A 56,940-nucleotide genomic window follows, 5' to 3' on the forward strand; every position below is an offset into this window, starting at 1 on the left:
AAAAAATCTTATTTTTTAGGATCCTTGCGGCGACAGCCCCGCCCTTCGCTCTGCTTCGGGCGGCCAGTGGAAAAAACTCTTTTCCTTGCTGAAAAAGCCATAACGTAATTTAATAATGAGGTCTGAGCCTAGGCTCCGGCGGCTGCGTGATAACGGCAAAATGCTCGAGAACGGGGGGCGCGATGGATGCGGAGGGGACCCCGGCGGCCCGGCGCCGTCTCTGGCTGCGGCAGCTTCTGGCGCTCATCGTCAAGGAATTTCAGGAGATCGTGCGCGATCCGTCCTCCTATCTGGTGGCGGGCGTCCTGCCGCTGAGCTTCCTCCTGCTTTTCGGCTACGGCATCACGCTTGACGCGGGCATCCTGCGGCTGGCCGTGCTCGATCAGAGCGGCGGCAGCCACGCGCTCTCGCTGGCGGCGGACTTCGCCCATTCCCCCTGGTTCGAGACCGTCCATGTGGGCGACATGGAGGCGGCGGCACGCAAGATGCGCGATTCCGAGGTGCAGGGCGTGCTTGTCATCCGGGAGGATTTCGATCAGGAACTGGCCGCGGGCGGCACGGGTCCTCTCCAGATCCTCGTGGACGGGACAGAACCCAACACCGCGCAATATATCCGCAACTACAGCCAGGGACTCATTGCCGGCTGGCAGGCCGCGGCCGCGCCCGGGGGCCGCGCGCGCAAGGCGCCCGTGGAGCTGCAGCCCCGCTACTGGTACAACCCCACCGCTAAGAGCGAGCGCTTTCTCGTGCCCGGCGCCATCACGGTCATCATGACCCTCATCGGGACGCTGCTCACCTCGCTCGTGTTCGCGCGCGAGTGGGAGCGGGGCACCATGGAGGCCATGATCGCCACCCCCGTGACCCGGATGCAGCTTTTGCTCGGCAAGCTGATCCCCTATTTCTGCATGGGCATGTTCAGCATGGCCCTGTGCGCCCTGGCGGCGGTGACGCTTTTCGAGGTGCCGTTCCGCGGCTCGCTCTGGGTGCTGCTGGTGCTTTCCACGGTCTTCATGCTCAGCGCGCTCGGGCAGGGCCTGCTCATTTCCGTCTGCCTGCGGGGGCAGCTTGTGGCGGCGGAGGCGGGGCTGTTCTCTGGCTTTCTGCCCGCGCTCATGCTTTCCGGCTTCGTGTTCGACATCAACAGCATGCCCGTGGCGCTCCAGGCGCTGACGAGACTTTTGCCGGCAAGCTATTTCAATACCTGTCTGCGTACCATTTTTCTCACCGGCGATGTCTGGAGCATCTTCGGGCCGAGCCTGCTTTTCATGGGCCTGCTGGCCGCCGCGCTGCTCGGCCTGGTGTACAGGAACCTCGCCAAACGCCTGGACACGCGCGCATGAGCGTTCTGCCGCCCCCCCTTGACCTCCGGCGCATGCTCACCATCGTGCGCAAGGAGCTGCTGGTGCTGCTGAGCAACCGCACCTCGCGCTTCCTCATCATCGTGCCGCCGCTGCTCCAGATCGTGGTGTTCGGCTGGGCCGCCACCATGGAAGTACGCAATGTGGACGTGGCCGTGCTTTCCCGCGACAGCGGCCTCTGGAGCCGCGAGATACTGCATCGGCTGGAAGGGGCGCCCACCTTCCGCAGCGTTGTCCACCTGGAAGGGGCCGAGGCGGTCCGGCCCGTGCTGGACGCGCGGAAGGCGCTGTTCGTCCTGGTGTTTGACGAGGAATTTTCCCGCAATGTGGAACGCGCGCAGCCCGCCGAAGTGCAGGTCATCCTGGACGGGCGCCGTTCCAACGCGGCCCAGATCGCGGCCTCCTACCTCAGCCAGATCGTGGAGGATGTGGCCCGGACGACCCCGGCGGGGCTGGCCGCCCGGACAGCCCGCGAGGGCGCCGCGAACGGCGTTTTCCGCCTTGATGTCCGCACACGTTGCTGGTTCAACCCGAACCTGGAGTTCCAGTGGTTCTTTCTGCCCAATCTCATCGGCATGCTGAGCCTCATGCTCGGCCTGGTCGTCACCGGGCTTTCCGTGGCGCGCGAACGGGAAGTGGGCACCTTTGACCAGTTGCTCGTCTCGCCGGCAACGCCCACGGAGATCGCCCTTGCCAAGCTGGTGCCCGGCTGTCTTGTGGGGCTGGCGCACGGCACCATCTTTCTGCTGATTACGGTCTTCGGGTTTGGCGTTCCCTTCAACGGTTCGGTGGCGCTGCTCTATGCGGCCATGCTCGTCTTTTCCCTGGCCGCGGGCGGTGTGGGGCTGATGGTCTCCTCTCTTTCCTCCACCCAGCAGCAGGCCTTTCTGGGGGCCTTCACCGTGGGCGTGCCTTGCATTCTCATTTCCGGCGCGGTCACGCCGGTCATGAACATGCCGGTCTTTCTCCAGCACGCGAGCCAGCTCAATCCCCTGCGCCACTTCACCACCCTCTGCCAGGGGGTTTTCCTCAAGGATATCACCCTGGCCTCGGCCCTGCTCAATCTGGGCAAGATCGGCCTGATCAGCGTGGCCGCCGTAAGCGTGGCCGTGTGGATGTTCCGGCGCAGGACCTGACGGGCCGCTGCGGCCGTCGTCGCGCGCCGCCGGGAGATCCGCTCCCTTCCCTGCCGAAACGCAGGGCGGGCGCGCCCACGCCGCGCCGTGCCGCGAGGTCGCGCAGCGCATCGGCTTCGGGGCGGACGTAGTCGCGCCCTTCGAGGCGATATGCCTTGGCGGCAACCGGTTCGCCATCAAGAAGCACAGCCGTCGCCCCGCGCGGCAGGACAGCGCGCTCCAGCGTCTGGCGGCGCAGGCCAAGCGTATGCGTGTGGCGGAAAACGGCCGTGGCCGCTTCGGCCTCGTCGCTGGTGCGGCAGAGAACGCGCAGCAGGCCGGCGGGCCGGTTCTTTTTGCCGATACCGGGCAGCCAGAGCGCGTCAAGGATGCACGCCATGCCGGAGAGGGCGGTCAGGGCCAGCCCCAGTTCCTCGCCGCTCAGATGGTCAAGATGGGTCTCCAGTTGCACCACCTGCTCGCGTCCGCCGCGCGTTGGGGAGGCCAGCGCCGCCGGCCGGGCAAGGCAGAGGCGCAGGGGGGCCGCGCCATCTTCGCCGCTGCCGCAGCCGTAGGCCGCAAGGATGCCCTCCGGGCCGTTGCTCACGGCATCCGCCAGGATGCGGACAAGGGCCGCGCCCAGGGGCGTTGTGACGGCGCGCGGGGCGTCCTTCGTCGTTTCCGGTCCGGGGCGCACGGCGCAGCCGCGCAACAGCAGGGCCGTCCGCGCGGCCTCGCCAGCGCTGGCTCCGGCGTCATCTCCGGGATGCCAGCAGAGCGGCGACAGGGTGACGCGGCTGATCTTCAGCCGGGCGAGTTCGCGGCAGATGGCGGCAATACAGGCCACAAGGCGCGTGGCCCGTGCCTGTGGGACGCGAAGCTCGCGCCGTTCCCTGCCGGAGCATGCGGACTCGGCCCCGGCAAGGGCGTCCAGAACGGCCGCCCCCTGTTCCTCCCGGCAGCCCGGCGGCATTTCCCCCTCCGCGCAGCGGGAAAGGACGGCCCGCAGGGCGCGGACAAGGCCGGCGGCGGAAAGGGAGGGGCCGCGTTCCGCGCCGGGGCGCAGGCGGAGGGCAAGGCTGCCGCCATCTTCAGCCGGGCGCAGCTCCAGCGCGCAGGGAAGGCCCGCCGCGGCAAGGGCCGCCTCCAGGGAGGAACAGTCGGGGAGGCGGCGGGGACCGGTGCGCAGATGCAGCAGGGCCGCAAGGAGCCTGTCGCCGGAGACGCCGCCGGAGCCGTCGATATGGAGTTCCATTCCGTTTCCTCCTTTCCTGGTGTCTCCCCGCGAGGAACCCGCGCAGACGCACGCAGGGAATTTTTGCGGACGCGTTCGCGCAAAAAACGGTGGCGCAGTGGCGGCGTTTTTCGCGCGCATTTCCTGGAGCGGGAAACGGCTCCGCGTGGACCGTTTCCGTCGCCGGAGCGGCGGGCTTGTGCGCCGGGCGACCCTGGCGTATGCTCTTGCGGAGAAGGCCGGGCCATCGTCCGGCCAAGACCATGGCGCAGGGAGGCCATATGCTGATACGGAACTGGATGACCACCGAGGTGGTCAGCGTGACGCCCGACACCAGCCTGCTCAAGATCGGCAAACTCATGCGGGACAAGGGCGTGCGTCGCCTCCCGGTGCTTGATGAGAACGGCGGGGTGGTCGGCATCGTTTCCGACCGCGACGTGCGCGATGCGTCCCCGTCCAAGGCCACTACCCTGGATATGTACGAAATGCACTATCTCCTGGCCGAAATCAAGGCCAGGGACATCATGACGCCGCGCCCCGTGACCATCAAGCCCACGGACACCGTGGAAAAGGCCGCCATGCTCATGCTGGACAAGAAGTTCGGCGGCCTGCCCGTGGTGGGGGACGACGGCGCGCTTGTGGGCATCATTTCCGACCAGGACGTGTTCAAGGCGCTGGTGAACATCACCGGCGTGCGCGACGGCGGCATCCAGCTCGGCATGGAGATCGCCAATGAGAGCGGGGCCATGCGGCCCATTTTTGACCTGCTCCGCAAGCACGGGGCGCGCATCCTGTCGGTGCTCTCCACCAACAATCAGGAAGGGCGGCGCAATATCTTCCTGCGGCTGCGCGACCTGCCGGACGAGGCCGCCCAGGAGGCGCTGCTCCGGGAAGTGCAGGAGTACGCGCGCCTGCTGTACTGGGCGCGCGAGGAAGTCCACCTGGCGTAACGACGCGTTTTTTTGCGGCATTGAGGGCGCGCGCCGCATTCGGGCGGCGCGCCCCTTTTGGCATGGCGGCGCGGTTTCCCGCTAGCGGGCCTCGCGTCCGCACAGGCCGCGCGTCGAGCGCAGGCGCAGCTCCTCCACGATGGTCCGTTCATATTCGGGCGCAAGGGAAATGGCGGCGCGCATCTCCTTGTTGAGCAGCTGCTCCACCTGTTGCGTTTCTTCCCAGATCTCCAGCAGTTCCTCGTCAGCCAGGCTTTTCACCCGCTGGGAAAACGGCATGTCGTCGGGAAAGGGGGTGGCCTGGGCCATGGTGCCTCCTGAAGTGCCTCGCGTGCGTCCGCGCGTGTCAGCCGTTGCCGGCATCGTTGCCTGACGGCGGGAAAACACGACCGTCCTCAAAGATCTGCCCCGTCTTGCGGAGCCGGAGCCGGGGACGCAGGCGGTCCTCCTCTCCCTTTGGGCAAAGCACGGCGAGCGTGAACAGCAGCGGGGAAAGATAGCCCATATGCCAATCGAGCGTGAATGTCACGCCGCCGCCATGCGGGGCCGCCGCCCACCGCAGGAGCAGCGGCCGCAGGTCCATGGCGCGGGGACCGTTCTTGCCCTCGCGGGTGAAGGGAGCTTCCGCCAGGGCCGCAAAGGCCGCGAAGCGCCGCGCAGGGAGGTCGTCCGCATCGGGTCCTGCCAGATGGCAGGCGAAGGTCTCGGCCACGGCCTGCTCGGTGCGGCGCCCGGGCGGCGTGAATTCCGCCAGACGGAGCCGCATGCCCGGCGGCAGGTGCGGGGCCAGGAGCGTCGCCGCCCCGGCGGGCGGCAGGATGCGCCGCAGGGTGAGGGCGAACCATTCCGCATCGCTCTCCACGCCCACGGGCAGCGCGCGGCCGAAGGAGAGCAGCGGCAGCGGGTGGAAGCCCCGGGAAAAGGCAAGGGGCAGGCCGGCGCGGCGCAGGGCGCGCTCCAGCGTGGCCTGAAGCTCAAGCTGGCTCAGGCAGGCGCTGCCGCCGGTCTTGGTGTGCCAGAAGCGGTACTGCGCCGCCTTGTGGACAAGCTCCGCGGCGATGCGCGGCGGTTCCTGGCGCTGGCTTTTGCAGACGAGGCGGCCTTCGGCGTCGCGCCGGGGCTGGTGGGCCTGCTGGTCGCGCTGCGGAAAAACAAGGCGGTTGCGGCGCGTCGTGGCCGCATCGGCCGTATCGGCTGTGCCGGCAAGGCGTGACGGCCCGGCGGCGGTGTCGCACGCGCCGCAGTGGCGGCAGGCTCCGTAGCGGCAGTCGGGCGTGATCCTGCCCGCCAGGGCGCGCTCGCGCTCCGTGAGCAGAAAGGCTTCGGAAACGCCCGCTTCCAGATGGCCCCAGGGCAGCGGAGCGCCCGGCTCACGGGCGCCGATGCAGGCTTCGGCGCTGATGCCGCATTCTTCCAGCGCCTCCAGCCAGGGGGCGAGGTCAAAGCTCTCCATCCAGCTGTCGAACAGGGCGCCCCTGCGCCATGCCAGTTCCACCACATCGGCCATGCGCCGGTCCGCGCGGGAGAGGATGCCCTCCAGATGGCTCATGGCCGGCTCATGCCAGCGCAGCTTGAGGCATTTCTGGCCCTTGAAGCGCTCGCGCACCAGACGCACGCGGCGGTCGATCTCGTCCTGCCCGATCTGGGCCTCCCACTGGAAGGGGGTGAACGGCTTGGGCACGAAGGGCGAGAGCGAGGCCGTCACCTGAAGGCGCGGGCCGCCCGGCCCGGCCGCGTCGCGCACCGCGCGGCAGAGATCGGCAATGGCCGCCAGGTCTTCGTCCGTCTCGGTGGGGAGGCCGATCATGAAATAGAGCTTGACCTGCCGCCAGCCGTGTTCCAGCAGTTTTTGCGCGTGGAGGAGGATGTCCTCCTCGCTGACGCCCTTGTTGATGACGTCGCGCAGGCGCTGGCTCCCGGCTTCGGGCGCGAGGGTGCAGCCCGTGCGGCGCAGGTCGGCCATCCTGCCCATGATCTCGTCGTCGATGGAGCCAACGCGCAGGGAAGGCAGCGAAAGCGCCACCTGTTCGCGGGCGCAGCGGTCGAGCGTGGCAGCGCACAGGGTCTTGAGCGCGGAATAATCGCCGGTGCTCAGGGAAAGGAAGGAGATCTCCTCAAACCCGGTCTCACGGAGGCAGCCTTCAAGAAGAGCGCTGACGCTTTCGGGCGAACGCTCGCGCACCGGGCGGTAGACCATGCCCGCATGGCAGAAGCGGCAGCCGCGCGTGCAGCCGCGCGCGATCTCCAGCGAGAGGCGGTTGTGGACAGCGCCCACGGGGATGACCTGCCGCGCCGGATAGAGGGCGCGCTCAAGATCGGTCACGATGCGGCGGGCCGGGCGCGCGTGGTCGGCAAAGCGCGGCACGAGGGCGCCATCCGCGCCTTCCGCGAAAAAGGAGGGCACATAGACCCCGGGGATATGCCGCGCCTCGCGCAGCAGGCCGCTTCGCGTCCAGCCTTCCGCGCGGGCCTGCTCAAGCAGACGCAGAAGGTCCGGCAGGGTCTCCTCGCCATCGCCAAGCACCATGAGGTCCATGAACGGCGCCAGAGGTTCGGCGCCCAGCACGGCGCCGCCCCCGGCAATGACCAGCGGGCAGGCGGCGAGGTCTTCGCCGCGCGCGGCGTGGCGCAGGGGAATGCCCGCCAGGTCGAGCATGTAAAGAACGTTGGTGTAGCACAGCTCGTGGGTGATGGAAAAGGCCACGCAGTCCATGCAGCCGAGCGGCGTGTCCGACTCCAGGGTGCAGAGCGGGGCGCCATGCTTGCGCAAAATATCCGCCGCGGCCCTGTCCGGCGCCATGACGCGTTCCGCCCACCATGCATCGTGGGCGTTGACGATGCCGTAGAGGATCTTCTGCCCGAGGTAGGACATGCCCACCTCGTACAGGTCGGGGAAGGCCAGGGCCACACGCAGGCACACCGCATCCGGATCTTTGCGTACGGTCCCGTCCTCGATGCCGGCGTAGCGGCTCGGCCGTGGCAGGAGCGGCAGGAGGTCGCGCATAGGTTTCTTGCCCTTCAACAAGGATCGGGAAAAGGTCTTGTTCTGCGTTTGCGTTGCTGACGCGCCTGTGTTGGGTGAGTACCGCCGGAAGTATCCGTCAAAACAGATATTTCGACGCTGGCTGCGTCAGAGAAAAATTTTCTTGGTCGAGTACCTGAGTACACTCCCCGCGAAAATTTTTCTCTTCCTTGCCAGCCCCGAAGGATCTTATTTTTTAGGATTCTTCCGGCACCAGCATCCGTCTGTCGCTCCGCTCCAGACGGACTTGAGGAATATCTGTCAACTGCATTGCAGAGCATAGCTAAGAAAAAGGCGGCGCGGACGCCGCCTTTGCGTGTCAGGGATGCCGCGCGGGCGCGGCGTCAGGAAATAAGCCCGCTGGAACCCGCGCCGGGCAGCGGCCCGGAACCGAACTGCAACTTGCCGAGGCCGCCGGCCACGGTGAGGTTGGTGCAGGCTTCGATATATTTGTCCTGAAGTTCCTTGGGCGTGTCGCCATAGCGGTAGAGGAAAAACTTGCCCTCGATGGTGCCGCTGAAGTCAGGCTCGAAGGGATAGCCATAGGGCAGCATCATCATCTGGACGCCCTGCTGCGACGGGATGGTCTGGATGGCGGCCGCATCGGTCAGGCAGTCTTTCGCTTCGTCATATTTGCCGATGACCAGTTCGCCGGTCACCAATTTCATCAGGCGGATGTCATAAGCCATGATTTGCTCCTTGAAGAAAGTATGCCTCTGTAGGTAGGCACCGGGGGCTTCCATGTCAAGGGATTTTCGGTTGCCATCCTTCCGGGATGGGCTAGACTGCGCCCATGGACGAAAACAGACAGGCTCGGACGGATGCGGATCAGGACCACGCGGAGCTGGCCCGCAGGCTCGGCCACACGTTCGCGCGGCCGGAACTTCTGGGGCTTGCCCTGACGCACAGCTCATGGGCCAATGAGCGCGGCGCGGGCGACGCGCACAACGAGCGGCTGGAGTTTCTTGGCGACGCGGTGCTGGAGCTGTGCGTTTCCGCGGAACTCTTCCGGCGTTTTCCGGATGTGCGGGAAGGGGACCTGACGCGGTTGCGCTCACGGCTCGTGAGCACGGTAGGGCTGGCCGAACGCGCGCGGGAACTGGGGCTGGACGCGCGCCTTCGCCTGGGCAGGGGCGAGGAGCTGCAAGGCGGCCGCGGCCGGGACGCCATTCTCAGCGATGCGCTGGAGGCGGTGCTTGCCGCTGTCTATGAGGACGGGGGTTTTGCCGCCGCGCAAGGCGCCGTGGCCCGGATCTTTGAGGGGCATTGGCCGCGGACGGCGGGCGCGCCGCAGGCGCGGGACTGCAAGTCGCGCCTCCAGGAGGCGACGCAACACCTGTTCGGCCGCACTCCGCTCTATGCCAGGGAGGCGACCAGCGGACCGGAACATGCGAAATGTTTCCAGGTGCGCCTGACGCTGCCGGACGGGCAGGGATTTTCCGGCCAGGGAACGAGCTGCAAGAAGGCGGAACAGGATGCCGCCGGTCGCGCCCTCGCCGCGCTTGCGGCGCAAAAGCTCTGGCCCCGGGCTTGTTCGTAGGCTCCCCCCTGCGTTGAACATCCCCAGGCTGTGCCGTGGCCGGCGGGCATGCGCCCACGCTGTGCCGTCGCGGGAAGGACCGGGCCGGTGACCCGGCCCGGGGGCACGGCCCCCGGGCCTCCCGTCTTTGGTCTGCCACCACAGCCTATGTCTAGATGACCTAGCCGCCGATGAGCTGCATGGCCATCTGGGGCAGCGAGTTGGCCTGGCCGAGCATGGCCACGGCCGATTGGGTGAGGATCTGATTGCGCACGAACTGTGTCATTTCCGTGGCAACGTCCACATCCGAAATTCGGGATTCGGCCGCCTGGAGGTTCTCCGCCTGAACGTTCAGGTTGGTGATGGTGTTCTCCAGCCGGTTCTGCATGGCGCCGAGGTGGGCGCGGATCTTGTCCTTGGAGACGATGGCCTCGTTGATGCCTTCCAGGGCCTTCTGGGCCGCGGCCTGCGTGGAGACCGTATAGCCGGCCGCCTCGGGGTCGGCGTTGTTGCCCACGCCCAGGGCGGAGGCCGTGCAGTTGCCGATGGTGATGTAGTAGTAGTCTTCCGCCGAGTCGTTGCCCGAGCCGAAGTGGATCTTCATCTTGCCGGTGGCCGTCATGCCGGTGCCGTCATGGGTGTCGGACGAGAGCGTGCCGTCGAGCAGATGGATGCCGTTGAAGTCCGTGGCATTGGCGATTCGGGTGATTTCCGAGGCCATGGCCTGGTATTCGGACTCGATCATCAGACGCTGGGTGGAATCATAGGTGCCGGTGGCGGCCTGTTCCGCCAGTTCCTTGAGGCGGACGAGCTTTTCGTCGATGACGCCCATGGCGCCGTCCGCCGTCTGGATCATGGAGATGGCGTCGTTGGCGTTGCGCGCGCCCTGATGGAGGGCCGCGATGTCCGCGCGCTGAAGCTCGCGGATGGCGAGGCCGGCGGCGTCGTCCGCCGCGCTGTTGACGCGCAGGCCCGTGGAAAGCCGCTGGGTTGAGGTGGCGAGTCTGCCGTAGTGGGCATTCAGGTTTCGGGCCGTGTTGGCGGCCATCATGTTGTTGTTAATGACCAAAGACATTGGGCACCTCCTCGGGTGGTTGAATAAGCTGTGCCCGTCATACTGCAACGCATATGCCAAATGCTGAATAGCGTTGTTTTTTAGCGTATTACATTTTTTCTAGACATGAGGGGCAAAATTTTCCGCCGGGAGCCGCCGCATTTTTGGCGCCGGGGGGTGACAACTTTTCCCAGGGGTTTCGCACCCTTCGGCCCGCAGGCGGGGGGGAATTTGTCCGTGACACGGGCGGAGGCCGGTGGCGCGGAGCGCTCTGAAACATGCGGGAACGCCGGAGGGCGGTGAAGGGGGGGGACGAAGAGGGGGCGCCGCCTGTGGCGGAGGAGTTTGGCCCATATCCACGCTTCAGGGCATGAGCACAATTCAGAAAAAGGAAAGACCAGAACTTTTGCTATGGACAATCAATACCTGTTTACAGGCGCATGGGGGGAGGATGACTCCCCCCTGTCTTTGCTATTCCGTCCACGCCAGAACCGGCTTTCTGCGCTTCGTTGCACAATCAGTCAGGTATGCGTTTATCAGTGTCTGATAAGGCATGCTTACTTCTTCGGACAGACTTTTGAAATATTCCACCGTTGTCTTGTCCAGCCGGATAGTAACGGTTGTCTTTTGCTGCCTGGTGTAAGGGTTCTTGACCCCGGAAGAAAAATCGTATTCGTCTCGCATGGTTATTTTCTCCTCGTGTAATCCGCAGATTCCTTTTTTGACGCCTTTCTGGCTGAGATAATCCTGATTTGTTCGTCATCCTCACGGTAGCAATGGCAGACAACCAGCAGCCGAAGGACAGCGCTCAATCCAAGAAGCAAAAACCTGTCTTCATCTTCCGAATGATCAGGATCAAAAATTCTCAAGGCGTCGCAATCGTCAAACACCGTTTGCGCCTCTTCAAAGGCAACGCCGTGTTTACGCTTGTTGGCAGTGGATTTTTGGGCATCCCAGGTGAATTTCATACGCTTTTCTCGTACATAAAATATATTTACAAAGTAAATTCATGTCAAGAAAATTTTCTTGGCATTCCATTATTGCGGAGGATTGCCGGACCAGGTTTTGAAAACCCCGCAGGTGTCGCTTCAGCAGCATCCATACAACGGCAAAACGCCGCCCCTTTCGGGGCGGCGTTTCGTCTGCGGAGAAAGCCGGAAAACGGCGCTATCCCTTCGCCGCGGCGCGCCCGGGGAACCATTCCCGGGGCGCGCCTGTCCGGAACTATGCCTAACGCTTCATGCCGATGACGGTCTCCAGCATGGTGTCGACCGTGGTGATGCCCTTGGAATTGGCCTGGAAGCCGCGCTGGGTGGTGATCATGTTCACGAATTCGCGGCTCAGGTCCACGTTGGAGCCTTCGATATTGTAGGCCCGGGTCACGCCGAAGCCGTTGTCGCCGGCCACGCCCTGGCGGGCTTCGCCCGATTCCTTGGTCTGGCCGTAGAGGTTGCCGCCCTCGCGCCGCAGGCCCTGCTTGTTGTGGAAGTCATAGAGGGCAATCTGGTAGAGGGGGATGGTCTCGCCGTTGTCGTAGTAGCCGTAGACCACGCCCGCGTTGTCGATATTGGTGCCGGAAAGCACGCCCGAGGGGTAGCCGTTGGCCTGCGCGTCCTGCGTGATATAGCTGGAGGCGCCCGCGGAGCTGGCGTTTTCGGTCTTCATGGGGTCGTCGTACTTGGCTACGTCGTTATTATAGTTGATCTTCCGTTCCTGCACCTGGGTTTCCACAAAGAGCCGGGGCTTGGGGTTGGCGGCTTTGTAGGCGGCATCCGTGATCTGGCCGGTGGTGGCATCATAGGTCAGCGTCTGTTCGGCTCCAGCGGCGTCGGTGTATTTGACCGCCTGGCCCAGGAGGTTGTTGGGCACGAACTTGTCCGTGCCCTGGGCAAAGAAAGGCCCCGTATACGCCGTGCCGGTGCTGTCCTTGAGGATATTGCCCAGACTGTCGGTACCCTTGATGTAGCTGCCGCGTTTGTTGGGGTCCTCGATATAGAGCGGGAAGGCCGGCGTGGCCGGGTCGCCTGCGGCATCCTGCCAGCCGCCTGCGCCGTCCGGCTGATATTCGGTTTCATAGACCGGCTTGGTCACGGGCGAAACAGTCACCTGCACGGTCTTGGCCGGCTCCAGCGTGCCCTGAAGGTCAAGCAGGGTGCCGCTGCTCGTCCAGTTGCCGAGGCAGCGCAGGCCAAGATCCAGCTCGATGATGTAATCCTGCGCCTGGGATTGGGTATCCGAAAGTTTTTCGCTCACGCTGTTTGCCAGCGGCTGGCCCGTGAAGTTGGCGCAGAAGGTGGGCAGGCCGTTGCTGGAGAACTTGGTGGACTGCCAGCTTGAGAGTTCCTCCGGCGGCAGATTGCACTGGTTCAGGGCCGTGGGGTCGTCGTTGGCGCCGTAGCTGTAGGCCGTCTGGTTGACCAGGTTGCCCGCGGCGTCGAAGATCAGGTGGCCGGTCATGAGCAGGCCCGCGTTCTTGTTGGTGCCCTTTTCGGGATCGTTGTAGAACTGGGTGGGCTTCTTGCCCCAGGTGTTGGAGACCGGGTCGTACCCTTCGCCGCCGTAGCTGCGCATGTCCTCTTCCGGCGGAATGGTCACGCAGTATTCATAGACCGTGTAGCCCGCGGGCAGGCCCTCGATCTCATAGATGGTGTTGCCGTTGGCGTCCACCTGCTTGGCCGCCACCTGGTCGTAATAGACCGTGAGGGTGTGGGCGTTGCCGCCCTCGTCGTAGACCTTGATGGGCGAGGACGTGGCGTAGGACGTGTCGGCCATGGGCGGGTTCTTGGTGGCGTCCCACTGGTCGAAGAGGGCGGTCATGGGGGAGGTGTCGCTGGTGGAGCGGTCGCCGTTGCCGTCGCTGGTCAGGCCCATGGTGAAGGTGACGTTGGTGGTGCGCTGCGGCTCCAGATACCAGGAATCCAGCACGATGTCCTGCGGCGTGCCCGTGCCCACAAAGGCGGACTCGTTGGTCTTGTCCTTGCCCAGGTTGATGGACTCGCTCTTGAAGGTCAGGCGCGTGGAGTTTTCCACCTTCCAGCCCTGGAGGCGGTAGCCTTCGGGGTTCTGGAGCTGGCGGTCGGCGTTGAAGTAGAAGTCGCCCGCGCGGGTGTAGTACATCTGGTCCGTATTGGGCTTACGCACCTTGAAAAAGCCTTCGCCGTCGATAGCCACGTCGGTGACGGAGTTGGTGGATTCCAGCGCGCCCTGCGAAAAGTCGCCCAGCACCGCGTAGGTAGCCACGCCCGCGCCGATCTGCACCGGGCCGCTGGTGGAGCCGCCGTTGATGTACAGATAGTCGTTGAAGTCCATGCGCTGGCTCTTGAAGCCGATGGTGCTGACGTTGGCGATATTGTTGCCCACAACGTTCATCTTGTTGCCGTGAGCGAGCAGGCCCGAAACGCTGGTCCACATGCTGGCTGAAAGACCCATGACTTCCTCCGTTTGAACTGTGTGCGCCGTTGGGATAGTAGCGCGGGTTGTTTATCTTGTGGCGGCGAACCGCCGGGATAGCTGTCGTTTACGCGGCCTTGGCCTGATCCGTCTCGCCGTTGCCGGGCGTTTCGTCGGAGCCGCTGCCGGAGCCTTCGCCCGAACCGGAACCTTCGTCCTTGTTTTCCTCGTCCTTGTTGCCTTCGTCGCCGTCGCCCGTGGTGTCGTCGGTCGTTTCCTTGACCTTGGGCGTGGTGACCTGGCGCACATTGGCGAGGGCGAGCAGCTGGCCGCCGTCCATGCCGAGGTAGACCGTGCCTTCGTTGTTGACCACGCCCGTCACCGTGGCGTCCACCACCTGATCGGAAAGCACGGCCTCGCCCTTGGCGTTGAAGGCGGCGAGCGACACGGTGTACACGCCGTCCGGGGCGTCCAGGAGGTTGCCCATCTTGCCGTTCCAGTTGAACTCGAAGGTGGTGCCCGCCTGCTTGCCGGCAAGATCTTCCGTATAGACGGTGTTGCCGTTGGCGTCCTTCACGCTCAGGGTGCCCTTGACCACATTGTCGCCAAAGGCATAGCGGAAGGTGCTGATGGTGGTTTCCTTCTTGCCCTCGGCATTGGTGGTCGTGGCCTTGCCGATGGTGTTGCCGGAAACGCTCACGAGCTTGCCGATGTAGGACGTGGCGTTGATCATCTGCTGGTTGTTGGTGGCGGTGGTCAGGCCTTCCATGCTCGTGTTCAGGTTCATGAGCTGCTCGAGGCTGGAGAACTGCGCCATCTGGGCGATGAATTCCTTGTCTTCCATCGGGTTCAGCGGGTCCTGATACTTGAACTGGGTGACCAGGAGCAGCATGAACGAGTCCTTGTCCAGATTGCTGCCCTTCTGCTTGGACAGGGCGGCATTGAACTCGTTGTTGGTCTGGTTCAGGGCTTGCGTGATGCTCGACATGGTCTTCTCCGTTCCGGGAGGCTCATGCCACTATGTGCATGGCCTGCCCTGCATATCTTGCCGTTTGACCCGGAATATGCACAGGCTGTTCCAAAACGGAGCCTTCAGAATTTCTGCCGTTGTTCCGAATAGTTGCGAGATTACGGAAGCGGGCAAGCTCTTCCCGGCGGGCATCTTCTTCCTGCCGGGCGTTGTGCTGCCCGAGGTCCTGCCAGAGGTCGGAACCGCCCTGGTCGGCAGGGTTTTCCAGCTGGACCTCGATCTTGTCCACCTTGATGCCCTGCTGCTCCAGATTGATGCGGATGGCGTCCAGCTGGCGGCTCACCATCTCGGCGGTCTCGCTCTTTTCGGAGCGGATCTGGGCGCTCACCTCGCCGTTGCGCGCCACCAGGGTGATGGTGAGCGCGCCCAGCTCCTGCGGATGGAGCTGGAGGTCAAGGCGCGTGCCGCCGTCGCGCAGGGCCTGGAGCATGCCCTGTTCCACCTGCTGCGCCACCTGGCGGGAGATCTGGGGCATCTGGCCCATGTCCTGCGCGGGAACGGCATCGGGAATATTTTGCCCGGTCTGGAGCATGGAAGAGAGAAAGGAACCGTTGGCCGCCGTGGTTGTCTGCGGCGCGGCCGGGGTGGCGCGCGCCTCCACCTTGCCGAGCAGTTCGTTCCATTCCTGATTTTTGCCGTCCCTGTTCTCGCGGGCCGGGGCGTCTTCCGCGCCGTTGTTCCGCGCGCCGTCGCGCGCGCCCGTCATGGTGAAGCCATTGGGGGCCGCTTCGGCATTGGCTGCGGCCGCGCGGTCGGCGTTTTCCGTGGCGCCGCCCGCTTCGCGCCGCGGGGCAAAAGCCGCTTCCGCGCGTTCGGCCGTTCCTGTGTGGCGCGCGTCGGCTGCTTCCCGGGATGCCGCCGTCCGGTCGTCGGCATTGCGGCGCGCGCTCTTGTCGTCCCTGCCGGCCTTGCCCGCCATGGCGCTCTGGCTGCCGTCGCGCTTATGGCTCACCATGGCGCTTTCCCGGGCCGCGTCCGTGGCGCGCGCCTGGGTTCCGGCGCCGGAATCCAGCGTGCTGTCGATGATGTCCCGGCCGCGCTCCTGCACGGTGCGGTCGATGAGGATGCGGCTCTGCTCCACGCGGCGGCTTTGCCGTTCGCCGGCGGCCTTTTCCTTTTCCATGCGGTCGCGGGCCTTGCTGATGACGGGCTTGAGCGTCTTTTCCAGGGCCGCGTCGAGCTTTTCGCGGCTGGCCTTGTCCTGCATGAACTTGTTGGTGGCCGGGGCCATGAGATTGCCGAACTGTTCGGCGGTCACGCGCAGGGCCGCGAAACCGCCGAAATTGGCGCCCAGCCCCATGAGGCTGCCGTTGTCCAGCCCGAGGCCGCGCCCCAGGGCCAGAGCTTCGTCGACGCTGATCTCGATGGTGGCGCCGGGGTCGAGCCTGGCGAAGCCCTGACTGATGAGTTCCAGGGCCGCCTCGCCGTTGCCCTCGCGCATCCTGGCAAGCACGTCCTGGGCGAGGTCGCCCGTGGGGTCGATCTTGCCGAGCAGGGCGATGATGGCATGCTCGTCGTCTTCGGAGAGGGACGGGGCGGAGGCGGCGCCGGTCAGGCTCGCCAGTACCTGGGCAAGGGTGGCGCCGTCGGGCTGGTCGGTGAGGATGTCGAACTGGCGCAGGCTTTCCTCCGGCGCGCCCTCCCTGAGCAGCTGGGCGCGCAGTTCCGCCAGTTCCTGCTTGGTGAAGCAGACTTCGCTGAGCGTGTAGGTCACGCCGTCGGTGGTGCTGCGCGTATAGGGGCTTTCCACCCTCGGGCGGCCCGCCTCGGCGTCGGCCGCGAGGGCCGCGTCCACGGAGACTTCGCTGCCCTCGCGCACGGCGTCCATGGCGTTCTGCATGGTCTGCAGGAAGTCGCTGTTGCCGCTGTCGGCGGATGCGCCCGTATTTCCGAAAAAGCCCAGTGTGGAATCAGTAGGCAGAATTTGCATGGTCCACTCCTTGCGCCCCGGAAATATTCAAGGAGTGTTCCAGATGCGGAGATCATGGATAACCTTTTGGAAGAAAAGACTGTTTTTTGAGAGGGCGTGCCGGGGAGGGAGGCCTTTGCCGGCAACACCTGCCGCATGCCGCCACGGTTGACAGGGCGCGGCTTTTTCAGGAACGTGGAAAGGCGCGCTGCCGTCCGGGACGCGGCATTCCGCCGTCATCGCGGCGGCGCGCACAGCCAAAGGAGTGGACCGTGAAGGTGCTTGTGACGCCGCGTTCGTTCGGCAAGGCCAATCCGGAACTTTTCGACCGCCTCGGGGACGCCGGGCTTGAGGTCGTCCGCAACGAAACGGGCGGCATCCTCGACAAGGCGGCCATGAAGACGCTGCTGGCGCCGTGCGAGGGCGTCATCCTCGGCGTCGATCCCATGGATGCGGAGGTCCTCGCCGCCGCGCCGAAGCTGAGGGCCATCGCCAAGTACGGCGTGGGACTCGACAATATCGACCTTGCCGCCTGCGAGACGCGGGGCATCCGGGTCTCGCGCACGCTCGGGGCCAACAGCGACGCCGTGGCCGATTACGCCTTTGCCCTCATGCTCGCCGTGGCGCGCCGCGTGGCGCATATCGACCGCCGCTGCCGCGAACGCGACTGGAGCAAGATCACCTCCATCGACGTGCACGGCAAGACGCTCGGCATCATCGGCCTGGGGTCCATCGGGCGGCGCGTGGCGCGCCGGGCCAGGGGCTTCGACATGCGCGTGCTCGCCAGCGACAGCGTGTGGGATGAGGATTTTGCCGTGGCCGAAGGGATCGAGCGCGCGGATGCCGACCGCATCTGCCGCGAGTGCGACTTCATCACCCTGCATTGCCTGCTCAACGACGAGACGCGCAATATCATTGATGCGCGGCGCCTGGCCGCCATGAAAAAGACCGCCATTCTCGTCAATACCGCGCGCGGCGGCCTGGTGGACGAAGCCGCCCTGCTGACGGCCCTGCGCGAGGGGCGCATCTACGGCGCCGGGCTGGATGTGTTCGCGCAGGAGCCGCCCGCCGATGCGGCCTGGTACACGCTGGACAATGTGGTCATGGGTTCGCACTGCTCGTCGTCCACTGCCGGGGCCGTGGCCCTCATGGGCACCATGGCCGTGGACAATCTGCTGCGCGATCTGGGCCTGCCCGCCTGACGCGCCGCCGCGTTCCGGCCGTTCATTGACAGGCGCGGCGCGGGCGCATACAGTGCCGCAGGTTACGGCAGCCGCGCCGCCCGGAGAGGGCTGTGGGCGCGGCTCCAGGGGGCCAGGCGCCCCCGAAGAGGGAATCCCGTGCAATGCGGGAGCGGACCCGCCGCCGTGAGATCCGTCAACCATGCTCCATTTCGCGCCACTGGCAACGGGAAGGCCGGAGCACGGGGATCGAGCCGGAAGACCTGCCGTGCCCGCAGCCGCAAACGCCGGGTCCTGACCCCGGGGCGCGGCTGCGCCAGATGCCGCGGCGGAATGCTCCGCGGGGCGGCGTGCGTCCGGCAACGGGTTTTTGCCGGATCGGCGGAGGAAATACGGGCCTCTTCCCGCCGCGCCACAGGGTGCGGATGCGGAAGGGGCCTTTTTTTCCGGGGTCGCGGCGTCCGGCGCCGCTGGCCCGCATCTTCCGGCTGGTGTGCATGGATCCCTCTCTCCTTCCACGTTCCCGTTCCGGCATGGCCGGGCGCGCGCGTCTGGTTCTTGTGGCGCTGGCGCTGGTCTGGTGCTGTTCCCTGCCGCTTGCCTGTCTGCCCGGGCCGTATCCGCTGGAACCGGCCGAGGTCATGGGCGCGCTCCGCGCATTTTTCAGCGGGGAAGGGGCGGGGGATGTCCCCGTGCTGGTGGTGGGCGGCATCCGGCTGGCGCGGGTCTGCCTCGCCCTGCTCTGCGGCGGCGCGCTGGGGGTTGCCGGCGTGGCCCTGCAGGGGGTCCTGCGTAATCCGCTGGCGGACCCCTTCACCCTGGGCATTTCCGCCGGAGCTGCCTGCGGCGCCAGCCTTGCCATCGCCCTGGGGGGCGCCCTCGCCGTGGCGCTTGGCCTTTCACATACCGCCCTTGTGGCCGGCTCTGCCATGGCGGGTGCGCTCCTTGCCCTGGCGCTGGCGCTCTGGCTCGGACGCGGCCGGGGCGCCTTCAGCCGGGAGACCGTCATCCTCGCGGGCATCGCCGTGGCGGCGTTTCTGGGCGCCCTGGTGGCGCTCGTCAAGGCGCTCAACGAAGAATCCGTCACCAGCATCGTTTTCTGGATACTTGGCTCGTTCCAGGGCCGGGGCTGGGAGAGCCTGCCGCTTCTGCTGGCCGCCCTGGCGCCGGGGCTTGTCTGCGTGGGCCTGGGCTGGCGGCGGCTGGATGTGCTGGCCCTGGGTGGGGAGGAAGCCGCCCACCTCGGCCTTGCCGTGGGGCGGGCGCGCTTCTGGCTGCTGGCCGGGTCCAGCTGCATGACGGCCGGCTGCGTGGCCGTGGCCGGAGTCATTGGTTTTGTGGGCCTGGTGGTGCCGCATATCCTGCGGCTCTCCATGGGCGCGGCGCACGGGCCGTTGCTGGCGGGCGCGTTTCTGGGCGGCGGCACGCTCCTGCTCTGGGCCGATGTGGCGGCGCGCTGCGTCCTTGACGGCGGCAGGGAGCTGCCGGTGGGCGTGGTCACCGCGCTTCTGGGCGGCCCGTTTTTCGCCCTTCTGGTGCGGCGGCGTTGATGAGCGTGACCTCCCCGGCTTTTCCGCCGCTGGTCCTGGACGGCGTGGACGCGGCCTATGGCGGCGCGGCGGCGCTTCGGAGGGTGAGCCTCGCGGTGGCGCCGGGCGAGAACGTCATCCTGCTCGGTCCCAACGGCAGCGGCAAGACGACGCTCCTGTGCTGCGCGGCCGGGACGCGGGCGCCTGTCGCCGGGCGCGTGCTCCTGGGGGGCGTCCTCGCGGCGCGCCTTTCCGCGCGGGAGCGCGCGCGGCGGCGGGCCGTCCTGCCGCAGCAGCCGGAACGGCCGCACGGCCTTTCCGCGCGGCAACTGGTCCTACTGGGGCGTTTCCCCTGGCTCCCGTGGCTGGGCTTCTACCGCCGTCAGGATCATGCGGCGGCGGCGCGCGCCCTTGCCGCCGTGGATGCGGAGAGTCTTGCCGACCGCCGGGTGGAGACGCTCTCCGGCGGGGAATGGCAGCGGGTGCTCCTGGCACGGGCGCTTGCCCAGATGGATGGCGCGGCGGCGCCGCTCTTCCTTCTGGACGAGCTGGCCGCCAGTCTTGACCCGGCACGGGCCGAGGAACTGTTTGCCCTGCTGGAGCGGCGCAGGCGCGCGGGCGCCGCACTGCTTCAGGCCGCGCATGACTGCAATCTGGCCGCGCGGCACGCCACGCGTCTGGTGGGGGTCAGGGCCGGGCGTATCCTGTTCGACGGACCGGTACGGGCCGTCTTTACCGAGGAGAATCTCAGTGCGCTTTACGATCTGCCCCTTCGCGTGTTCCGTCACCCGGACGGCGACATTCCCCAGGCGCTCCCGGCTCTGGTCCAGGGAGCGGCGCCTCCGCTGGCTGGCGGCCGTCCTGCTTCTCCTGTTCCCGGGCCTTGCCCTGCAGGCGGAGGAGACGCGGGCGGCGCCTGTCGAAGTCACGGATGACACGGGGCATACCCTGCGCCTGGAACGGCCCGCGCGGCGCATCATCCCGCTGTACGGGGCGTTTGGCGAAATGCTGCTTGCCCTTGGCTGCGGGGACAGGATCGTCGCCCGCACCGATGCCGATGCCCAGATCCCGCAACTGGCGCCGCTGCCGGCCGTGGGCACGCACATGCGGCCCAATGCCGAGCTGGTGGCCGCCCGGCGGCCGGACCTTGTTCTCCAGATGAGCGGACGCGGGGAAGCCGTGCTGCAAACGGAGGCGCTGCGCCGTCTGGGCGTGCCGGTGCTGTGTTTTGAGGTCACTTCCTTCGCGCAGCTCTTTGGGGTGATGGAGCGGCTGGGGCGGCTCTGCGGCCGGGAGACGCAGGCCGGCGCCCTTGTGGCGGACTGGCGCGGGCGCCTTGACGCCCTGCGCGCCGCCAGCGCGGGAACGCGCCCGTGGCGCATCTTTTACGAAGCGCGCTATCCCAACCTGCTGGCGGCCGGGCGCGGCGGTATCGTGGCGGACATCATGACCGCGGCCGGCGGCGAGAATGTGGTCCGCGAAGGGCGCAGGCTTGCGCGCATCAATGAGGAAGCCCTCATCCTGGCGGACCCGGATGTCTATCTCGTCCAGCGCGGACCCATGAATCCGGCGCCGCAGCCCCTGGCGGAGCGGCCGCACTACCGGGGCTTGCGCGCCGTGCGCGAGGGCCGGACACTGGTGGTGGACGAGGCGCTGTTCGCGCGGCCGGGTCCGCGCTCCATCGAGGCGGCGGAGCTGCTCGCGGCATGGCTGAAGGGATTGCCGCGGCCGGCGAGCGGCGGCAAGGGGGAAGGAAAATGAACGGCACGCTCTATGCCGTGGGCGTGGGACCCGGCGCCCCGGATCTGCTCACCCTGCGGGCGGCCCGCGTCCTCGGCGGCGTGGACGTCATCCTTGCGGCGGCCTCGCCGCGCAACGACTATTCGGCGGCGCTGGAGACGGCGCGCCCCCACCTGCGGGCGGACGCGCGCATCCTGCGGCTGGAATTTCCCATGACGCGGGAGGAGGCGCCCCTGCGCGCGGCCTGGCGCGCCGCGGCCGAGTCCACCCTGGAAGTGCTGGGCGCCGGGGAGGATGCGGCCTTTCTCACCATCGGCGACCCGCTCGTGTACAGCACCTTCGGCTATCTGCTCCGCACCGTGCGGGCCATGGCCCCGGACGCGCGCGTGGAGGTCGTTCCCGGCATCACGTCCTTTCAGGCGGCGGCCGCCGCCACGCAGACCATCCTCTGCGAAGGGGAGGAAAGCCTGCACATCCTGCCGGGCATCAGGAGCGGCGAAAACCTGGCCGCGGAGCTTGCCCGGGCGGACACGGCGGTCATCCTCAAGGCGTACCGCAATTTTCCGGCCATTGCCCGCGCGCTCGAAGCGCAGGGCCGCGCGGCGGACGCCCTGCTGGCGAGCCATGTGGAACGCCCAAATGCGCAACTGCGCCGGGGCGTGAGGGAAGGCGATGCCCGGCCGCCCTATATGTCGCTCGTCCTGAGCCGCCGCGTCCGGCGCGTGTCGTAAGCGGGTCCGGGCTTCGCCGTTTCAGCAGATGCGCGGCAGTTGCGCGCCCTCCAGCATGGAGAGCAGGCGCTTGCCGCCGATGCGGGTCCGCAGGGCCACCTGCCCGGCGGGACCGTCCGTGACGGTGCCGATGCGCGCGGCCTCGCGTCCGAACGGCGAGGCGCGCATGGCCGCCAGTGCCGCTTCGGCCCGCGCTTCGGGCAGGATGCAGATGCATTTGCCCTCATTGGCGAGATAGAGGGGGTCCAGCCCCAGAAAGGAGCAGCCGCCGCGCACCGATTCGTGGACGGGAAGGCTTGCCTCGTCGATCTCGATGCCCACGCCGGACTGTTCCGCAATCTCGTTGAGCGTGGTGGCGAGGCCGCCGCGCGTGGGGTCGCGGAAGGTGTGCACCTCGCCGCAGGCGCTGATGACCGCCGCCACCATGTCGGCCAGAGGGGCGGAATCCGAGCGCACATCCGTGAGGAAGGAAAGCTCCTCGCGGCTCGCCATGATGGTGAGGCCGTGGTCCCCCAGGCTGCCGCTCACCAGCACCGCGTCGCCGGGGCGCGCCGCATGCCCGGAAGGCGCGGGATCGGCATAGATCTCGCCCACGCCGGAGGTATTGACGAAGATCTTGTCGCAGGCGCCGCGCGGCACCACCTTGGTGTCGCCCGTGACGATGGCGACGCCGGCGGCGCGGGCCGCCTCGCCCATGTCCCGGGCCACACGCTCAAGGGTCTCCAGGGGCAGTCCTTCCTCCAGGATGAACGCGCAGGAGAGCCAGTGCGGCCGCGCGCCGAGCATTGCCACATCGTTGACCGTGCCGTGGACGGCCAGGGTGCCGATGCTGCCGCCCGGAAAAAAGAGCGGAGAAACGGTATAGGAATCCGTGCTCATGGCAAGCGGAGCCGCCGCCGGGCGCAGCTCGGCGGCATCGTCCAGCCGTTCCAGGAGCGGATTGGCGAAATGGCGCAGAAAGCACTGGCTCACAAGGCGTTGCGAAGCGCGCCCACCGCTGCCCGCATCCAGAAGGAGACATTCGTCCATGGGGAGTCCTTGTTTTTACAGAAGCGGCAGGGGACGCCGCGCCCTCACGAGGCCGCGTACCTGAAATAGGCCGCGCAGCTGCCCTCGGTGGAGACCATGCACGGACCCACGGGCGTGGCGGGGGTGCAGGCCTTGCCGAAGAGCGGGCACTGCGGCGGCGTGATGCGCCCCCGGAGCACGGCGCCGCAACGGCAGCCGGGCAGGGGCGGGGTTTCGGCGAGTTCGATGCCGAAGCGCGCCATGGCGTCAAATTCCGCAAATGCCGGCCGCAGGGCGAGGCCGCTCTGCGGGATGCGGCCCAGGCCGCGCCAGAGCGCGTCGCCGGGCGCGAAGACTTCGTCCATGAGGGCGCGGGCGCGGGCATTGCCCGCATCATCCACGGCGCGGGGATAGGCGTTGACCACATCGGGGCTGGCGTTGCGGCGCATCTCCGCCATGCGGCAGAGCGCCAGCAGGATGTCCGCCGGGGCGAAACCGCCCACGGCGGCGGGAAGCCCGTGCTCCGCGGCGAGAAAGCGAAAGGGCGCCAGCCCGAGCACTGTGGCGACATGGCCGGGCAGGAGAAAGGCTTCCACCTTGCAGTGCGGGTCGTCCGCAAGGGCGCGGAGCGCCGGGGGAACGAGCTTGTGCAGGGACAGGACACAGAAGTTTCGCAGGCCCTGCGCCCGCGCGGCCAGAACGGAGGCCGCCACCGTGGGGGCCGTCGTTTCAAAGCCCACGCCGGCAAAGGCCACTGTGGCGTCAGGATGCCGGGCCGCGAGCCGCACCGCGTCCAGCGGGGAATAGACGATCTCCACGCGCGCCCCGGCCGCCTGCGCGTGCTTGAGCGATCTGCCGCCCGGGCCGGGCACGCGCAAAAGGTCCCCGAAGGTGGCGAAAATGACGTCGTCGCGTCCGGCAAGGTCGAGCATGGCCGCCACTTCCGCGTCGTGCGTCACGCAGACCGGACACCCCGGCCCGGAAAGATGGGTGACGACCGACGGCAACAGCGAGCGCAGGCCGCTCTGGAAGATGGACACGGTATGCGTGCCGCAGACTTCCATGAAGCGCAGGCCCTGTCCGGCAAGCGCGGCTTCGAGACGGCGCAGGAGTCCGGCGCAGAGTTCCGGGTCCTGTACCGCGGCCTCCAGCCGCCCCCCTGCATCCGCGCGCGTCCCGTCCATGGCTACGCGAGGGGGGCCAGGCGTTCCATGCCCGTGTCCACGGGCAGGCCGCACATGAGGTTGGCATTGGCAAGCGCCTGGCCGGCGGCGCCCCGGCACAGATTGTCGATGGCGGAGAGAATGACGAGGCGTCCCGTCCGCGTGTCCACCACCAGCCCCATATCGCAGAACATGCTGCCGCGCACGAAGCGCGTTTCCGGAACCGCGCCCGCCGGAAGCACGCGGACCCAGGGGCTGCGTTCCCACGTCCGGCAAAAGGCGTCGCGCGCCTCTTCAAGGGTGAGCTGGGGATTTTTCAGGGTCGTGTAGATGGTGGAAAGGATGCCCCGGTTCATGGGCACCAGATGCGGCGTGAACTGGAGGCGCACGTCCCCGTCGGCCACAAGGGAAAGCTCCTGCTCCATCTCCGGCGTATGTCGGTGGCGCGGCAGGCCATAGGCGCGGAAATTGTCCGCCACCTCGCAGAAGAGCGTGGGCACGGCGGCCTTGCGCCCTGCGCCGCTGGCGCCGGATTTGGCGTCCACGATGATGCCGCTGTTTTCCACAAGGCCGTTTTTGAGCGCGGCATAGAGGCCGAGGATGACCGACGTGGGGTAGCAGCCGGGGTTTGCCACCAGTTGCGCGCGGGCGATGTCCGCCGCGTACAGCTCCGGCAGGCCGTAAACGGCGCGGGGCAGCACCTGGCGGCAGGCGTGGGGCGCGCCGTACCATTCTTCGTAGACCTGGGCGTCGCGCAGGCGGAAATCGGCGGAAAAATCCACCACCTTGACGCCGGACTCCAGCAGGGGCGGCGTCAGCCGCATGGCCGTGCCCGCCGGAACCGCCAGAAAGACAAGATCGCAGGCGGCCGCGGCCTCTTTGGCGTCAAAAACGCTGATGACCACATCCGCCCCGGGCAGGTGGCGCAGGAAGGGATAGAAGTCGCCCAGGCGCTTTCCGGCTTCGGCGCGGGAGCAGGCAAGGACAAGGCGCATGGCGGGGTGCGCGCTCAAAAGGCGCGCCAGTTCCATGCCCGCATAGCCGCTGATGCCCACAAGCCCGACATTGATGGTTTTCATGGCAGTATCCCGTTGATGAGATGGCGCGGCGGCCGCGTCAGCAGGTCGCGGCTGCGGCGTTTGCGGCGCCGGCCGCGTCGCAGTGGATGACATACTTGAGGCGCAGCTCGCAGAGGATGTTCTCCAGCAGGCCGCGCTCCTGCCCGTCAAGACCGCCTTCGGTCTTCTGGCGCAGCATTTCCAGCACGTCGATGTTGTGCCGCGCGAGCAGCAGATCGCGCGACACCCGGCCCGTCGCCGGGTCGGGCACTTCGCCGAGTCCGACCAGGGCGGAAGAGGCCAGGGAAATGATGAAGGTGGAAAACGTCACCTCGGGCAGGGGCGCTCCGGTGGCGCCGGCGGCATTCCGGGAAGCGTTGTGATCGGTCATGAAAACCTCGCAGGCCGACAGTTCTCCGCTGTCGCGGTTTCCGCGCGCGGCTCCCCATACATAAGGCCTCTGCGCCGCGAGGCAAGGGGGTGCCCCGACGGGAAGGACGCAATGCCGTCCTCAGCTGCGGATCTCCGCCCTGGGCGGCACGATGCCGGGGCCTGTCTCAAGCGCGGCCCGGTAGGCGGCCATGGCCGTTTCCAGATAATCCCGCGCGGCGGAATAGCCGCCCGTGGTCATGAGGCCCCGGTCAAGCGCGTACAGGCCCGCCAGCGCGTCGGCCCAGTCCACCCAGCCCATGTGCCCGATGCGGACGATGCGCCCCTTGAGCTGATCCTGGCCCCCGGCCATGCACACCCCGTATTCCTTCTGGGCCACGCGCAGCACGTCGCCGCCCTTCACCCCCTCGGGCAGGCGCACGCTGGTGAGTCCCCAGGCGAAATGCTCCCTGGCGAAGAGTTCAAGCCCCATGGCCCGGGCGCCCGCGCGCACGAGCATGGTCAGTGCCCATTGCTTGGCATAGACCGCTTCCAGGCCGTTTTCGAGCAGCATGTCCAGGCTTGCGTCCAGGCCGACGATGAGATTGACCGGCGTTGTGAACAGCGTCTGCCCCTTGAGCACGTTGTCGCGCTCCCCGGGCAGGTCGAAATAGAAGCAGCCGGGCCGCGTGGCCCCGGCCCGTTCCCAGGCGCGGGGCGAAAGCGCCAGCAGGGCGAGGCCCGGCGGCAGCATGAGTCCTTTTTGCGAACCCGTGAGCAGGCAGTCGATGTTCCATGCATCCATGGGGCAGGGGGAGATGCCCACCGCCGAAATGCCGTCGGCCACCAGCAGGGTTTCGCGGCCGGCCATGCGTTCCGCCACCTCCCGCACGGGGTGCCGCACACCCGTGGAGGTCTCGCACACCTGGAGGAGCACGCCGCGGATGGCCGGGTCCGCCTCCAGGGCGGCGGCCACGTCTTCCGGGCGCACCGCCTCGCCCCACGGCACCTGAAGGCTCGTCACCAAAAGCCCGCGCGAAGCGGCGATGGCGCGCCAGCGCTCGCCGAACTTGCCGCCTTCGACCACGAGGACCCTGTCGCCGGGGCTGAAGAGCGAATACACGGCGGCGGTCATGGCGCCGGTGCCGGAGCAGGAAAGCGGCAGCACCGGGCCTTCGGTGCCGAAAAGGCGGCGCAGTTTTTCCTGCACCCGGTCCATGATGGCGGTGAACTCTCCCTTGCGGTGATGGATCATGTCCCTGGCAAGCGCGAGGCGCACGCGTTCGGGCAGCGGGGTGGGACCGGGAGTGAGCAGGCGGGTCTTGTTGAACATGCGGGATCTCCGGGAACTGGCCGCGCCGGTTTTCAGTCGAACCGGGCGATGCGGCATTTGAGGTAGGCCGTTTCGGGCATGGCGGCATGGACGGGATGATCCGGCCCCTGTCCGCCCGCATGCAGTATCCGCGCCGGGCGGCCGAGCCGGGCGGCGGCGCGGGCGATGCAGCGGCCGAGTTCGTCCGCCTCGAGATGATGCGAACAGGACGAGGTGGCGAGGATGCCGCCGGGCGCGAGCAGGCTGGCGGCCAGAAGGTTGATCTTGCGGTAGGCGGCGAGGCCCTGGGCCGCGTCTTTCCTGCGCTTGATGAAGGCCGGGGGATCAAGGCTGACGAGGGAGAAACGCCTGCCGGAGGCGGCCAGTTCGCTAAGGCGCTGGAAGGCGTCGCCCTGGATGGCCGTCATGGCGCCGGAAAGGCCCGGGGCATTGGCTTCCAGATTGCGGCGGCAGAGGTCGAGCGCCGGCTCCGAGGCGTCGAGAAAGGTCACGGAGGCGGCGCCGTGCGCCGCGGCGGTGACGCCGAAGCCGCCGGCATAGGAAAAAATGTCGAGCACATCCGCGCCCGCGGCGTAGCGGGCGAACTCGCGCCGGTTGGCGCGCTGGTCATAGAACCAGCCCGTCTTTTGTCCGCGCGCGGCGGGCACCGTGAACCGGCAGCCGTTTTCCGGCACTTCCAGAAATTCCGGCACAGGTCCCAGGGTCTCGTCTTCCCGCCCCAGCCCCTCCAGCCCCCGGGCCGGGATATCGTTGTCGAACCGGAGGGAGACGGGCCGGAGCAGTTCCTCAAGGCAGCGGACAAGGAGCGGCTTGCGGGCTTCCATGGCCGCCGTGCCGATCTGGAGCGTGAGGTGGTCGCCGTAGCGGTCGATGATCAGGCCGGGGAGAAGATCGCCCTCGCCATGGCAGAGCCGGTACCACGGCCCGGAAAAGCGGCGCTGGCGCATGTCCAGGGCCTGGGCCAGGCGTTCGCGGAGCAGGGCTTCGTCCAGCGGCGTCCCGGGGGTGCGGCTGTGCAGGCGGCCGCAGATAAGCGAGCCGGGATTGACGCAGAGGCTGCCCAGCGGCTTGCCGCGCGCGTCCAGCAGAGTGGCCTCCTCGCCGGGGGCAAAGTCCGCGAGCGGGCTTTTGCGCGTGTCCACCTCATTGGAAAAGACCCAGAGGTGGCCCGCGCGGATGCGCCGGTCTTCATCCTTTTTCAGGACGAGCGTACGCATGGGTCAGCGTTCTCCCCGCCGGGAGGCGCCCAGTGCCTGGATGTGGCGGATGCTTTCCTCAAGCGTGCGCCGGCCCGGTTCGGCCGTGGCGCTGAAGAGTGCGCCGGCATCGCCGTCGCCCGCCTTCAGGAGCGCCTCCAGCAGGGTGAAGGGGGCGCGGCCCCGGAGGACGAGGGTGCCCGGGCGTTCGACAAAGGTCTCCAGGGCGGCGCGCAGGGTCGCGTTTTCCGGAGTGTCGGCCGAGCAAAAGCGCGCAAGCCCCACCTTGATGACCATCATGGCCGCGTCGGCCGACGGCATGAACCCGTTGGCAAGGTAGGCGAACAGCCCCGCGTCGGTGTAGCGGAGCGAGAGGTCGCTGTAGGTGCCGCGCAGGATGTCTTCAGGCGAAGCGTGGCCGCCTGACGCGAGCGTGACGCCATAGTCCAGCGTGCCGAGTCCGCGGAGCGTGAGGCTCCCCGTGTGCTGTTCCGGTGGCGGCGCGGTGGCGTTGCGGGGACCGGTGCCGCGCACGGCCGCCGTGGCGTCGAGCACAAGGAGGGACAGGCCGGGGAAGCGAAGCCCGGTGGCGTCCTCCAGCGGAAACACGGGCATGGAGAGGCCTTCGATGACGAGCGTCTGATCGAGCGGGGCGTTGGAACGCCAGACGCTGCTGCACCGCTTCAGGCGGAGGGCGTGCCGTTCCTCAAGGGAACCGGCCTGGTCCACGGAGAGGGCCAGATCCGTGACGACAAGCTCGCCCACCAGCGGTTCTGGCCCGGAAACGAGCGCCTCCAGCGCCGTCCGGAGCCGCCCCGCTGACGGCGACGCGACGCCAGGCTCCCGAAGGAAGGCGCGCAAGCGCTCCTTTTCCGGCAGGACAACGGCGAGGTATTCCAGCGAAGCCAGGGCGAATCTCTGCCCGTCGGGAAGCGTGGCGCGGATATCCCTGAAGCGTTCTTCCGCCACGCGGCGCCCTTCCTTGCCCAGCAGGCAGGACTCCGCGCAGGAGGCGGAAAGCCGCGTTTTCCCGTCGGCCATCTTCATGTCCATGGTCATGTCGCCAAGGCGCAGGCGCTCCACGGCGATGCCATAGATGACGTCAAGGGCGTCGGGAGCCTTGCCGGAGGCGTCGGGCGCGCCGGCCGCGCCGGCCGCAAGGGCGCGGAGCAGGCTCGTGTCCGCGCGCAGGCCCTCTGCCTCGCCCGCGCGGAGCGTGCCTGTCAGAACGAGGTCGGGCGTGGTCACGGTTTCGGTCAGGTCGCGGATGCGGGCGCTGTCGGCCACAGGCAGAAGGGTCGGCTCCGCATCGGCGCCCGGCAGCAGGAAGCGGCCCAGAGGGGTGGTCAGGAGCACGGCGCGAAGGGTGAGCCTGAGCGAAAGCTCTTCAGTCCGGGTGAAGAAGGTGACGGACGGCGGGGAGGAGGGCGCCGCCGATGCCGTATCGCGCACTTCCCCGCGGCATTCGATGCCGCCCAGAACGAGCGTGCGGGAGAGCGGTGAAAACCGCACTTCCCGTACGCGTGGCGGCGCGACCGTCACGCCCGGCTCGTGCGGCAGGACGGCGGGAAGCTCCGCGATCTGCCGGCGCACCGCGTCCTCCACAAGGGAGGGCACGACGGCGCACACAAGGGCCGCGCAGGCCGCCAGGAGCAGGAGCGCGGCAACGGCGGCGCGGCGATATGCTGTTTTCATGTCGTTCCTTTTTTGTTGCCGGCGGTCTTGCCATCGCACCGGGGGTGCCCCGCATGGGGGGCGGCGCCGGGGCTTGTCCCGTACCGGGGGGCATGCTATAGCCATCAATTGCCGCCATGGTGGCGGTGGGGACGGACTTCATGCTCCGGTCGCATCCGCAGGCACCGGGTCTTCATAAAATGCCCCGCCCCGTGCGTCAAGAACGCCGCCGGCCGGTAAAGGAGCCGAAATGACCGATTCTGGCGCCGAGAGGCATGGCGTCCTGCCGGACGCTCCGAAGGCTCCGGGCGCGGAGGGGGCTTCCGGCGCCGCCGCTGCGCCGGGTGGCGCCGTGCCCCGGGAAAACGGCGAACGGGCCGAACCCCACGGACTCAGCCTGCCCGAAGTCTGCCGGGAGGCCGGGGAAGAGGCGGAATTCATCCACCCCGCCGACCTTGCCGACCATCTGGAAAATCTCAGCCTGGAAAAACGGGTCTGCGCGCTCAGGCACATGCCCAAGGAGGACGCCGCCGAGGCCCTTGCCGAGCTGGAAGGCAACGTGGCCGTGGATGTCCTCGAGAACCTCGATGCGGACGTGGCGGCCCAGATCATCGCGGAAATGGCGCCGGACGACGCGGCCGACGTGCTGGACGAACTGGACGAGGGGCACCGCGACGTCCTGCTCGAAAAGCTCGCCAGGGAAGATTCCGAAGAACTCCGCAACCTGCTGAATTTTGACCCGGACTCCGCCGCCGGCGTCATGAACACGGAGCTTATCCTGCTGGAGCAGGACCTGACCGTGGACGAGGCCATCGCCCATATCCGGCGTGAGATGGCGGACAAGGAAAGCCCCTATTACGGCTATGTGGTGGACGGCCGCGATGTGCTGGTGGGCGTCCTTTCCCTGCGCGACCTCATGCTCGCCCGGCCGGGAACCATAGTGGGGGATGCCGTGGCCGGGCAGAACGTGGTCAGCGTCACCTACGACACGGACAAGGGCGAGGTCGCCAACCTGCTTTCGCACTACAACTATCTTGCCATGCCCGTGGTGGACTACGAGGGGCACATCATGGGCGTGGTCACCTACGACGACATCATGGACATCATCCATGACGAGGCGAGCGCGGACATGCTCGGCATGGTCGGCGCGGACCCGGAGGAAAGCGTGGACACCCCCTGGCTGGAGAGCGTTCGCAAGCGCCTGCCCTGGCTGGTGGTCAACATGCTCAATTCCGCCTTTTCGGCCTCGGTGGTCTATATGTTCGAGGGCACCATCGCCCAGATGGCCGTGCTCGCCGTGCTCATGCCCATGGTCGCCAACCAGGCGGGCAATACGGGCCAGCAGGCCCTGGCTGTCATGATCCGCCAGCTCGCCACGGACAGGTTCGATCATCGCAAGGCATGGAAGGCCGTCCTGCGCGAAGGCAAGATCGGCCTCGCCACCGGCCTGTTCATGGCCGGGTCCTCCTTTCTCGGGGCATGGTGGTTCACGGGGAACCGCCTGGTGGGGTGCGTCATGGGCGGCGCCATCCTCTGCGACATGATCCTCGGGGCCGTGGCGGGCGGGTCCATCCCCCTGATTTTCCGCGCCCTGGGGCGCGATCCGGCCCAGGCGTCGAGCATTTTCCTCACCACGCTCACCGACGGCGCGGGCTTTTTCATCTTTCTCGGCCTCGCCTCGCTGTTCCTGTTCTGAACGACGCCGCTCTGGACGCCGGCGACGGCCGGGGCTATCGTGGAAAGGCGGCGCGCGCACACAGAGACGCGCTTAGCAAGGCAAAAGTAGGACAAAGCCAAGGATATGCCTATGGCGCTTTCCCGCATGGCAAGGGGGCTTCTTCTCGGCGCCCTTGCGCTCGCCTGTCTGGGCGGCGGCCTGTGGGGCTGGAAGCTCTATGAGGGCCGCCACGGCAAGGGCCTGACCCTGTACGGCAATGTGGATATCCGGCAGGTGGATCTCGGTTTCCGCGTGGGCGGGCGCATCGCCGCCGTGCTTGTGGACGAGGGCGATGCCGTGACCGAGGGCCAGCCCCTGGCCCGTCTGGATGCCGATCTGCTGCTCCAGCAGCGCGATCAGGCGGCGGCCGGGCTTGCCGGGCAAAAGGCTGATCTGGCGCGCCTTGAACGCGGCTACCGCACGGAAGAGGTCGCCCAGGCCCGGGCGCAGGTGGCGGCGGCGCGGGCCGTGGCGGAAAATGCGGCCATCAATCTTCATCGCGTCTCCACCATGCGCGCCAGCAACGCCATCTCGCAGAAGGAACTGGACAATGCCCGCGCTTCCGACCGCGAGGCCACGGCGCGTCTGCGTTCCGCCCAGGACCAGCTCGACATGCTCCTGTCCGGCTACCGCGAAGAGGACGTCCTTGCCCAGCGCGCGGCCGTGGCCGCCGCCGAGGCCGAACTGCGCCATGCCGAGATCCAGCTGGCGGACGGCGTTCTCCATGCGCCGCAAAAGGGCATCGTCCTCACGCGGGCGCGCGAGGCCGGGTCCATCGTCCAGCCGGGGCAGACCGTCTATACCCTCACGCTCACCCATCCGGTGTGGCTGCGCGCCTATGTGGACGAGCCGAACCTCGGCCGGATCAGGCCGGGCATGCCCGTGCGCGTGGCCGTGGACGCCGCGCCGGGCAGGACCTTTCCCGGCACGGTGGGCTTCATCTCGCCCACGGCAGAGTTTACGCCCAAGACCGTCGAGACGCGCGAGGTGCGTACCGCTCTGGTCTATCGCCTGCGTATCCGGGCTGAAGACCCGGAAAACGTCATGCGCCAGGGCATGCCCGTGACCATTTTCGCGGAACCCGCCGCGCCATGAGTTCCGCGCCCGTGGCGGCGTCCGTCCGGAGCGGTTCCGCCGACTCCCCGGCGTCCGGCGTCGCGGACGTCCCGGCCGTTGTCCTTGACGGCGTGCGTATGGCCTTCGGTTCGGGCAGGAGGCGGACGGAGGCGCTCCGGGGGGTCACGGCGCGCATCCCCGCCGGGCGCATCACCGGACTTGTGGGACCCGACGCCTCGGGCAAGACCACGCTCATGCGTCTTTTGGCCGGTCTCATGACGCCCGCGGGCGGCACGCTCCGCATCTTCGGCCTCTCCCCTGAAGAGCTTTTGCGGCGCGAACCCAACAGCATCGGTTACATGCCGCAGCGCTTCGGCCTGTACGAGGACCTCAGCGTCATGGCGAACCTGCGGCTCTACGCCAGCCTGCGCGGCGTGGGGGAGGAGGCGCGCGAGGCGCTTTTCCGCAGGCTGCTCGCCTTTACCTCGCTCGGGCCGTTCACGGAGCGCCTTGCCGGGCGGCTCTCCGGCGGCATGAAGCAGAAGCTGGGCATCGCCTGCGCGCTTCTGGGCGCGCCGCGTCTGCTCTTGCTCGACGAGCCGGGGGTGGGCGTCGATCCGCAGTCGCGCCGGGAATTGTGGCGCATGGTGCAGGAACTCAGCACGGGCGGCATGACCGTACTCTGGTCGACATCCTATCTGGACGAGGCCGAACGCTGCCCCGGCGTCATCATGCTTGACGCCGGAAGGACGCTGTTTGCCGGGGCGCCGGGCGAACTCACCCGCCGCGCGGAAGGCCGCGTCTTCCTCCTTCGTGACCCGGCGGACGCCGGGAACGGCGGCAACGCGCACAGGGAGGCGCTGGCGTACTGGAGCATGCGACCGGGCGTGAGCGATGCCCTCATCCAGGGCAGCTCCCTGCGGGTGGTGCTGGCGGCGGACGCGCCGGACACGCTGCGCAAGGAGGTCCTGGCGCGGGGGGGCAGGCCCGTGCCGCCGCGCCTGGAGGACGCCTATCTCGGCGAGGTGGGGGGCATCGACAAGCGGCCTTCGCCCTACGGGCGCCTGCCCGTGGCGGGAAGCGCCGGGGCATCCGTCGCGTCCGGCGCGGGCGCGCGCATCGTCGCCAACAGGCTGACCAAGAAGTTCGGCGATTTTGTGGCCGCCCGCGACATCAGCTTCGAGGTGCGCGCCGGGGAGATTTTCGGCCTGCTGGGTCCCAACGGCGCGGGCAAGTCCACCACCTTTCGCATGCTCTGCGGCCTGTCGCGGCCCAGCTCGGGGGACTGCGCCGTGGACGGGGTGGACCTGCTCCGTTCCGGCAGCGCCGCGCGCAAGCGTCTGGGCTACATGGCGCAGAAGTTTTCCCTCTATCCCGACATCACCGTCTGGCAGAATATCACCATAGTTGCGGACCTGTACGGCCTGGACGCCGGAAGGCGCGACGCGCTTTTGCCCGTGCTGGCCGATGCCCTTGAGCTTACAGGCTGGCTCAGGGCGCGCACGGCCACGCTGCCCCTGGGACTCAAGCAGCGCCTGGCCCTGCTCTGCGCCACGCTCCACGAGCCGCCCGCGCTTTTTCTGGATGAACCCACCTCCGGCGTGGATGTGCGTACCCGGCGCGATTTCTGGAAGCATATCTCGGCGCTCACGGCGGCGGGCGCGGCGGTGCTCGTGACCACGCACTTCATGGAGGAGGCGGAGTACTGCGACCGCATCGCCCTTATCTACCGGGGGGCCATGATCAGCGTGGGCACGCCGGACGAACTCAAGGCCTCGGTCACGGATATGCCCGATCCCACGCTGGAGGACGCGTTCATCGCCCATATTGAGCGCTATGACCGGGAGCATCCGCTCTGATCCCGCCGGCCGGCTCGCCCGCGCGGGCAGGGTTTCGCTCGACTTCCGGCGTCGTGTCCGGTATGCTGCGCCCGTTGTCGCCGCCTGCCCCGCGCGCCCGGCGGTGCGGGGGCTGCCGGATCACCTCCAGAGGACCAGAGACATCGTCATGTTTTCGCTGTTCACCTATATGGCGCTCATCGTGGGCGTCAACTGGGTCTTTGCCGTTACGCCGATGCTGGAACTGCCCAATGGCGAGTTCTGGTCCCCGGCATCGCTCATCGTGGGCTTCGTCTTTGTGGTGCGGGATTTTGCCCAGCGCCGCGTGGGGCACCACATCCTCTGGGCCATGCTCGTGGGCTGCGCCGTGAGCTGGTGGATGGCCTCGCCCCAGCTGGCCGTGGCGAGCGCCGCGGCCTTTGCCGTGGGCGAACTGGGCGACTGGGCGCTCTTCACCTTCACCCGCAAGCCGTTCTCGCAGCGCATTCTCATCTCCAGCCTGCTGGGCGCGCCGCTGGACAGCCTGGTGTTCCTGCTCATCATCGGCATTGCCTCGTCCGAGGGCATCGTGGTCATGAGCCTCTCCAAGCTGGCGGGCGCCTTTGTGGTCTTTTTTCTGGTGCGCCGCCGCGAGCGCCGCGATGCGCTCCCGGCCGGCGCCTCTGTCTGAGCCGGCGTCAGAATCCTTCCAGACCCGCCTGCGCCGCCTCGTCGGGGTAGAGGGCGGCGATGCGGGCGGCATAGGCCGCGAAGCGGTTTTCCAGAATGGCCTCGCGCGCGCCGCGCGCCAGACGCAGGAAATACGTCAGGTTGTGCAGGGAATTGAGCCGGAAGGAGAGCAGTTCCCTGCTCACGAAGAGGTGCCGCAGATAGGCGCGCGAGAAGGTGCGGCAGGCATAGCAGTCGCAGGCCGGATCGAGCGGGCCGTCATCCTCGGCGTATTCCCGGCGCTTGATGTTGATTTTGCCCAGCGACGTATAGAGCGTGCCGTTGCGCGCGTTGCGCGTGGGCAACACGCAATCGAACATGTCCACCCCGGCCAGGATGCCGAGCACGATATCCAGCGGTGTGCCCACGCCCATGAGGTAGCGCGCCTTGCCTTCCGGCAGGAGCGGCGCCGTGAGGCGCAGCAGGTCGTGCAGCTGGGCCTTGCTTTCCCCCACTGACAGGCCGCCGATGGCATAGCCGTCAAAGTCCAGCGCGCGGAGTTCCTCCGCCGAACGACGGCGCAGGTCCTCGAAAAATCCGCCCTGAACGATGCCGAAGAGCAGGTTCGGCCCGGCGCCTGCCGGCCACGCGGCGCGCGCCCTGGCCGCCCAGCGCGTGGTCAGGCCGACGGAGCGTTCCGTATAGGCGTAATCCGCGCCGTAGGGTACGCATTCGTCCAGCACCATCATGATGTCGGAGTGGAGATTGCGCTGGACGCGCACCACGGATTCCGGCGTGAACATATGCCGCGAGCCGTCGATGTGCGAGCGGAACTCCACGCCCTCCTCGCGGATCTTGCGCAGACTGCTCAGGCTGAAGACCTGGAAGCCGCCGCTGTCCGTCAGGATGGCGCCCGGCCAGGAGGCGAAGCGGTGCAGGCCGCCGCGCCGGGCCACAAGCTCGTCGCCGGGCCGCAGGTAGAGGTGGTAGGTATTGCCGAGGATGATGGGCGCGCCGATGGCCGCGAGGTCATCGGGCGCCACGGCCTTGACCGAGCCGACCGTGCCCACGGGCATGAAGATGGGCGTGGGGATGACGCCGTGCGCCGTGCGGAGAAGCCCCGCGCGCGCGGCGCCGTCCGTATGCTCCAGAGTAAAGACGGATGCGGACATGGGCGCAGCCTAGCCGCAAGTGCGTCCGGGCGCAAGCGCGGGCCTGCGCGAAGCGTCGTTCGCCCGACGACGGGGATGGCCGCTGGCTTGCGTTCGGGATTAAACGGGAAACGGGAGCATCCTGACTGAAAGGACGCTCCCGTATTTTTGGCGTGGCCCCGGCAGCGGGCGGGACGCGGCGGCGTCAGTAGGCGCCGTCGGGGTAAATGGCGGGATTGCCGGTGGTGGTCTCGATCAGGGCGTTCCCCAGCCCCTCGAGCCATTTTTCCACGGTTTTTTCCGCGCCGCCCGCGCTCGTGCCGCGCACGGCCAGCCCCTTGAGCACGCGGGCATGCGGCAGGAGTTTTTTGAGGTCGCTCTCGCTGTGCCCCATGCCTCCGCCCCCGTGCGTGCAGAAGGGCGCGATGGTCTTTCCGTCAAGGCCGTTCTGCTCCACAAAGGTCCAGACCGGCATGGGCATGCTGCTCCACCAGTTGGGATAGCCGAGGAAGATGACGCTGTACTGTCCGGGGTCGGCGATCTTTGTGTTCACCGCCGGGCGCGCGTTGTCCGCCTGTTCCCGCTTGGCCTGATCCACGGTGGCCTGATAGTCGGCGGGGTAGGGCGTGACGGGCGTGATCTCGAGGATGTCGCCGCCCACGCGCTTGTGGATCAGCTCGGCGAGCCTGCGCGTGTTGCCGGAGCGGGAAAAATAGACCACCAGCGGCTTGCCGCCGGGGGCGGCGCCCGTGGCGCCGGGGGCCGCCGGAGTTTTTGCCGCCGCTCCCCAGGCGGGCGCGCAGCCCATGAGCGGGAAAAGGCCGAGCGCAAGGGCGCCGGTGGTGGCCTGTTTCAGAAAAAAGCGCCGGGTCGGGCGAAAGGTGCTCTTCATGATGGGACGCTCCCTTGCGCGGCCCTGCCGCGCGGGCTTGCGGTTGCGTTTTCGCCGGGGAAGGGGCGACAAAAACGCGGGAGCGCGCGTGGCTTTCCGCGCTCCGTACCTGTGAGGATAGCCCGGGTCGCGCGGTGCCGTCCAGTGACGGACGTGCAATTTCTTGCCTGAAACTCGCGCCTGACGGAAAGCGCGTCCGGCGGCGCAGGCCTTGCCCGGCCGACGCTGGCCTGGAGCATATTGCGATTGAAAATATCCATTTTCAATCGCGGCGTCGCCTGCCATTTCGCGTCCAGAACGCGGTCTGGACGCTCATTCGGCGCGGGCGTCTGCTCCCGCAGCCGCCAGAGCGTTACGCAATTTCATTGCGAAAACGCTCGAACGCCGTCAGCGGCGCTTCAGGAGCGGCGGCAGCCGCCCGGCGAGATAGTCGCCCAGGCGGCGCACCAGGCGGCTCTCCGCGCCCACGAGCACATTGTAGTCGCTGCCCTGGACCATCTCCTCGGCGGAGAAGATGCCGTTGGCGAGCGGCGCGTCATCCCTGTCCAGCAGGGTCCAGCGGCTTTCCAGCACGGCCTTTTCGTTGAAATTGCCGTCAAGGCGCTGCACATCGAGCGCCAGCACATAGTCGCCGCCGCTGGTGGCGCCGGGGGGCAGCACGGTCACGCCCTGTTCGAGCAGGGGAGCGGTGAGCGTCTCTTCCACCACGCGGCGCACGCCGTTGCTCACCGGCTCGGCCCAGAGGTGGAACTCGGCGAGGATGAGCCTGGTCTCGCCCTGGACGCGGCTGACGATATTGTTGCGGTTGAGATAGTTGGGCACCTCCACCATAGCCACCCGAAGGCTCGTGGGCGGCAGGGCGTCGGCCTGGACGGGCGCCGCGCCGCTTTCCAGCAGATAATAGCTGGTGGGCGTGCTGCGGCCGCAGCCGGCAACCATGACCAGAAAGAGGCCGAGAACGGCGACAGGGCAGAGTTTGCGGGGCATCAGCGTTTTCCTTGCCTGCCCTTGAGCAGGGCTTCGGGGTTGCGTTCGAGCATGTCCGCCAGGTTCCGCAGGGCGCGGACGGCGGCGATGGATTCCTTGAGCAGGCGGCGCACGTCGTTCATGGTCGGGGAATCCCGCCCCAGTGTGCCCTCGGCGGAATCGGCCACGCGGCGCAGGCGTTCGGAAGCCTGGGACATGTTGTCCATGGCCGTGTGAAAGGCCGCCAGCGCGCCGGGGAGTTCCTTCTGCATGGCGCGGCTCGCGCCGTCCACCTGTTGCAGGGTGTTTTCCAGCGCGTGCCGCAGGGGGCTGTCGGAGAGGATGCGCTGCGTTTCCGTGAAGGTGGCGGCAAATGCCTCGACGCCGGCCTTGAGCTTGCCGTTGTCCACGGCGGCGGAGACGTTTTCGAGGATGCTGGCGAGCGAAGCCGTCAGCTGTTCGATGGGCAGCCGCGCCAGGGTGCGCTGGAGCGTGTCGATGGGCGACGGCACGGTGGGGATTTCCAGATCCGGGGTGGACGAGCGGAAGTTCATGGGCGTGTCGGGAAAGAAGTCAAGCTCCACGCGGTACTGGCCGGTGATGAGGCTCTGGAGCTGGAGGCGCGCGCGCAGGCCGCGCTCCACCATCCTGCGGATGATCTCCTGCTGGGCGGATTCGGAAAGGACGCGGCCGCTGCTGCGGATGAAGCTGCGTTCGTCGATGCGGATGGTGACCGGAATGGTCACATTGGAGTCGCGGGCGTTGGCTACGAGGCTGATCTGGGTGACGCTGCCCATGGGCACGCCCCGGAACACCACGGGCGCGCCCATGGAAAGGCCGCTCACGGAGCCGTCAAAATAAAGCACATATTCCACATCGTTGCTGAAGAGGCGGCCGCCGCCAAGCAGGATGATGCCCAGGGTGAAGAGGACGATGCCCCCCACCACAAAGGCGCCCACTGTGGTTTTGTACAGTTGCGGAGTCATGCGTTTTTGTCCTTGGCCCGTGTTTCGGCGGTTTCCGGGGGGGATGCGTCCGCCCGGGCGTCCGGCGGAGTGGCCGGGGAAGCGGCCCCGGGAACACCTGGGGAAGCGGTGGGGGGGACGGCCTGGCAGGCCGCTGGCCGGAGCGGGTTCTTGCCGCCGCGCGTGAGGAAGAGCAGGGCGTCTTCCTGGGTGTGCGGGTCTTGCGCGAGGGCGCGCGGGTCGCCCCTGGCCGTGACCGTGCGCGTCTTGACGTCAAGGAAGATGCCGTTGGTGGCGATGCTGAAGATGCTCGCCAGCTCGTGCGAAACGATGACGAAGGTGGCGCCCAGGCTGTCGCGCAGTTGCTGGATAAGCTCATCCAGAAGGTTGGAGCTTACCGGGTCAAGACCGGCGGAAGGCTCGTCGAGAAACAGGATCTGCGGGTCCAGCGCCAGCGCCCGGGCGAGGCCCGCGCGCTTGTTCATGCCGCCGCTGATCTCCGAAGGGTAATACTCCTCAAAGCCCGCCAGACCCACCAGCGCCAGCTTGAGCGAGGCCAGTTCGCGGATCTCGTCGTCGTCAAGATCCGTGTACTGCTGGAGGGGCAGGCCCACGTTTTCCGCCAGCGTCATGGAACTCCAGAGCGCCCCGCTCTGGAAAAGCACGCCCGCGTGCCGCATGGCATTGCGGCGCACGGACTCCGTGCCGCCCCAGAAATCCACGTCGCCGAAGAACACGCTCCCGGCCTGCGGCGGCTTGAGTCCCATGAGCACATGGAGCAGGGTGCTCTTGCCGCAGCCCGAGCCGCCCATGATGAAGAAAATATCGCCCCTGCGTACATCAAAGCTCACCTGGCGCATGAGCACATAGGAGCCATAGCCCACCTGGAGGTCGCGTATCCTGAGGGCCGCGCCGGCGTCGTCCGTGGCGGCGGAGCCAGGGGCGGGGATGGCGGAAAGGGGAGCTGTCATGTCTTTGCCTCAGACGCCGAGCACGTTGCAGATGACCGTGATGATGGCCGTCATGACGATGATGCCCACAATGGAGGAAACCACGGCGCGGGTGGTGGTCTGCCCCACGGCCATGGCGCTCCTGCCGCAGCGCATGCCCTGGTAGCAGCCCGCGATGGCGATGACCACGCCGAACAGCGTGCCATAGACAAGCCCGATGAGGATCTGGCGGAAGGGCACCATCTGCACCGTGGCATGGAGATATTCCAGCGGATTGAGATCGAGCATGAGCGTGCCCACGAGATAGCCGCCGATGATGCCCATGAGGTCGGCATAGATGGTGAGCAGCGGCACCATGAGCGTCAGGGCGAGCACGCGCGGCAGGACGAGGAAATCCACCGGGGAGATGCCCAGGGTCTCCAGGGCGTCCACCTCCTCGTTGACCTGCATGGTGCCGATGAGCGCCGCGTACGCCGCGCCGATGCGGCCGGACATGACCACCCCCACCATGACCGCGCCCATGACCCGGAGCATGCCGATGCCCACCAGCCCCGCGACATAGATTTGCGCGCCGAACTGGGTGAGCTGGACAGCGCCCACAAAGGCGAGGATGAGTCCGAAGAGCATGCTGGTGAGGGAAATGATGGGCAGAGACTGCACGCCGCATTCATGCATGGCCGCAATGAAATCCCCGGAGCGCATGCGCGAGCGGCCGATGATGAGGTTCCAGACGGCAAGGGCCACATCGCCCAGAAAAGAGAGGAAATCCGCAATGCGCGGGGGAAGGGCGAGGGCGGCCGCGCCAAGGCGCTCAAGGGCGTCGCCGCGCGTGGCCGTGCGCGAGGCGCCTGCGCGCGCGGGCACGGCAAAGGCCATATCCACCAGATGTTTCAGCCCCCCGGGCAGGGCAAGCTCCACCGGGAGTTCGCGCGAGCGCGCCCGCCTGACGAGCTGGACAAGGAAGACAAGCAGGCTGCTGTCCCAGGAATCAAGGCCGGCAGCCTCCAGGTGCAGGCCGCGCAGGCTCCGGTCGGCAAGCCCGGCGAGCGCCGCATCCGCCGTTTCCGGCCAGGGAAGCTCCAGATTCCAGCAGCCGCCCACGCTGACGCGCCAGACGCCGCCGACGGCGGCTGCCGTCACTTGCGGGCACGATTCCATGCCGTTATCATAACCCACGCGGACCGGAGAACGCAAGCGGGCCGCGTGTGGACCCGTTTCCCCCGCCGCGCCTGTGCGCGGGCCGGAGGGCACGGCGCAACGTCCGGAAGTGCAGTCATGTCGCTCACGCAACGTCTCGGCCTCGACGCGGAACCCGTTTTTCTCATGGACGGGACGGCCTTCATCTACAGGGGTTTTTTCGCCAACCGGCACATGCAGCGTTCCGACGGTTTTCCCACCAACGCTCTGGTGGTGGTCACGCGCGTGCTGCTCCGCATCCTGCGGGAGGAACGGCCGAAGCATTTCCTGTTTCTCAAGGACGGCAGGGGCAAAAACTTCCGCCACGAGATCTATGCCGACTACAAGGCCAACCGCGAGGCCATGCCCGAGGAGCTTGCTCGCCAGATTCCGCCCATCGAGCGCATGGTGCGGGCCTTGGGGCTTCCCTTCGAGGAGTCCGAGGGTTGCGAGGCGGACGACTGCATCGCCGCGCTGGCCGCGCGCTTTTCGTCCGGACATCCCGTGGTCATCATCAGCGGCGACAAGGATCTCAAGCAGTGCCTCGGTCCCAACGTCTTCATGTGGGACCCCGGCTCGCGCGAGGAACGCCTTGTCACCATGGCGGATTTTGAGGCCGAAAGCGGCGTCGCCCCGGCGCAGTGGCCCGACGTGCAGGCCCTGGTGGGCGACGCCAGCGACAACATCCCCGGCGTTCCCGGCATCGGACCCAAGACCGCGCGGCAGATCTTCGCCATCTGTCCCACGCTGGAGGACATCCGCGACCATTTTGCCCTGTTGCCCCCAAAGCTTCAGGACAAGCTGCGCCCACATCTCACGGATATGTTCACCTGGCGCGAACTCACCAGGCTCTCCCTCGCCGTCTGCGCCCATCTCGACCTTGCGGCGCTGCGTGTGGGACCGATAGATATCGCGGAATGCCGTTCTCTGGCTCAGGAATACGAACTCTTCGCGCTCCGGCGCGAGATCGCGGCCCTGGTGCAGGCCGGGGCGCCCCATGTGGACGGCGCGGCCGCCCCGGAGGACCCGCCTCTGCCGCCCGAAACGCCGGCGGGCGCTCCCGAAGCGCCGGGCGCCCCTGCAGAGGGCCGGAAACCCGCGCCGTGCGACCTGCTCGCGACCGCGCCCCCCGCCGCGGAGGTGGACTCGGTGGCGCTGCTTCCCGGGTGCCGCGGGCGGACGGTGGCGCTCGTCTGGCCGGAAGGGCCGGCCCTTCCGCCGCGCGTGGCCGTGGCTGAGGCGGGCGATGCCGCCCGGGAACCCGCCGCCGCGCTGGAGCATGTGGCGGAATATGTCTGGACGGGCGACATGAAGGCTCTCTGCGCCTGGCTTGGAGACGCGGGAGAAGTGGCCGTGGCCGACCTCAAGAGCCTGTTGCTGGCGGCGCCGTTCTGGAAGGCGCTCTCTGACGGCGGGGCGCGCCTTCTGGATCTTGGCCTCGCCGCCTACCTGCTCGGTCCCGAAGCCGGGGACTACGGCTGGACCAGGCTCTCCGCCCGCTGGAGCGACGCCCTCGGCCTGGAAGGCAAAGGGCCGGCCGTCGTGGCGCTCGGCATGGCGCGGACGCTCGCGGCGCAACTGGCGGCCAATGGTCTCGCCGACCTTTACGCCAACATGGAATTGCCGCTGGTGCCCGTGCTCGCCGCCATGGAGGAACGCGGCATCGCCATCGACCCGGGGGCATTCCGGAGTTTTCTGGACGATGTCCAGCGCGAGCTGGACGAGCTTACCCGGCAGGTGTACGCGGAAGCGGGCGAGACCTTCAATATCCGTTCGGCGCAACAGCTGGGCGAGATCCTCTACGGGCGGCTCAAGCTCGCCGCGCCCAGAAAGACCCGTGGCGGCCAGCCCTCCACGAGCCAGGAGACGCTGGAACGGCTGGCGCCCGGCGCTCCCGTGGTGCAGAGCATCCTTCAGTTCCGCAAGCTGGAGAAGATGCGCTCCACCTATCTCGATCCCCTGCCGCGCCTCATGGACGCGCATGACCGCATCCACACCACCTTCAATCAGGAAGCCACGGCCACGGGCAGGCTCTCGTCCAGCAATCCCAATCTCCAGAACATCCCCGTGCGCGGGCCGCTCGGCAAGCGCATGCGCGCCTGTTTTGTGGCCGGCCCGGGCAATGTCCTGGTCTCGGCGGATTATTCGCAGATCGAGCTGCGTATCCTCGCCCACATGTCTCAGGACCCGACCCTGCTCGATGCCTTCCGCAAGGGGGAGGACATCCACGCGCGCACGGCATCGCTCATTTTCGACATGCCGCAGGACAGGGTGCTCCCCGACCAGCGGCGCATGGCAAAAACCATCAATTTCGGACTCATTTACGGCATGGGCGCCACCAAGCTGGCGCAGGAACTCAAAATCCCGACCACCGAGGCCAGGGAGTTCATCGACAGGTATTTCGGCCGCCTTTCCGGTCTCAAGGCCTTTTATGCGCGTGTCATCGACAGCGCGCGGGAACAGGGCTATGTGGTCACGCTGGCCGGGCGCCGCCGCTGGCTGCCCGACATCCTCTCGGCCAACGGGCAGATGGCGGCCCAGGCCCGGCGCCAGGCCGTGAATACGGTCATCCAGGGTTCCGCGGCGGACGTCATCAAGCTTGCCATGCTCGCCGTGGCCGGGGATGCGGCCCTGCGCCGGCTGGAGGCCCGGCTCGTCCTCCAGGTCCATGACGAGCTTTTGCTGGAACTGCCGGAAGGCGGCGCCCGCGAGGCCGGTTCCAGGGCCGCGGCCCTCATGGAGGGCGTGCGGCCCGGCGGTGTGGAGCTTTCCGTGCCGCTGCTGGTGGAGTGGGGTTCCGGCCGCGACTGGGGCAGCGCGCATTAGGGTCTGGACCTATTAATGTGACTGCTGGCTTGGGATGTGGCAGCTTATGCAATGCCACAATCATCCGTCAAAAACAGCCTTTTTTGCGCTGGCCTGACGCGTTGCGGACGATGCCCGTACCTCGCTTCGCTCGAACGGGCACGGCGCTTCGCGCCGCCTTCGGTCGCGTCACTGGACGATTTTTGTCGGTCATGTACCTGAGTACACTCCCTCCAAAAATCGCCCACTTCCTTGCCAGCGCAAAAAAATCTTATTTTTTAGGATTCTTGCGGCGACAGCCCCGCCCTTCGCTCTGCTTCGGGCGGCCAGTGGAAAAAACTCTTTTCCTTGCTGAAAAAAACCATAACGTAATTTAATGAGGTTTGAGCCTAGATGTACGGTGTCAACACGTTGCGGGGCGCTGCCGGCAGGAACCCCTGACAGGCGCGATGGAGGATCCCCGACCATGCCGGGGGACCCTGTTTCCCCTGCCGCCATTGACGGCTGTCCGCCCGCAACGGTATGGTAGGGACGCATGGTGACGAGGGAGGCACAGCCATGCGAAGGAGCGGCCCATGCGACACATGGCCGGAAATTCGACGGGGCAGCACATGCAGGGGAAACGCCGTGTGACGGCTTTTCTTGCGGTGGTGGCCCTTTTTTGTTGTTTTGGTGCGGAACAGCTCCGGGTGCCTCCGGCCCTGGCCGCGCCGAACCTTGACCTTCAGGGCGGCAATACACGCATCACTTCCGATGCGGACTACAATACCATCAGCGGCGTTGGAGAGCTGACGATTCGGGGTGCCTCCGTCCACGCCAACGAGATCAAGGGTTCCATCCAGTTCTTTGGTTCTGGCGCCGTTCTTTCCCCGCGACCAAGATCAACATCGGTTCCTTTTACATCGAAAACAGCACTCTTCATGCCAACGGCATTTTCCAGTCCACGTCAACTGGCGACATGGTCATGACCAACAGCCATATCGTCGCCGAACTCGTGTCGCTGGGGCATGACTACATCACTACACAACAGCCTCCCAAGGAGTTTCATGAGGACTCCCCCCAAGACGACCTGCCTTCCAGCCAGCACAGCGACAGCACCATCACCGCGCGTAGCGACGTTATTTTTTACAGGGGTCTCTCCGCGCTGAGCGGCGAAAGCGTCATCACGAGCCTTGAAGGCAGCATCATGGCTAATCGCGATCCCGGGCTTTCGGCCAGCGACGGCGCGGTGCTTTCTCTCTATGCGCCCAACGGCAAGATTTCCGCGCCCACCGTCACGGCCACCAATGTGGTGGCAAAGAACATTTTCGCCAACAATGTGACAGTCAAAAACGGCAGTTTCCTGCTTTCGGGGACCACTGCGGGAGGGCGCGACAATGTCATCAACGAGACTTTGACGCTCATCAATGCCGCAGCCGGTATCGCAGCGCTCAACGTCGTGGGAAAGACGACCATTTCCGGCGGCAGCCTGCGCGCGGGCGCACTGGACCTTTCGGGCGGCGTCACCGTGAACGGCGGCGCCCGTGCGGGCATCGACAGCCTGAAGCTGGACACTGCAACGCTGCTGGCGGTCAACAGCCGCGTGGCGGTGGCGAACTTCAGGGATTCCACTGACGGCAGCGCGGTCGTGGGCGCCAACGCGGCCCTGGGGCTGGGAACCTCCGACCCGGACTGGATACTGCGCCAGTTCGACGCTGCGGACGGCAGCACTCTCGGCCCTGTCACCGCCGCCCTTGCCGTGGCGACCCCGCAGTCGCTGGACGATCTCCCGGGCATGGTGGTGGACGGTTCGCTTTCGGCGCCGCCCCCCGCCGTGGCCACGAAAACTGTCGTTTTCGCGCCTGGCTCGCTGCTGGTGGTCAGCGCGAAGGCGGCGGACGAAAATGGCGACGGCGCGCTTTCGGGCGGAACTTTCGATGTCCAATCAGGTGCCAAGCTGTATATTCCCGATGCCGTCAACGGGGGCACCTACAAGGTGCTTGCCGGCGCCGGCGACTATCCTGACGACACGGCCTGGAACGGCGCCAACCTTGCTTCCGGAACGCCCATGCTCGACCTGGTGCGGCTGGAAGAATTCGGCATGATCGGCACGCGCATGATCTCGGCCGAGTCTGTTTTTACCAAGCTGCATCCGCTGCTGGTGGACATGCTGGACAAGACCTATGCGGATGGCGTCATCGGGCCGCCGCATGTGGATTCGGCGGTTCCCGGCATCCGCTTCCTCTCGCGGGCCATCAGCCGCGAATATATCGCCAATAACGGCAGGCTCGCGGCCGTCACCATCGAGAGCGCCGCGCGCATGGCGGTGCTCGGGGCCGTGCCGCAGATGACCATGGCCGCCAATCAGGCCGGGAGCAACGCCATGGGCCGGCGTTCCGGCGCCGAGCCGGGTGGCGGCGTCTCTGCCGTGGGCGGGGACGGCGCGCCCGTGGAGGAGGCGCTCCACCGCCATGGCTGGGCGCTGTGGATCACGCCCATCTTCCAGAGCGCCAACGGCTTCGGCATGACGGCGGGCAACTGGGACATGGATTTCAGCGGCAACCTGGGCGGCATCGCCCTGGGCTGCGACTACACCTTCGCAAGCGCGTTGCGGCTGGGCGTGAGCCTCAATCTGGGCGGCGGCTATGCGCGCGGCTCCGGCGAGCTGGCGGGCACGACCAACAGCATGGGCTTCTGGGGCCTCGGGGCGTATGCCGGCTGGCAGGCGGGCAATCTGGGCCTTTCGGCGGATGTGGCCTACACCTCGGCATACAACAGCCTCAAGCAGGGCCTGCCCGAGGGCATGGAAATGCGGCCGCTCAAGAGCGACGTGACCTCCCGGGCGCTGAGCGCCGGCCTGCGCGCCGAATACCGCATCCCCACGCCCTGGCTGGAGGTGGCGCCGCACGCGGGCGTGCGCTACCTCTATCTGCATACCGACGGCTATGATGTGAAAAGCGGCGGCACAGTGCTGGAGGGCGACCCCATGCGCCAGAATATCTGGACGTTCCCGGTGGGCGTTTCCCTCTCGCGCGACGTTGAACTGTCCGGGGGCTGGCGTTGCCGCCCGGTGCTGGATCTTTCCGTCATCCCCGCCGCCGGCGACATGGACGCCAAGGGCGACGTGCGGTTTACCGGCACGGGCATTGATTCGGATCTGGAGACGCAGATCATGGATCATGTCACCTGGCGCGGCGCGCTTGGTGTGGAGTTTAGCGGCGGCGACCTCGCCCTTGGGCTGAACTACAGCTTCCAGAGCGGCATGAAGACCACGGCCCACGGGGTGACGGCAAGCTTCAGCTACCAGTTCTAGAGCATTTTGCTGAGGAAAATATCTGTAAGACAGATATTTTCCTCAGGTTTCGCTGCCTCCATTCCGGAGGAAAAGCGTGGTTTTCCGCCTTAGTACGGCGCGGGCGTCTGCTCCCGCAGCCGCCAGAGCGTTTACGCAATTTCATTGCGAAAACGCTTTAAATGCCGGGCCGCGCAGGCGGCGTTCCGAAAGGGAGCGCCCCGTGGTGCCACGGGGCGCTCCAGCCGTTTCAGGCGGCGGCGATGCCGCCATTTTCCACCAGGAAGAGGGACGCGTCGGGCGCGGCCGCGCGCAGCATGTCCACCATGTGGGGCTGGCAGGTGAAATAGAGGATCTGGTGCCCAGGCCCGTCATGCCCGGCGGCCAGGTCCGCAAAGGCGCGGGCCGTGCGTTCCGCGCGTTCGGGGTCGAAGTTGACGAGCACTTCGTCCATGATGACCGGCAGCGGCGCGGCATGCGCCGCGTGGCTCTTGATATAGGCAAGGCGCAGGGCGAGATATGCCTGTTCCTGCGCGCCCCGGCTCAGCGATTCCGGTCCCACCGGTTCCCCGGAGGGGGGCAGGATATGCAGGCTCGCGTCCTCCAGCGACGCGCTGATGCCGCGCCAGCGGCCATTGGTGATCCGGGAGAAGATGGCCGATGCCTCGCGGATGACCTCGGGCTGGCGTTCCTTCTCAAAGCTGAGCTTTGCCTGGCGGAGCAGGGCCGCCGCAAGCGCCCGCCGGCTCCAGGAGAGGGCCATGCGTTCCATGCGCTCCACGAGGGTCGCCTCTTCCTGACGCATGCGGGCCAGTTCTTCGTCGCGCGAGAGCGCGGCCACGCGCGCGTGCAGTTCCGCCACGCGGGCGGCCAGTTCCTGTTCGCCGTCGCCCATGGCGGCCAGTTCCGCCTGGATGGCCGCCAGGCGCCGTTCCTGACTCTCCTGATCGCCTTCCTTGAAGGAGGCGAGGAATTCCTCCAGGGGGCGGGAGTCCGCGGCAAGGTTCAGGGCGTCCTCGAGATCCTGGCGGCGACGGGTGAGGTCGCGGTATTCCATCAGGAGCGCGGCAAGGCGCAGGAAATCTTCCGCATCGCCTGCTCCGGCCCGGGCAAGGAGGTTCCGCTCCCGTTCGCGCGCCATATCGAGTGCCGCCGTCTCCGCGCGGCGTTCATCCTCTTCTTCCGTGAGGAGGCTGGCGAGGCGCCGGCGCTCGGCCTCGGCCTGGGCCGCGGTTTCCGCATCGGCGAGCAGGGCGTCAAGGGTGGCGAGCCAGTCCGGCGCGGCGTCGGCATCGCGTTCGGGCGCGCGGTCCAGGCTGTCCGCGAGGGCGCCCAGAGGTCCCTCAAGGGCCGCCAGTTCGGCGCGCCCCTGGGCCAGTTCGTCCTGTGCCCGTTCCAGCTGCGCCTCCGCCGCAAGGCAGCTTTCCATGCATTTGAAGGCCTCGCGCACGGTTTCCGGGTCCAGGTCCTGCTCAAGCCCAAGCCCGAGGAGGCAGGTCCCCCAGGCGGCGCGAGCCTCTTGCAGGCGCTCCTCATCGGCGCGCAGCCGGGCGGAGGCTTCGCGCTGACGCGCCTGGGCGCGCTCCAGTTCGCTTTCATGGTTCTGCAGGGCCGAGGCGGCGCGGATGCGCTGCTCGCGCGCGGCATCGGCTTCGCGGCAGGCATCCATGACCTGACGCACGGCTTCCTCCAGCGGCATGTCGGCGCGGGCCATGCGCCCGGCCACAGCGGGCACGCCGGCCGCCCGCGCTTCAAGCGCGCGCATGTCGTCCAGCAGGGCATCCAGGTCCGCCTGGGCGGCGGCCACAGCTCCGAAGGCAAGGCGCGCGGACTCGGCGCGGGCAAAGAACGTGGAAGCGCTCTCCGGGGACGGCACATTGGCGACATGCAGCGACTGCATGAGACCATGCCATTGACGCCGCGCCTGTTGCACCTCGCCCTGCTTTTCATGGGCGCGGCTCTCGAGCGCGGCGGCCTGTGCGCGGGCCTGCGCGTATTCGCGCCTGAGCGCTTCCATGTCCCGGCGGGAACGCTCTTCATGGAAGCACTGTTCGCGTTCGCGCTCCAGCAGCATTTCCGTGGCTTCGAGCGTGACCAGATCCATGCTCTCCACGCCCGCGGCCGCGCAGAGCTGACGCGCCTGTTCGCCCAGCTCCGCCACATGGAGCGCGCAGGTTTCGCGCCGGCTCTGGAGTTGCGCCATCTCGCGCTGGAAACGCCGCGCCTCGGGACCGCTGCGGGGCAGCCCCCCCGCGAGGAAGCCCACGCCGCTCGCCAGGACGAGATAGCCTGACCAGAGGCTGACGGGCAGGCTGAGTTCCGGGGTGAGCGCATATTCCGTCATGCCGAGGAGCCAGTGGGCAAGAAGGATGCCGCCGCCGCCCAGGATGAGCAGCGCGCCCACGACGATGAGCGGCACGCTCATGACGGGCGCGGGGGCCTGCTCCGACGAGATCCTGTTGTCCAGCTCCTGGAGGCGTTCGCGCTCTGTGGTCGTGGTCGCCGAAAGGGCGCGCAGGGCGCGCAGCGCGGTGGCCCGCGCGTCCAGCGCCTCGCGGCTCTGGCCGCCGGCGTTGCGCTGCGCCTCGCGCAGGTCGTCCATGCGTTTTTTGACGGATTCGGCCTGTTCTTCGGCCTGTCGGACGGCCTGGCCTATTTCCGTGGCTTCCTGAAGGCGTGCCTGCATGGCGCGGGCGACGCCGAGGGCGTCTTCCTGACGCGCCAGCAGATCGTCCAGCAGGGCGCAGGCGTCCGCGTGGGCAAGGGCGGCGGTTTCGCCGGCGGTGGCCGGAGCGGCGGCGCCTGCCTGCATGCCGTTCAGCCGCAGCTGGTCGACGGCCCGGCCAAAGGCCGTGCGGGCCTGGGCGAGGGCGCGTTCGCGCCCCGGAGCCAGACGGCGATTTTCTTCCAGGCGGGCCATGGTCTGGCGCAGTTCGTCGCGGGCATCGTCCGGCAGTTCGGCCACAGGGGCGGGCAGCACCTCCAGCGCGTCCCGCGCGGCGCCCACGGCGCGTTCGGCGGCCTCCACATCGCGGTTGGCGCGGGTGAGGCCGTCAATGGCGGCCTGATGCGCCGTGACGGCGGCGGTCATTTCCCGGGCCTGTTTTTCAAGGTCCTCACGGGCGAAAAGCGAGCGGTCGGTCTCGCGGATGCGCTGGCAGCTCCAGCCCGGACCCAGCTGGGTGAGTCCATGGGCAAGGGCTGATTCGGCACGGCGGCAGTTTTCCTCCTGCCCGCGGATCTGCCCGAGCGCCTGGCGATAGCCGCTCTTTCGTTCGGAAAGTCTTCGCAGTTCCGGCAGGGCCTCCAGCAGGGGGCGCGCCACGGCGATTGCCTCCTGACGGGCGCGCAGGCGCGCGAGCTTTTCATCGCGGGCGGCCACCTGGCGCTCGCAGGCTTCCCGCGCTTCCTGGAGGCGCGCGAGCCGCGCGGCGCCGTCCTCGGGAAAGTCCTCGCGCACGGGCGGGAGCCGCTCAAGGCGCACGCCGGTCATGCGCCATTCGTCCCACTGCCGCCAGACACCCAAACGGCGTTCCAGATGGCGGCGCTCATCTTCCAGTTCCGCCCTGCGGCGGCGCAGGTCGGAAAGCTCCGCCTTTTTGCGGGCGAACTCTTCGGCCAGAGCGTCGAAGCCCGCGCATTCGGCGGTGACGTCCTCAATGCGGGCGCGCAACGCTTCCAGCTGGCCCAGGGCCGCGTTGAGGGCGGGTTTGCTTCCGCCGCGCTTGAAGATCTCCTCTTCCTGGCGTTCCAGCAGCTTCAGCGCCTCGCCGGGGGCGCGCAGGCCAGGCCCGAAGCTTGCCCCGTAGAGCGCGTTACGCACGCCCTCGGCGCCAAGGCTTTCAAAATTTTCCAGTTCGCCAAGGCTGAAGCCGAAGACCGCCCGATAGACGTCGCGGCTCACGCCGAACAGCAGCTGCCGCAGCAGGTCGGGCGAAAGCGGCGTGCCGTCCGGCCGGTTCAGGGTCAGGACGCCCCCTGACGGGCCGGGCCTGCGGGTCAGGTGGAGCGCATCTTCGCCATTGTCGGAAGCCGCGTGGCGCAGAACGAGGCTGCCGCCCGCCGTGCCGCCGGACACCGGCGCGAAGCTCCGCCGCGCCTCGGCGGCGCGGGGATTGGGATAGCCCGTGAGCATGGTGCGGAGAAATTCCAGACAGGTGGACTTGCCGGCCTCGTTGCGCCCGAGAAAGATGCTCAGACCCGGCGGCAGCGCGTCCACCTCCACGCCGGACAGGACGCCGAAGCCATCTATATGAAAGGATTCGATATACATCAGCGTTCCTCCAGCAGGTCCAGGCACAGGCGTTCGGCCTCGTCAAGAAGCGTGCGGAGCTGCTCCTCGTCCGGCGGCGTGAGCGCCTTCCGCAGGCGGCTGTGCTCGAAAAGCGCTCCCAGGGCGGGGTCCGCCACCTGGTGGAGGGCCTGGCGGCTTTCGCGCATGGCGGCGGCAAGACGGGCCGTTTCACCCAGCAGGTCCTCCCGGCGCAGCAGTTCTTCGCGTTCCGCAAGCGAGCGTGTTTCCACGCGCAGGTCCTTGAGCCAGATGCCGGGAGTATCCCCGGAAAGATACTGGAGGCGTTCCGCCAGGTCCTCCATGGTGGCGGCCTTGCGTAGCATTCCGTCAAGCGGTGTCCTGCCCTCCAGGGCCACGCGGGCCATGACGGCCTCGCACGAGGGGGGCGCCGCTTCGCCCAGCGTCGTCAGGGCGTGGCACAGACGCCGCTCCACTTCGTCAAGGTGGTCCACATCGTCAAGGGCAAGCGCCAGTTTTTCCCACTGGACGGGACCAAGAGCGCGAAATTCCGCTTCGCAGCGCCAGCCCCCGGCGTGGGGCGCGGCCGTGACGAGCAGGCAGCCGCGCGGGCCGGTCTCGTTGATATGCAGGCCCTGGGCATTGCCGGGATAGGCGATGAACGGCTGTTCCGAAAGGATGCGCCGCTCATGCACATGGCCGAGCGCCCAGGCGTCGAGTCCTGTGGCGGTGAGGTCTTCGAGTCCGCAGGGGGCATAGCGGTCGGTGGCGCCTTCGCCCTGGACGGCGCAGTGCAGGACGCCGAGCTGGAAACAGTCCCCGCTGCCGTCGCGCCGGAACAGGCGCGCCAGGTTGCGGCTTTCCCTGGCGCGGGCATGGCTGATGCCGTGGATGAGCGCCAGCGGTCCGCCGCCGCGCTCGATCGGATGGACCTCCGGCTCGGCGCCGAAAATGACGACATTGTCGGGCCATTCCACCGATGTGAGGCGGGAGGAGAGCGGGTCGTGATTGCCGTGGGCGATGAAGACCGGAATGCCCAGACGTTCCAGACGCGCGCAGCCGTCGCGCAGGGCCAGTTGCGCTTTTACGCTGTGCTCTTCCTGATTGTAGATATCGCCGGCCAGGACGAGAAAATCCGGTTTTTCCCGCTCGCAGCAACTGATGAGGCGCTCAAGCGCGATGAAGGTGGCGTCGTGGAGAAGGCGGGCGAGACGGCCGCCCTGGCCCGTTTCCTGGGCAAGCCCCCGGAAGGGGGTATCCAGATGCAGATCTGCCGCGTGGATGTAGCGGATTTTGTCCATGCTGCGCCTCGTTGCGCGAAAAAAGAGACAGAAGCACTATTTCTAGACTTTTTCTAGGGCGGTGGCAAGGCGCGGGCTTAAGCACCCGAAGGTGGAATATATTAATATATTATTTTTTAATATACTGGGAAATCCCCCGGCTATGCCGGGGGACTAGTAGAGTTTGACTTATGCGGAAGTAGGGACAAGCCTCCTCATTGTGAGCTGCTCAGTGCGAGCAAGAGGAGGCTTGTCCGTGACGAAAAATTCAAGCTTAATCCATACGGTATGGGACTGCAAGTATCATGTGGTCTGGATTCCCAAATACCGTCGCAAGGTTTTGTATGGAAAATTACGGCATTACTTGGGAGATGTGCTTCATGAATTGGCGCGGCAATGCGAAAGCCGGATAATCGAAGGACATCTTTGTATCGACCACATACATATGTGTATTGCGATTCCGCCCAAACATTCTGTAAGCGAGGTGGTTGGTTTTATCAAAGGGAAGAGTGCCATAGCGATAGCCAGGGATGTAGGTGGAAAGGCGAGAAATTTTGTTGGACAAAGCTTTTGGGCGCGTGGCTACTATGTATCCATAGTGGGTCGTGATGAGGATATGATTCGCGAGTATATCCGCAATCAGGAAGCTGAAGAGAGGCGTCTGGAACAAATAAGTCTGTTGAAATAGCCGCCTTTAGGCGGCTCAAATATTCAGCCGCTTTGAGCGGCTCACAGCACAAGCCCCCGGCTTTGCCGGGGGTGCATGACTGCTTCCATTCACGCCATATAATTTCCTGATGGTCGCTTGATGCCTGTAAACAGTTGTGCATTGAATGGATAACATGCGGGCAATCTCTTTTGGGACATCCGTAGCATATGAGTTCTCCTTGCGGGCGCTGAGGCGCTCCACTTGCTGTTGAGAAGAATGTGTGTTATACAAAAATATAACTTTTGGAGGTGCATCATGTACACGAGCAACTTGAGAAAAGTCGGAGGGTCAGTGATGCTGGCCGTGCCCCCCGCCATTCTGGAAATGCTGCAAATGGAATCGGGTTCGGCGGTAAGCATGGCCGTGGAATCCGGGCGTCTGGTCATTGAGCCGGGCGTCAGGAAAAAGTACAGCCTGCAAGAATTGTTGGCCCAATGCGACGCTTCCGCTCCTCTTTCTGGAGAAGACGCCGCGTGGACGGCATCACCGGCCAGGGGCGGGGAGTTGATCTGATGCGGCGCGGCGACATTTATCTGGTGAGTCTTGATCCGACCGCAGGACATGAACAGCAGGGGACACGTCCGGTGCTGGTCGTATCTCCTGATGCGTTCAACAAGGTAACGCGAGTGCCTGTGGTCTTGCCCATCACCAGCGGCGGCAACTTTGCCCGCACAGCGGGTTTTGCCGTGTCCTTGAGCGGATGCGGCACACGCACCACCGGGGTGGTGCGTTGCGATCAACCGCGCGCTCTGGACTTGCAGGCGCGTTCCGGCAGATGCCTTGAACAGGTTCCGGCTACAGTGATGGAGGAAGTTCTCGCCAAGCTGGCGACCATTATCAGTTAGCTTTTTCATTGCTACGCCGCCTGTGCCAGTTGCAGCAACTGCGGCACTCTCAGTTGCGCCTTTTTGAGTGAGGGATTGGCGTAGAACATATCGCCCCGGACGATCTGGCCGGAAAAGACAAAGTGGGCTTCGCCCTCTATCTGTTCCTGCAAATCGCGCAGAACAACGCGGTCTTCCTGTTCCACCGTGGTGGAATTGGCGTCGCGGTAGTCGGAGCTGACCTGCTCATTGACGTTGAATCCTGTCGTTCTGAGGACAGTGCTTTGCCCAGCCTGCCCGCGTATCAGTTCCCATGTCTTCTCCGCATCCTGCATCTTCATGAAAATTTTGATAGATGTGTTTGCCACCATCTGTTGTGCGCCTTTCTGGTCAGCTTCCAGAATACCGGCATAGTCCTGAGAGGCCACAATGGCGGCAATGCCGAGGCCGCGTCCCTGTGTCAGCACGACTTCAAAGCCGGGCGTGACAATGGCTGCATATTCATCAACAATGCAGAGATAGGGGCCAATGCCAATGGCATCTGTTGGTAAAGCCTCCAGAACGTCCTCCGCATCGCCTTCGATTCTCGCGCCAAGGCCAACGGCACAGGCATTGCGGATTGCCGCAAGACTGATTTTGCCGAGGCTGGCAAGTTCCGGAGGGGCTTTTTCCAGCGAAGGCAGCAGAACGACCAGAATACGGCGTTGCAGGATGCAGTCGGCAAAATCCACTTCTCCATCCACAATGCCGTAGATGTGGCTGTAGGTATCCGTCAGGCTGGAAAGCGCCTTGCCGAAGTAGGGTTGCGCGTAGCCAAACTGCTCCGCAAAGGATTCCGGCTGGTCTTTCATCTCCCGCCCGGCAATCCAGCCGACTGTGGCAAGGGCGGCGTGAATGGAAGCGCGGGATTCATCTTCCAGATCGGGACGCATAGCCAGCTTGACGCATGGTTCAAGCGCCAGGGAATCGCGGATGATCGCGGTTGAGAGCTTGATGATGCCCTTGTCCCGCAGGTCAACCAGAGCGTACATGACGCCGGAGAGCAGAGCTTGTGCCTTGTCGGCAAAAATCTGGTTGCCGCCGTCGCTTGAGGGCATGAGAGAAACAAGAATCTGTGTCAGGGATTCGGCGGAACCAACGGTAAACGGATTGTTGGTGTTGGAGAATCTGTACGGACTTTTCCCCTTGCTTTTCCCGGAGGTGCCGTAGTTCAGCGTGCGGAAGTCATCATCCCTGCCGAGGAACCTCGCCATTTGCCATATCTGGATCGGGAGTTTCGGGCTGGATTTGGGGTCGATATAGAAAAGCCCGGATGCCGTTGCCAGGGCATTGTAGGAAAGGGAAACGAGCGTTTCTGTTTTGCCGGAACCAGTTGTGCCGAAAAGCAGGCAATGGGTGAGAATATCCTTGGCCTTCAGCCAGAGTTCCTTTCCGTCCTGAAGCCGATTGCCGAGGAAAAAGATGCCTTCCGGTCTGGCAAAACCACGTCTGCCCGGGAGCGGGTCTCCCTTGTCCGTGCCGTACAATCCCATCGGCATCCGAAACGGCAGGCGTTCGCTGTTCACACAGGCGCAACGAGCGAGAAAGAGCGCCAGTCCGAGACAGAACAGCGGTGTGGCGCATATGGGAAACCGCCGCGCTCACGGCGTTGACCTTGCCCCGGCACAGAGCGTCGCCCTCGTCCACACAGGAAACCGTGATGCTTCCCGCGTTGCCGTTGAAAATGAACCTGTACTCGCCGCCGGAGCGGAACCAGTTGCCGCTGTATGTCCATTCCCCACCCGGCGTGATGTTCAGGCCGCGTCGTTCGTTCAGGTAGTATTGCAGCGTCAGCGATTCCAGAGCGCCGTTGCTGATGGCCGCGTAGTGGGTGACGTTCTGATCTGGAGCCTGTACAGTGAGCTGGCCGCCATGCTCCACAAAGTAGTCTGTACCCAGCTCCCAGACGTAGTTGCCGAGATTGATGCTGAAACCGATACAGGCCAGAATCGCCACCTGGAAGAAGGACAAGCCCTTGAAAATGGGAGCTAGAGCGCCCATCGCGCCCACAAAACGCAGCGGCATCCACAGGGAACTGTAGCGTTTGCCGAAAGGCGTTCCCTCATGGGCGGTTCCGGCCACGGCAACGGCCAGAATCCAGATGAACAGCGCCGACACCACAGCCAGCGCCACCAGATTGAAGGCGCTGAAAAGCTCCAGCATCAGTTCCGACGCCTGTGAACCGCCGAGACTCGCGCCCCAGGTATCCCAGCCCTGGCCGAGAAAGGCGTCCAGAATATGCTTGCTGGCATCGGTCTGGAGCAGGACTTCCGAAGTCGCGGGAAGGTCAGATGAGGCCATGACTGCCCTCCAGGCCGATGTTGGGAGTGAGACGACACAAGAAACGCCGGGCGCTTGCATTGACTTTTGATATTGATATTGCTATCAATATCAAAAAAGGAGACCAGTGATGCAAATGCTTTTTCATATTCCGGATGCCTTGGCCGCACGGTTCAGGCAGGCGGTTCCTCCCCGACAGCGCAGCGCCTTTGTGACAAAGCTGATGGAGCAGGCTTTGCCCGAAGACGACGATCCGCTGTACCAGCTCGCGCTGGAGGTGGAACGGGACGCCGCGCTGAATGCGGAAATGCGCGAATGGCGTGAAGGCTTGATTGCTGACGGTATTCGCGGTCAGGAAGAAGCCGGAGGGTGTGCCGATGCGGCGCGGTGAAGTCTGGTGGGTCAACTTTGACCCGTCGGAAGGCATGGAAATCCAGAAGTGCCGTCCAGCTGTGATCCTTACGGTCAACGCCCTGAACAGAGCCAGAGGAACCGTGGTTGTGGTGCCGTTGTCCACATCGGCAAAACCGCGTCCTCCCATCGTGGTTCCTCTTCCAT

The 56,940-nt window shown here is 66.6% G+C and carries 48 protein-coding genes and 1 riboswitch (1 of these 49 only partly in view); of the genes, 21 read left to right on the forward strand and 27 right to left on the reverse strand.

Annotated features, from left to right (window positions below; all coding sequences use genetic code 11):
- Positions 1–182: 182 nt before the first annotated feature.
- Entirely contained in the window at positions 183–1,340 is a 1,158-nt protein-coding gene (locus tag QZ294_RS08470) for an ABC transporter permease (protein WP_297048954.1), read from the forward strand.
- On the forward strand, positions 1,337–2,494 hold the full coding sequence (locus QZ294_RS08475; protein ID WP_297048955.1) for an ABC transporter permease: 1,158 nt from the start codon (positions 1,337–1,339) through the stop codon (positions 2,492–2,494). The genes QZ294_RS08470 and QZ294_RS08475 overlap by 4 nt, the downstream gene beginning before the upstream one ends.
- On the opposite strand, the gene larC is transcribed toward QZ294_RS08475, so the two are convergent.
- A complete protein-coding gene (gene larC / locus QZ294_RS08480) occupies positions 2,442–3,728 on the reverse strand; it encodes a nickel insertion protein (protein ID WP_297048957.1) in 1,287 nt (428 codons plus the stop codon). The genes QZ294_RS08475 and larC overlap by 53 nt on opposite strands.
- 260 nt (positions 3,729–3,988) lie before the next feature.
- Between larC and QZ294_RS08485 the strand changes: the two genes are divergently transcribed.
- On the forward strand, positions 3,989–4,657 hold the full coding sequence (locus QZ294_RS08485; RefSeq protein WP_297048959.1) for a CBS and ACT domain-containing protein: 669 nt from the start codon (positions 3,989–3,991) through the stop codon (positions 4,655–4,657).
- Positions 4,658–4,738: 81 nt separating this feature from the next.
- Here QZ294_RS08485 and QZ294_RS08490 read toward each other — a convergent pair whose 3' ends face one another.
- The 3 genes from QZ294_RS08490 to QZ294_RS08500 form a co-directional block, all read right to left on the reverse strand.
- Positions 4,739–4,966 (reverse strand): hypothetical protein, encoded by a 228-nt coding sequence (locus QZ294_RS08490; protein WP_297048962.1) that lies wholly within the window; start codon positions 4,964–4,966, stop codon positions 4,739–4,741.
- A gap of 37 nt (positions 4,967–5,003) precedes the next feature.
- A complete protein-coding gene (locus QZ294_RS08495; RefSeq protein ID WP_297048964.1) occupies positions 5,004–7,661 on the reverse strand; it encodes a TIGR03960 family B12-binding radical SAM protein in 2,658 nt (885 codons plus the stop codon).
- Between the two features lie 362 nt (positions 7,662–8,023).
- A complete protein-coding gene (locus QZ294_RS08500) occupies positions 8,024–8,368 on the reverse strand; it encodes a hypothetical protein (RefSeq protein WP_297048966.1) in 345 nt (114 codons plus the stop codon).
- 104 nt (positions 8,369–8,472) lie between these two features.
- On the opposite strand from QZ294_RS08500, the gene rnc reads away from it, so the two are divergent.
- Positions 8,473–9,219 (forward strand): ribonuclease III, encoded by a 747-nt coding sequence (gene rnc, locus QZ294_RS08505; protein ID WP_297048969.1) that lies wholly within the window; start codon positions 8,473–8,475, stop codon positions 9,217–9,219.
- 160 nt (positions 9,220–9,379) lie between these two features.
- Here rnc and QZ294_RS08510 read toward each other — a convergent pair whose 3' ends face one another.
- The 6 genes from QZ294_RS08510 to QZ294_RS08535 form a co-directional block, all read right to left on the reverse strand.
- Positions 9,380–10,273, reverse strand: a complete 894-nt coding sequence (locus QZ294_RS08510; RefSeq protein WP_297048971.1) for a flagellin — start codon at positions 10,271–10,273, stop codon at positions 9,380–9,382.
- 450 nt (positions 10,274–10,723) lie between these two features.
- Positions 10,724–10,936: a BrnA antitoxin family protein gene (locus QZ294_RS08515; RefSeq protein WP_297048973.1), complete on the reverse strand. Its 213-nt coding sequence runs from the start codon at positions 10,934–10,936 to the stop codon at positions 10,724–10,726.
- A 2-nt stretch (positions 10,937–10,938) separates the two neighbouring features.
- Positions 10,939–11,220, reverse strand: a complete 282-nt coding sequence (locus QZ294_RS08520; protein WP_297048975.1) for a BrnT family toxin — start codon at positions 11,218–11,220, stop codon at positions 10,939–10,941.
- 262 nt (positions 11,221–11,482) lie between these two features.
- Positions 11,483–13,681, reverse strand: a complete 2,199-nt coding sequence (locus QZ294_RS08525) for a flagellar hook-basal body complex protein (protein ID WP_297048977.1) — start codon at positions 13,679–13,681, stop codon at positions 11,483–11,485.
- A gap of 88 nt (positions 13,682–13,769) precedes the next feature.
- Positions 13,770–14,630, reverse strand: coding sequence for a flagellar hook assembly protein FlgD (locus tag QZ294_RS08530; RefSeq protein WP_297048979.1), 861 nt, complete (start codon positions 14,628–14,630; stop codon positions 13,770–13,772).
- 22 nt (positions 14,631–14,652) lie between these two features.
- On the reverse strand, positions 14,653–16,602 hold the full coding sequence (locus tag QZ294_RS08535; RefSeq protein WP_297048982.1) for a flagellar hook-length control protein FliK: 1,950 nt from the start codon (positions 16,600–16,602) through the stop codon (positions 14,653–14,655).
- A gap of 251 nt (positions 16,603–16,853) precedes the next feature.
- Here QZ294_RS08535 and QZ294_RS08540 point away from each other — a divergent pair, with 251 nt between their 5' ends.
- The 5 genes from QZ294_RS08540 to cobI all read left to right on the forward strand — a co-directional run bounded on the left by QZ294_RS08540 (position 16,854) and on the right by cobI (position 21,762).
- Positions 16,854–17,783, forward strand: coding sequence for a phosphoglycerate dehydrogenase (locus QZ294_RS08540; RefSeq protein WP_297048984.1), 930 nt, complete (start codon positions 16,854–16,856; stop codon positions 17,781–17,783).
- 124 nt (positions 17,784–17,907) lie between these two features.
- A riboswitch (cobalamin riboswitch) is annotated at positions 17,908–18,027 on the forward strand.
- 232 nt (positions 18,028–18,259) lie between these two features.
- Positions 18,260–19,312, forward strand: coding sequence for an iron ABC transporter permease (locus QZ294_RS08545; RefSeq protein WP_297048986.1), 1,053 nt, complete (start codon positions 18,260–18,262; stop codon positions 19,310–19,312).
- Positions 19,312–20,226 (forward strand): ABC transporter ATP-binding protein, encoded by a 915-nt coding sequence (locus QZ294_RS08550; RefSeq protein ID WP_297048991.1) that lies wholly within the window; start codon positions 19,312–19,314, stop codon positions 20,224–20,226. The genes QZ294_RS08545 and QZ294_RS08550 overlap by 1 nt, the downstream gene beginning before the upstream one ends.
- Complete coding sequence (locus QZ294_RS08555; RefSeq protein WP_366140565.1) at positions 20,180–21,052, forward strand: ABC transporter substrate-binding protein; 873 nt, start codon at positions 20,180–20,182, stop codon at positions 21,050–21,052. The genes QZ294_RS08550 and QZ294_RS08555 overlap by 47 nt, the downstream gene beginning before the upstream one ends.
- Positions 21,049–21,762, forward strand: a complete 714-nt coding sequence (gene cobI, locus QZ294_RS08560; protein WP_297048993.1) for a precorrin-2 C(20)-methyltransferase — start codon at positions 21,049–21,051, stop codon at positions 21,760–21,762. Before QZ294_RS08555 ends, cobI begins: the two co-directional genes overlap by 4 nt.
- Before the next feature lie 21 nt (positions 21,763–21,783).
- Here cobI and hypE read toward each other — a convergent pair whose 3' ends face one another.
- The 7 genes from hypE to QZ294_RS08595 form a co-directional block, all read right to left on the reverse strand.
- Positions 21,784–22,791, reverse strand: a complete 1,008-nt coding sequence (gene hypE, locus QZ294_RS08565) for a hydrogenase expression/formation protein HypE (protein WP_297048995.1) — start codon at positions 22,789–22,791, stop codon at positions 21,784–21,786.
- Between the two features lie 44 nt (positions 22,792–22,835).
- Entirely contained in the window at positions 22,836–23,954 is a 1,119-nt protein-coding gene (hypD, locus tag QZ294_RS08570) for a hydrogenase formation protein HypD (RefSeq protein WP_297048997.1), read from the reverse strand.
- A gap of 2 nt (positions 23,955–23,956) precedes the next feature.
- The gene (gene argC / locus QZ294_RS08575) at positions 23,957–25,012 is read right to left on the reverse strand and encodes an N-acetyl-gamma-glutamyl-phosphate reductase (protein ID WP_297048999.1); all 1,056 of its coding nucleotides are present in this window, start codon (positions 25,010–25,012) and stop codon (positions 23,957–23,959) included.
- Between the two features lie 37 nt (positions 25,013–25,049).
- Positions 25,050–25,382, reverse strand: coding sequence for a DUF1844 domain-containing protein (locus QZ294_RS08580; protein ID WP_297049001.1), 333 nt, complete (start codon positions 25,380–25,382; stop codon positions 25,050–25,052).
- Positions 25,383–25,502: 120 nt separating this feature from the next.
- Positions 25,503–26,693 (reverse strand): alanine--glyoxylate aminotransferase family protein, encoded by a 1,191-nt coding sequence (locus QZ294_RS08585; protein ID WP_297049003.1) that lies wholly within the window; start codon positions 26,691–26,693, stop codon positions 25,503–25,505.
- Positions 26,694–26,725: 32 nt separating this feature from the next.
- Positions 26,726–27,910 (reverse strand): class I SAM-dependent rRNA methyltransferase, encoded by a 1,185-nt coding sequence (locus tag QZ294_RS08590; RefSeq protein ID WP_297049006.1) that lies wholly within the window; start codon positions 27,908–27,910, stop codon positions 26,726–26,728.
- 3 nt (positions 27,911–27,913) lie between these two features.
- The gene (locus QZ294_RS08595; RefSeq protein WP_297049007.1) at positions 27,914–29,584 is read right to left on the reverse strand and encodes a hypothetical protein; all 1,671 of its coding nucleotides are present in this window, start codon (positions 29,582–29,584) and stop codon (positions 27,914–27,916) included.
- A gap of 229 nt (positions 29,585–29,813) precedes the next feature.
- Here QZ294_RS08595 and mgtE point away from each other — a divergent pair, with 229 nt between their 5' ends.
- The 4 genes from mgtE (at position 29,814) to QZ294_RS08615 (ending at position 34,844) form a co-directional block, all read left to right on the forward strand.
- Positions 29,814–31,259, forward strand: coding sequence for a magnesium transporter (gene mgtE, locus QZ294_RS08600; protein WP_297049010.1), 1,446 nt, complete (start codon positions 29,814–29,816; stop codon positions 31,257–31,259).
- A 111-nt stretch (positions 31,260–31,370) separates the two neighbouring features.
- Positions 31,371–32,375: a secretion protein HlyD gene (gene hlyD, locus QZ294_RS08605; RefSeq protein WP_297049011.1), complete on the forward strand. Its 1,005-nt coding sequence runs from the start codon at positions 31,371–31,373 to the stop codon at positions 32,373–32,375.
- Complete coding sequence (locus QZ294_RS08610; RefSeq protein ID WP_297049013.1) at positions 32,372–34,195, forward strand: ATP-binding cassette domain-containing protein; 1,824 nt, start codon at positions 32,372–32,374, stop codon at positions 34,193–34,195. The genes hlyD and QZ294_RS08610 overlap by 4 nt, the downstream gene beginning before the upstream one ends.
- The gene (locus tag QZ294_RS08615) at positions 34,173–34,844 is read left to right on the forward strand and encodes a hypothetical protein (protein WP_297049015.1); all 672 of its coding nucleotides are present in this window, start codon (positions 34,173–34,175) and stop codon (positions 34,842–34,844) included. Before QZ294_RS08610 ends, QZ294_RS08615 begins: the two co-directional genes overlap by 23 nt.
- A gap of 7 nt (positions 34,845–34,851) precedes the next feature.
- Here QZ294_RS08615 and tgt read toward each other — a convergent pair whose 3' ends face one another.
- From tgt to QZ294_RS08645, 6 genes are all read right to left on the reverse strand, one after another.
- Complete coding sequence (gene tgt / locus QZ294_RS08620) at positions 34,852–35,994, reverse strand: tRNA guanosine(34) transglycosylase Tgt (RefSeq protein ID WP_297049017.1); 1,143 nt, start codon at positions 35,992–35,994, stop codon at positions 34,852–34,854.
- Positions 35,995–36,178: 184 nt separating this feature from the next.
- Entirely contained in the window at positions 36,179–36,865 is a 687-nt protein-coding gene (locus QZ294_RS08625) for a flavodoxin (protein ID WP_297049019.1), read from the reverse strand.
- A 387-nt stretch (positions 36,866–37,252) separates the two neighbouring features.
- Positions 37,253–37,852 carry a membrane integrity-associated transporter subunit PqiC gene (locus tag QZ294_RS08630; RefSeq protein WP_297049021.1) on the reverse strand — a complete coding sequence of 200 codons (600 nt, stop codon included), beginning with the start codon at positions 37,850–37,852 and terminating at the stop codon, positions 37,253–37,255.
- Entirely contained in the window at positions 37,852–38,817 is a 966-nt protein-coding gene (locus QZ294_RS08635) for an MlaD family protein (RefSeq protein ID WP_297049022.1), read from the reverse strand. The genes QZ294_RS08630 and QZ294_RS08635 overlap by 1 nt, the downstream gene beginning before the upstream one ends.
- A complete protein-coding gene (locus QZ294_RS08640; protein ID WP_297049057.1) occupies positions 38,814–39,656 on the reverse strand; it encodes an ABC transporter ATP-binding protein in 843 nt (280 codons plus the stop codon). Before QZ294_RS08640 ends, QZ294_RS08635 begins: the two co-directional genes overlap by 4 nt.
- 120 nt (positions 39,657–39,776) lie before the next feature.
- Positions 39,777–40,904: an ABC transporter permease gene (locus tag QZ294_RS08645; protein WP_297049025.1), complete on the reverse strand. Its 1,128-nt coding sequence runs from the start codon at positions 40,902–40,904 to the stop codon at positions 39,777–39,779.
- Positions 40,905–41,021: 117 nt separating this feature from the next.
- On the opposite strand from QZ294_RS08645, the gene polA reads away from it, so the two are divergent.
- The 3 genes from polA (at position 41,022) to QZ294_RS08660 (ending at position 47,019) form a co-directional block, all read left to right on the forward strand.
- Positions 41,022–43,748 (forward strand): DNA polymerase I, encoded by a 2,727-nt coding sequence (gene polA / locus QZ294_RS08650; protein WP_297049027.1) that lies wholly within the window; start codon positions 41,022–41,024, stop codon positions 43,746–43,748.
- Positions 43,749–44,302: 554 nt separating this feature from the next.
- A complete protein-coding gene (locus tag QZ294_RS08655) occupies positions 44,303–44,695 on the forward strand; it encodes a hypothetical protein (RefSeq protein WP_297049029.1) in 393 nt (130 codons plus the stop codon).
- A complete protein-coding gene (locus QZ294_RS08660) occupies positions 44,692–47,019 on the forward strand; it encodes an autotransporter outer membrane beta-barrel domain-containing protein (protein ID WP_297049031.1) in 2,328 nt (775 codons plus the stop codon). Before QZ294_RS08655 ends, QZ294_RS08660 begins: the two co-directional genes overlap by 4 nt.
- Positions 47,020–47,248: 229 nt before the next feature.
- On the opposite strand, the gene QZ294_RS08665 is transcribed toward QZ294_RS08660, so the two are convergent.
- Complete coding sequence (locus QZ294_RS08665) at positions 47,249–51,271, reverse strand: AAA family ATPase (RefSeq protein WP_297049033.1); 4,023 nt, start codon at positions 51,269–51,271, stop codon at positions 47,249–47,251.
- The gene (locus QZ294_RS08670; RefSeq protein WP_297049034.1) at positions 51,271–52,551 is read right to left on the reverse strand and encodes a DNA repair exonuclease; all 1,281 of its coding nucleotides are present in this window, start codon (positions 52,549–52,551) and stop codon (positions 51,271–51,273) included. The genes QZ294_RS08665 and QZ294_RS08670 overlap by 1 nt, the downstream gene beginning before the upstream one ends.
- A gap of 235 nt (positions 52,552–52,786) precedes the next feature.
- On the opposite strand from QZ294_RS08670, the gene tnpA reads away from it, so the two are divergent.
- The 3 genes from tnpA to QZ294_RS08685 all read left to right on the forward strand — a co-directional run bounded on the left by tnpA (position 52,787) and on the right by QZ294_RS08685 (position 54,084).
- Entirely contained in the window at positions 52,787–53,218 is a 432-nt protein-coding gene (tnpA, locus tag QZ294_RS08675) for an IS200/IS605 family transposase (protein WP_297049036.1), read from the forward strand.
- Positions 53,219–53,494: 276 nt separating this feature from the next.
- Positions 53,495–53,752 carry an antitoxin gene (locus QZ294_RS08680; protein ID WP_297049039.1) on the forward strand — a complete coding sequence of 86 codons (258 nt, stop codon included), beginning with the start codon at positions 53,495–53,497 and terminating at the stop codon, positions 53,750–53,752.
- Entirely contained in the window at positions 53,713–54,084 is a 372-nt protein-coding gene (locus QZ294_RS08685) for a type II toxin-antitoxin system PemK/MazF family toxin (protein WP_297049041.1), read from the forward strand. Before QZ294_RS08680 ends, QZ294_RS08685 begins: the two co-directional genes overlap by 40 nt.
- Before the next feature lie 11 nt (positions 54,085–54,095).
- On the opposite strand, the gene QZ294_RS08690 is transcribed toward QZ294_RS08685, so the two are convergent.
- The gene (locus QZ294_RS08690) at positions 54,096–55,316 is read right to left on the reverse strand and encodes a TraM recognition domain-containing protein (protein ID WP_297049043.1); all 1,221 of its coding nucleotides are present in this window, start codon (positions 55,314–55,316) and stop codon (positions 54,096–54,098) included.
- On the reverse strand, positions 55,291–56,403 hold the full coding sequence (locus tag QZ294_RS08695; RefSeq protein WP_297049045.1) for a DotA/TraY family protein: 1,113 nt from the start codon (positions 56,401–56,403) through the stop codon (positions 55,291–55,293). The genes QZ294_RS08690 and QZ294_RS08695 overlap by 26 nt, the downstream gene beginning before the upstream one ends.
- Positions 56,404–56,512: 109 nt before the next feature.
- On the opposite strand from QZ294_RS08695, the gene QZ294_RS08700 reads away from it, so the two are divergent.
- Both QZ294_RS08700 and QZ294_RS08705 read left to right on the forward strand, forming a co-directional pair.
- Entirely contained in the window at positions 56,513–56,773 is a 261-nt protein-coding gene (locus tag QZ294_RS08700) for a hypothetical protein (protein ID WP_297049048.1), read from the forward strand.
- Positions 56,774–56,807: 34 nt separating this feature from the next.
- On the forward strand, positions 56,808–56,940 hold the start of the coding sequence (locus tag QZ294_RS08705) for a type II toxin-antitoxin system PemK/MazF family toxin (protein ID WP_297049049.1). Its footprint extends 140 nt past the window's final position; only the first 133 of its 273 coding nucleotides appear in the window; it begins with the start codon at positions 56,808–56,810; its stop codon lies off the right edge, out of view.

Origin of the sequence: uncultured Desulfovibrio sp. (assembly GCF_910584445.1) — a bacterium.
In the GTDB taxonomy this organism is placed as follows: Bacteria; Desulfobacterota; Desulfovibrionia; order Desulfovibrionales; family Desulfovibrionaceae; genus Desulfovibrio.

Coding starts and splice junctions, on each gene's coding strand:
- QZ294_RS08490 (WP_297048962.1), bottom strand. CDS start 4,966: ATGGCCCAGGCCACCCCCTTTCCCGACGACATGCCGTTTTCCCAGCGG.
- QZ294_RS08645 (WP_297049025.1), bottom strand. CDS start 40,904: ATGGAATCGTGCCCGCAAGTGACGGCAGCCGCCGTCGGCGGCGTCTGG.
- QZ294_RS08655 (WP_297049029.1), top strand. CDS start 44,303: ATGCGACACATGGCCGGAAATTCGACGGGGCAGCACATGCAGGGGAAA.
- QZ294_RS08495 (WP_297048964.1), bottom strand. CDS start 7,661: ATGCGCGACCTCCTGCCGCTCCTGCCACGGCCGAGCCGCTACGCCGGC.
- QZ294_RS08520 (WP_297048975.1), bottom strand. CDS start 11,220: ATGAAATTCACCTGGGATGCCCAAAAATCCACTGCCAACAAGCGTAAA.
- larC (WP_297048957.1), bottom strand. CDS start 3,728: ATGGAACTCCATATCGACGGCTCCGGCGGCGTCTCCGGCGACAGGCTC.
- QZ294_RS08510 (WP_297048971.1), bottom strand. CDS start 10,273: ATGTCTTTGGTCATTAACAACAACATGATGGCCGCCAACACGGCCCGA.
- QZ294_RS08595 (WP_297049007.1), bottom strand. CDS start 29,584: ATGAAAACAGCATATCGCCGCGCCGCCGTTGCCGCGCTCCTGCTCCTG.
- QZ294_RS08535 (WP_297048982.1), bottom strand. CDS start 16,602: ATGCAAATTCTGCCTACTGATTCCACACTGGGCTTTTTCGGAAATACG.
- QZ294_RS08475 (WP_297048955.1), top strand. CDS start 1,337: ATGAGCGTTCTGCCGCCCCCCCTTGACCTCCGGCGCATGCTCACCATC.
- QZ294_RS08615 (WP_297049015.1), top strand. CDS start 34,173: ATGACCGGGAGCATCCGCTCTGATCCCGCCGGCCGGCTCGCCCGCGCG.
- QZ294_RS08695 (WP_297049045.1), bottom strand. CDS start 56,403: ATGGCCTCATCTGACCTTCCCGCGACTTCGGAAGTCCTGCTCCAGACC.
- QZ294_RS08470 (WP_297048954.1), top strand. CDS start 183: ATGGATGCGGAGGGGACCCCGGCGGCCCGGCGCCGTCTCTGGCTGCGG.
- cobI (WP_297048993.1), top strand. CDS start 21,049: ATGAACGGCACGCTCTATGCCGTGGGCGTGGGACCCGGCGCCCCGGAT.
- QZ294_RS08690 (WP_297049043.1), bottom strand. CDS start 55,316: ATGGCGAGGTTCCTCGGCAGGGATGATGACTTCCGCACGCTGAACTAC.
- rnc (WP_297048969.1), top strand. CDS start 8,473: ATGGACGAAAACAGACAGGCTCGGACGGATGCGGATCAGGACCACGCG.
- QZ294_RS08700 (WP_297049048.1), top strand. CDS start 56,513: ATGCAAATGCTTTTTCATATTCCGGATGCCTTGGCCGCACGGTTCAGG.
- QZ294_RS08485 (WP_297048959.1), top strand. CDS start 3,989: ATGCTGATACGGAACTGGATGACCACCGAGGTGGTCAGCGTGACGCCC.
- QZ294_RS08500 (WP_297048966.1), bottom strand. CDS start 8,368: ATGGCTTATGACATCCGCCTGATGAAATTGGTGACCGGCGAACTGGTC.
- QZ294_RS08550 (WP_297048991.1), top strand. CDS start 19,312: ATGAGCGTGACCTCCCCGGCTTTTCCGCCGCTGGTCCTGGACGGCGTG.
- QZ294_RS08640 (WP_297049057.1), bottom strand. CDS start 39,656: ATGCGCCAGGTGAGCTTTGATGTACGCAGGGGCGATATTTTCTTCATC.
- QZ294_RS08665 (WP_297049033.1), bottom strand. CDS start 51,271: ATGTATATCGAATCCTTTCATATAGATGGCTTCGGCGTCCTGTCCGGC.
- QZ294_RS08515 (WP_297048973.1), bottom strand. CDS start 10,936: ATGCGAGACGAATACGATTTTTCTTCCGGGGTCAAGAACCCTTACACC.
- QZ294_RS08660 (WP_297049031.1), top strand. CDS start 44,692: ATGACCAACAGCCATATCGTCGCCGAACTCGTGTCGCTGGGGCATGAC.
- QZ294_RS08585 (WP_297049003.1), bottom strand. CDS start 26,693: ATGTTCAACAAGACCCGCCTGCTCACTCCCGGTCCCACCCCGCTGCCC.
- QZ294_RS08610 (WP_297049013.1), top strand. CDS start 32,372: ATGAGTTCCGCGCCCGTGGCGGCGTCCGTCCGGAGCGGTTCCGCCGAC.
- QZ294_RS08525 (WP_297048977.1), bottom strand. CDS start 13,681: ATGGGTCTTTCAGCCAGCATGTGGACCAGCGTTTCGGGCCTGCTCGCT.
- QZ294_RS08625 (WP_297049019.1), bottom strand. CDS start 36,865: ATGAAGAGCACCTTTCGCCCGACCCGGCGCTTTTTTCTGAAACAGGCC.
- argC (WP_297048999.1), bottom strand. CDS start 25,012: ATGAAAACCATCAATGTCGGGCTTGTGGGCATCAGCGGCTATGCGGGC.
- QZ294_RS08590 (WP_297049006.1), bottom strand. CDS start 27,910: ATGCGTACGCTCGTCCTGAAAAAGGATGAAGACCGGCGCATCCGCGCG.
- tgt (WP_297049017.1), bottom strand. CDS start 35,994: ATGTCCGCATCCGTCTTTACTCTGGAGCATACGGACGGCGCCGCGCGC.
- QZ294_RS08545 (WP_297048986.1), top strand. CDS start 18,260: ATGGATCCCTCTCTCCTTCCACGTTCCCGTTCCGGCATGGCCGGGCGC.
- hlyD (WP_297049011.1), top strand. CDS start 31,371: ATGGCGCTTTCCCGCATGGCAAGGGGGCTTCTTCTCGGCGCCCTTGCG.
- QZ294_RS08670 (WP_297049034.1), bottom strand. CDS start 52,551: ATGGACAAAATCCGCTACATCCACGCGGCAGATCTGCATCTGGATACC.
- hypE (WP_297048995.1), bottom strand. CDS start 22,791: ATGGACGAATGTCTCCTTCTGGATGCGGGCAGCGGTGGGCGCGCTTCG.
- mgtE (WP_297049010.1), top strand. CDS start 29,814: ATGACCGATTCTGGCGCCGAGAGGCATGGCGTCCTGCCGGACGCTCCG.
- polA (WP_297049027.1), top strand. CDS start 41,022: ATGTCGCTCACGCAACGTCTCGGCCTCGACGCGGAACCCGTTTTTCTC.
- QZ294_RS08680 (WP_297049039.1), top strand. CDS start 53,495: ATGTACACGAGCAACTTGAGAAAAGTCGGAGGGTCAGTGATGCTGGCC.
- QZ294_RS08530 (WP_297048979.1), bottom strand. CDS start 14,630: ATGTCGAGCATCACGCAAGCCCTGAACCAGACCAACAACGAGTTCAAT.
- QZ294_RS08580 (WP_297049001.1), bottom strand. CDS start 25,382: ATGACCGATCACAACGCTTCCCGGAATGCCGCCGGCGCCACCGGAGCG.
- QZ294_RS08630 (WP_297049021.1), bottom strand. CDS start 37,852: ATGCCCCGCAAACTCTGCCCTGTCGCCGTTCTCGGCCTCTTTCTGGTC.
- hypD (WP_297048997.1), bottom strand. CDS start 23,954: ATGGACGGGACGCGCGCGGATGCAGGGGGGCGGCTGGAGGCCGCGGTA.
- QZ294_RS08635 (WP_297049022.1), bottom strand. CDS start 38,817: ATGACTCCGCAACTGTACAAAACCACAGTGGGCGCCTTTGTGGTGGGG.